This window comes from Mycobacterium sp. 852002-51152_SCH6134967 (genome assembly GCF_001667105.1).
GTDB lineage: Bacteria > Actinomycetota > Actinomycetes > Mycobacteriales > Mycobacteriaceae > Mycobacterium > Mycobacterium neumannii_A.
On the sequence record NZ_LZIK01000024.1, the window covers coordinates 1 to 56,419 of the forward strand.

Here is a 56,419-nt window from a genome sequence, read left to right on the forward strand (position 1 = left end):
ACCAAAAACTGGCATCAAAAAACACCACACCCACAAACGGGAAAACAGGGCATGGCAAAAAACAACAACAAACAAAACCACCAAACACACTATTGAGTTCTCAAACAACACACCCGCTTTTGGGGCAACCCTGCCAGTCTATACCGATCTGGACAGAGACGTCAAACCCCGTCCGCCAGTCCGATTGGCCTGGGGCCGTGGGCTTCTCACAAGAGGATACGCCAGTTCCGGACAAACCCCAAAGCGGGTTCCGGGGATAGGGGCAAAGTGCGCGCCAGCCCGGCGGCGCCGGTCAGGCTACGCGCTCGATTTCCGCGCCCAAGCTCTGCAGATTCTCGACAAACAGCGGATAACCGCGGTCGATGTGGAAGACGTCGTGGACCTCGGTATCGCCGTCGGCGACCAGCCCGGCCAGGACGAGCCCGGCACCGGCCCGGATATCGGACGACCAGACCGGCGCACTGGAAAGCTGCGGGATACCCCTGACCACCGCGTGATGGCCGTCGGTCCTGGCATCGGCTCCTAGGCGCACCATCTCCTCGACGAATCGGAAGCGGGCTTCGAAGACGTTCTCGGTGATCATCGACGTGCCGTCGGCGATCGACGCCAGGGCGATCGCCATCGGCTGCAGGTCCGTCGGGAAGCCGGGGAACGGAAGCGTCGCGACGTTCACCGCCTTCGGACGCTCGTACTGGACCACCCGGAACCCGTCGTCGGACTGCGTCACGGTGGCGCCGGCGTCGTGCAGCTTGTGCAGGACCAGCTGCAGGTGCTGCGGGTCCACGCCGGTCACGGAGATGTCGCCGTGCGTCATCGCGGCGGCGATCCCCCACGTCGCCGCCACGATCCGGTCGCCGATCACCCGGTGCTCGGTTGGATGCAGTCGGTCAACGCCGGTGATCGTCATGGTCGGGGTGCCCGCGCCGGAAATCTGGGCGCCCATCTGGTTGAGCATCGCGCAGAGATCGACGACGTCGGGTTCGCGGGCGGCGTTGTGGATGGTCGTGACACCCTCGGCGACGACGGCCGCCATCAAGATGTTCTCGGTGGCACCAACGGATGGAAACTCCAGCTGGATCTCGGCGCCGCGGAGGTGGTCGGCCTCGGCCACCACGCAACCGTGCTCGATGTTGCACCGCGCACCCAGCTGGCGCAGGCCTGCCTGGTGCATGTCCAACGGTCGTGAGCCGATCGCGTCGCCGCCCGGCAGCGCGACCTTGGCACGCTTGCACCGGCCGACGAGCGGTCCCAATACGCACACAGAAGCGCGGAATTGACGAACGGCGGCAAAGTCGGCGTCGTACTTGGGTTCGTCGGGCGAGGTGATCCGGACGACGTCGCCGTTCAGCTCGACGGTGGCCCCGAGACCCCGTAGCACCTCGGCCATCAGCGGTACGTCGAGGATGTCCGGACAATTCGTGATCGTGCTGGTGCCTTCAGCCAGCAGGGTCGCGGCCATCAGCTTCAAGACGCTGTTCTTTGCTCCCCCGACGGCAACTTCGCCAGATAACCGGTTTCCGCCGGTCACCACGAATCGCTCGCTCACGCGGGTAAGTCTAAACAGCGCCGCGGGCCATGTCAGTTTCCTCGGCTACGGGTTCCGGTACGGTTTGAGCATGGCGGTCCATCTCACCCGGATATACACGCGTACGGGCGATGACGGCACCACGGGCCTGAGCGATTTCAGCCGGGTGTCAAAGAATGACGCCCGCCTCGTGGCGTATGCCGACTGCGACGAAGTCAACGCCGCCATCGGCGTTGCCATCGCCCTGGGAAATCCCAGCGAGCAAACGTCGAAGGTACTCAAGCAAATTCAGAACGACCTCTTCGATGCGGGCGCCGACCTTTCGACTCCGGTGGTCGAGAACCCCGAACACCCGCCGCTGCGAATCACCCAAAGCTATATCGACCGACTGGAAGCCTGGTGCGACGAGTTCAACGAGCCGCTTCCCGCGCTGAATTCGTTTGTGCTGCCCGGCGGTACTCCCCTATCGGCGTTATTGCACGTGGCTCGCACGGTTGCCCGCCGCGCTGAGCGATCGGCCTGGGCAGCGGTCGAGCATCACGGCGATTCGATCACCGTGCTACCCGCGAAATACCTGAACAGGCTGTCGGACCTGCTCTTCATCCTGTCCCGCGCTGCCAACCCACAGGGCGACGTGCTGTGGCAACCGGGCGGTCCGGCAACGGATTAGAAGCTTCGGCGCCGCGCGCGAGGCGACGGCCGGGACTCCAGCCACGACAGAAACGCCGTCAGCGCACCACGATCCAGCGCGATCTCGTAGCCGCGACGACGTTCAGGGCTGGTATCGCGCAGCTCCAGCACCACGATTTCGTCGGTCATGATGTCGTACTCGTCGCCGCGCGGACCGCGGCGCGACACGATCTCCAGGCCGCGGCGGCTCAGCCGGCGGTCGGGCCACCAGCGCAGACTCGACAACCGATAGAAGCCGGCTTCGCCACCGCGATAACGCATTACACCGTGACGCCAGCCCTGGCCACCGACAGCCGGCACGTCCCGCAAAATCCCTGCGGTACCGCCTACCTGCCGTAGCTTCCACAGCCGGTAGAACAGCGCGATCACGACAAAAAGCAGCACGCAGATCAGCGCGACCATGACGAACATGAGCGCGCTCATCTGTCTATCCCATCGCTCCGCTCGCCCAGGTGCCGACCGCTAGTCGATCTGGCCCAGGGCGCGAAGCCTGGCTCGACCTTTTGCCGCGACTGCGGGATCGTCGGATTCGGAGTCCTGCCGCGCACGGTCGCTATCGATCTCGGACTCGAGTTCGGCGGACTCCGCAAGGATGATCACGCCTTCACCGGTGACCGACATGAATCCGCCGTCGACGGCGATGCGCAGATCCTCCTCGCCCTCTCGCTCGACGCGCACCATGGCGTCGTCGACGAGCTGAGCAACCAACGGGATATGGCGGGGCAAGATGCCGATCTCACCCGCAGTGGTGCGGGTGAACACGAACGTCGCCTTGCCCGACCAGATTTCCCGCTCGACGGCGACAATGTCGACGTCCAGATCTGCCATCGCTATTCGTCCTTGTCGGAATCGTCGCCCTTGTCGGCGTCGCCGTTCGAGTCCTTCTGAGCGGGGGCGCCATCACCGCCGCCGGAATCCATCTTGGCGCCGAGGCTTTCTGCCTTCTTCTCCAGATCCTCGAGACCACCGATCAGGAAGAACGCCTGCTCCGGCAGATGGTCGAAGTCGCCCTTGGTCAACTTGTCGAACGCTTCGATGGTTTCCTTCAGCGGAACCGTCGAGCCGGGCTGCCCGGTGAACTGCTCGGCCGCCATCATGTTCTGCGACAGGAAGCGCTCGATCCGGCGGGCGCGCTGCACCAGCTGCTTGTCCTCTTCGGCCAACTCGTCGATACCGAGGATCGCGATGATGTCCTGAAGGTCCTTGTAGCGCTGCAGGATTCGGATGACCTCTTGGGCGACGCGGTAGTGCTCGTCGCCGACCACGCTCGGATCGAGGATCGTCGAGCTGGAAGCCAGCGGGTCCACCGCCGGGAAGATGCCCTTGGAGAACACCGAACGGCTCAACTCGGTGGTCGCGTCGAGGTGGGCGAACGTCGTCGCCGGGGCCGGGTCGGTGTAGTCGTCGGCGGGCACGTACACGGCCTGCATCGAGGTGATCGAGTGGCCTCGGGTCGAGGTGATGCGCTCCTGCAGCTCACCCATCTCGTCGGCCAGCGTCGGCTGATAGCCCACCGCCGAGGGCATGCGACCCAGCAGCGTCGAAACCTCCGAACCCGCCTGGGTGAATCGGAAGATGTTGTCGATGAACAGCAGCACGTCCTGGCCCTGCTCGTCACGGAAGAACTCGGCCATCGTCAACGCGGACAACGCGACTCGCATACGAGTGCCCGGCGGCTCGTCCATCTGGCCGAACACCAGCGCGGTGTCCTTGAGCACGTCAGCGTCGGCGAGCTCGACCCACAGGTCGTTGCCCTCACGGGTGCGCTCACCCACGCCGGCGAACACCGACGTACCGCCGAAGTTGCGGGCGATGCGGTTGATCATCTCCTGGATCAGAACGGTCTTGCCGACGCCGGCACCACCGAACAGTGCGATCTTGCCGCCGCGGACGTAGGGGGTCAGCAGGTCGACGACCTTCAGACCCGTCTCCAGCATCTCGGTCTTGGGTTCGAGCTGATCGAACGCCGGCGGCTTGCGGTGGATCGACCAGCGGTCGAAATCCTTGCCGTAGCCGGGCTCGTCAAGGCAGTCGCCCAACGCATTGAACACGTGGCCCTTGACGCCGTCACCGACCGGCACCGAGATCGAACTGCCGGTGTCGGTCACCTCGACACCACGCACCAGACCGTCGGTCGGCTGCATCGAGATGCAGCGCACGAGGTTGTCGCCGAGGTGCTGGGCGACCTCGAGGGTCAGCGTCTTGGCCAGGTCCTTGTAACCGATCTCGGCGTGCAGCGCGTTGAACAGTTCCGGCACGGAACCGCGCGGGAACTCGACGTCGACGACGGGGCCGGTGACACGTACGACGCGACCCGCGGTGTCGGTGCTGGTCGCTTTTTCAGCAGTAGCAGTCATTGTCTTCTTCGCTTTCTGGGGCTACTTCTTGGCGGCGTCCGCAAGCGCGTTCGCGCCACCGACGATTTCGCTGATTTCCTGGGTGATCTGAGATTGCCGTTCGCGGTTGGCCATCAGGGTCAGGTCCTTGATGAGATCGTCGGCGTTGTCAGTCGCCGACTTCATGGCGCGCCGGCGAGAAGCCGACTCCGACGCCGCCGCCTCGAGCAGCGCGGCGAAGATGCGGGTCGAGATGTACCGGGGCAACAGGGCGCCGAAGAGGGTCTCGGCATCCGGTTCGAAGGAGAAGAGCGTCTGCAGCCCGGGTTCTTCTTCGCTGTACTCCACCACCATCGGTGCGATCCGGCGTGCGATCGCCGACTGCGACAGCATCGACCTGAATTCGGTGAAGACGATGTGCAGTTCGTCGACTCCGAGGACGTTGTCGGCGCCGGGGTCGTCGCCTTCGTCGTCCATGCCCGCCGTGAACGCGTCCACCAGCGTGCTCGCGATCTCCTGGGCGTTCTCGTAGTCGGGCCGCTCGGAGAACCCGGTCCAGGACTCCTGGATGTCCCAGTTGCGGAAGCTGTAGTACCCGAGAGCTTTACGGCCCACCACGTACAGGATCGGTTCCTTGCCCTCCGAACGAAGAAGGGCAAACAGCTCCTCGGACCGCCGGAAGATGTTCGCGTTGTACGCACCGGCCAGACCTCGGTCCGACGACACCACCAACACGGCGGCCCGCCGGGGATTCTCACGCGGGACCAGCAGTGGGTGATCCAGTGCGCTCGCGCTCGCGAGTTCGGTGAGCATGTTCGTGATCTCGCGGTCGTAGGGCCGAGCCGCCTCGACTCGGGCCTGCGCCTTGGCGATTCGCGACGTCGCGATCAGCTCCTGGGCTTTGGTGATCTTTTTGATCGAGCCCGCGGAGCGGATGCGGCCGCGCAATTCGCGCAGTGTGGCAGCCATCTGTGTTCAGGCCTTACTTCTTCTTCGGTGCGGGCTTGCGGACCTTCACCGATTCCTTTTCGACGTCTTCCTCGTCCATCGCCTCGACGTGCTCGTCGGGCACGACCGAGCTGCCGTCGGTGGTGGCGAAGCCCTTCTTGAAGTCGTTGACGACTTTTTCGAGCTTCTCCTCCAGCTCCTCGGAGAGCTTCTTGCTCTCCCGGATCTCCTTGAGGATGCCCTCCTGCGACCCCTTCACGTGGTCGAGGAATTCGCGCTCGAACTTCTGAACGTCTTCGACGGGAACCGAATCCAGGTGCCCCCTAGTGCCGAGGAAGATCGCGACGACCTGTTCCTCGACGGGCATCGGGCTGCTCTGCGGTTGCTTGAGCAACTCGACGAGCCGGGCGCCGCGGTCGAGCTGCGCCTTCGAGGTCTCGTCGAGATCGGAGGCGAACGCAGCGAACGACTCGAGTTCGCGGTACTGCGACAGGTCCAGACGCAGCGACCCGGCCACCTCCTTCATCGCCTTGATCTGCGCGGCGCCACCGACACGCGACACCGAGACACCGACGTTGATGGCCGGCCGCACACCCTGGTTGAACAGGTCGGTCTCCAGGAAGCACTGACCGTCGGTGATCGAGATGACGTTGGTCGGGATGTACGCCGAGATGTCGTTGGCCTTGGTCTCGATGATCGGCAGACCGGTCAACGAACCGCCGCCGAGCTCATCGGAAAGCTTCGCGCAGCGCTCTAGCAGCCGGGAGTGCAGGTAGAACACGTCGCCCGGGTACGCCTCGCGGCCCGGCGGGCGACGCAGCAGCAGCGAGATCGCGCGGTACGCCTCGGCCTGTTTGGTCAGGTCGTCGAAGACGATGAGCACGTGCTTGCCGTCGTACATCCAATGCTGAGCGATCGACGATCCCGTGTACGGCGCAAGCCATTTGAAGCCGGCCGAGTCCGACGCCGGCGCGGCGACGATCGTCGTGTACTCCATGGCGCCGCCCTCTTCGAGGGTCTGGCGCACGCTGGCGATCGTGGTGCCCTTCTGCCCGATCGCGACGTACACGCAGCGGACCTGCTGATCGGGATCGCCGGACTCCCAGTTCTGCCGCTGGTTGAGGATGGTGTCCACACACACCGCGGTCTTACCGGTCTTGCGGTCGCCGATGATCAGCTGACGCTGGCCGCGACCGATCGGGGTCTGCGAGTCGATGGCCTTGATGCCCGTCTGCAGCGGCTCGCTCACGCCCTGGCGCTGCACCACCGACGGCGCCTGGAGCTCGAGCGCGCGACGTTCGGTCGTCTCGATCTCGCCGCGGCCGTCGATCGGTTGGCCCAGCGGGTTGACCACGCGACCGAGGAAGGCGTCGCCCACCGGCACCGAGAGGACCTCGCCGGTGCGCTTCACCTGCTGGCCTTCTTCGATCTTCTCGAAGTCACCGAGGATGACGGCGCCGATGCTGTGCTCGTCGAGGTTCAGTGCCACGCCCAGCACGCCGCCGGGGAACTCGAGCAGCTCCTGGGTCATCACCGACGGGAGACCCTCGACGTGAGCGATACCGTCGCCGGCGTCGATGACGGTGCCGATCTCTTCGCGCTCGGTGTCCGCCTCGAAGCCGGAGACATACTCCTCGATCGCGCCCTGGATCTCATCCGCCGAGATCGTCAACTCTGCCATGGTCTTCTCCTCTTCGCGCGAGCGCTCATCGGCGGCTTTCTCGCTTTCCTACTTCGTGTGTGGGTCTTGGTGTGGTGGGTCAGTCGGGTAACCGGGTCTCGGCCGCCGCCAGCTTCGAGGCCAGCGACCCGTCGATCACCTCGTCGCCGACGGCGATCGTCAAGCCGCCGAGCAGTTCGGGGTTGACATCGAGCTGAATCGACACCGGACGGTCGTAGATACGGGTGAGCAGTTCGGTGAGCCGCTCACTCTGGGCGTCGCTGAGCTCAGCGGCCGCGCGAACCTGCGCGACGACCTCGCCGCGCCGCGAGACGGCCAGGTTCGCGAGTTCGCGGACGGCCTCGTCGGCGCGCTCCCCGTGCAGCAGATCGAGCGTCTGACGCAGCAGGTCGGCGGTGTTCTTGCTCGCCCGGCGCCCAAGCACGTTGTTCAGCAACCCGATTCGTCCCTCGAGCGGGGCGGTGTACTCGCCCAGCAGCGAGATCAGACGCGGCTCGGAATCGAGGATGCGACTGAACCGGAACAGCTGATCTTCGACGTCCTCGATCTGGCCCTCCCCCTCGGCCCGCACCAGAAGTGCCAGCCGGGCGAGGTGCTGGATGCTGTGAATCAGATCGGACGTGGCCGACCAGCGCTGCGACACAGCGGTTTTGATCAGGTCGAGCGCCGAGTCGGAGACCTGGCCCGAGAGCAGCCGCTCGACGAGCTGAACCTTGGGCTCATCAGCGCTGGAGGGATCGGCCAGATGTCGGGAGAGCACGGGCTCGCGGCGCAGCAGTTTCGACGTGGACGCCAGATCGTCGGCCAGCCGCGTCAGCGCGTCACCATCCAGACCGTCGGCCACCCCGTCGAACCGCTCGACCAGCTGAGCCAGGGAGTCGCGGCTGGCGGCACGAAGCTTCGCCGTGACGACGTCGGTGAACGTCGTCGTCGACGGCGCCATCTCGTCGAGCTCGGCGAGGAAGCGGTCGACAGTGGCGGATTGTTCGGAGCTATCGGAGACGAAGTCGCGCACCAGGTCGCCTGCCCGCTGCACCGATTCGGCACCGAGGCTCTGCCGGAGTTCGCGAACGAGCTGTTGGCGCAGAAGCTGAACCTGTTGCGCCCCTAGCGTCTTGATGCGCTCCAGCTCGACGTCGGCCTGCGCGCGCAGCTGCTCGGCGATGATCTCGGCGTCCCTGCGGGCCTCTTCGATCACCTGTGCAGCCTCGGCCTTGGCCTGTTCCAGAGCTCTTGCGTGCTCGGTATCGGCGTCGGCCACCTTCTTCTCGGCCTCGGCGTGTTCGGTGAGCTGATCGCGGATCGTCTCCTGCTGGGTCCTCATCATGTTGCGCACCGGCGGCACGACAAACTTCACGATCAGGAACACAATGAGGACGAAGCCGATGAGCTGGCCGATAAAGGTCGACATTCGTCAGCGCTCCCGTCCTGTCGCGACCGGCACCGTGCGCGTAGCCACGTCGACGCCGAGCACCCGACTTGCGAGGTTGGCGGCCAACGTCTCCACCGACGACTGGAGATCGGTCGTCAGGGCCCGCGACTGCTGCGTGAGCTGTTCGTTCGCCTGCTGCAGAAGTGTCGAGACTTCCGCGTTGGCGCGGGCCCGCGCGTCGTCGACGATCTTGCGACCCTCTGCACGGGCCTCTTCACGGACCGACGTCGCCTCGCGGCGGGCGTCCGCCATCACGTTGCGATAGTCGGCGTCCGCAGCTGCCCTCAGTTGGGCTGCCCGTCGATTGTCCTCGGCCGTCTTGAACACCATCGCCTCGCGCTCGTGCAGGACCCGAGAAATCGGGGGCACGACCCACTTGGCGATCACTCCGAGCACGATCAAAAAGATCAGCAGCACGAAGATGAAGGTGCCGTTGGGGATGAGGAAGTTGCTCTGACCGCCTCCCTCAGCCGCCAACAGAACGACGTTCGAGTCAGCCATGGCCGGCTTTAACCTCCGACCGGCGTGGCGAACACGAACAGCGCCATGAACGCCAGGTTGATGAAGTACATGGCCTCCACCAGACCCACCGTGATGAAGAACGGCACGAACAGACGACCCTGAGCTTCAGGCTGGCGGGCTACGCCGTTGACCAGAGCGCTACCGACGACACCGTCGCCGATCGCGGCACCGATGGCGCCGCCGCCCAGAAGAAGTCCACCGCCGATGAGCGCTCCGGCAGCGATAGTGGGATCCATTCCTTATCCTCCTTGATTTCTGGTAGCAGTCCTACCAGGTGGTTTTGTCGAGCATTTACGCGTGGTCAGTGATGTTCATCCTCAAGCTCCATCGACTGACCGAAGTACAAGATCGTCAGCAGCGCGAAGATGAACGCCTGGATGGCGCCGATGAACAATTCGAACGACTTCCATAGGGCATTTGGTGCCCACAGGATGTATGCCGGAAACAGGGCGATGATCGTGACCATGATGCCGCCGGCGAAGACGTTGCCGAAAAGTCGGAGTGACAACGAGACTGGCTTGGCGAGCTCTTCGACGAGGTTGATCGGGGCGAGGAACGACACGTGCCCCTTGAGCAGTCGCACGGGGTGGCCGAGCGGACCGCGGCGCCAGAACCCGGCGGCGTGGTAGCAGATGAATACGAACAGGCCGAGCGCCAAGACAAAGTTGATGTCGGCGGCCGCGGGTTTGAGCAGTTCGTGAATCCCGGTCTCGTCGCTGTACTGCCACGGAAAGACCGACAGCCAGTTCGCGATCAGGATGTAGACGAACAGCGTCACCGCGAGAGGCAGCACGAACGGCGCGATCTTCATACCGATCGCGGACTCGACCTGGTTGCGCACCTGGACCGTGATGGCTTCCCAGAAGAGCTGCACTCCGCTGGGCACACCGCTCGACGTCACCTTCGCGCGCAGGTAGAACGCCAGCGCCAGCACGATCACCGCGGCGATCGACGCGGAGAGCAACGTATCGGTGTTGACAGTCAGCCCAAACCAATTGGCCTCGGTATGCGTGCCGACGTGAATTCCGGAGTCGGCGGCGAGGATGGTTTCGGTCATTACTGGGTGGCCTCCCCTTGGGGTCCAACGGTGTCAGTCGGGCTACCTGCGCGCAGTTTCCGCGCGACGGGCACGGCGGTTGTGAACACGAGCAACATCTGGAACAACGCCATTCCGAAGACCACACCCAGTCCCTCGGGCCGGAACGCAAACGCGATCACCAGGCCGATCACCGTCAGGACCATCAAGCGGACGGCGGAGTTCACGGCCATTTTGCTCTTCAGCGGGTGAGCGTGGGCGGTGATCCGCAGGGCCGATCGTCGTACCAGAATTGCGTTGAACAAGCCGAGGCCCAAGCCGATGCCGAAGAAGATTCCGACCATCGGATGGCCGAGCAGGGCGGTTGCCACCGTGGCGAGCACGGTCAGCGCAAAGCAGATCACCGAGAGCCGTAACGGGCGGAACGCAACGGATGGCAACACCAATGGCGCATCTTGCGCTGGCGTCGTCACAACTTCACCTCAATCCGCGGTTCACGGTGGCTGCCCCGATGATTTGCGTGCGTGCGCCCTGAGCGTATCGGAGGGCGTTTGGCTCGCTGGAATCACCCACGGGGCAGCTCCCTTTGTCGGTCGTGGTTCCGTTCCGATCGGTGGTGTACCGATGGCCCGGGGGCCGGCAACCCGTGAGGTTTTTTCGGGTTCTGAATGCACCCTAACACATGGTGGGAGGCATAAAAGGGGGTCTACTACTTTTCGTCGTACATCGGCTGGAATTGGCCGTTTCGTCGACGGAGAAGAGGGATCAGGGTCACGACGACGGCGACGAGAATCGCGGCCAGCATGACGGCTCCGCTGTAGCGCGGATCAAAGAAGATCGTGCTGGCCGCACCGAAGCAGACGATGGCCACCCACAGATAGATCACCAGGACGACTCGCCGGTGCGAATGACCGATCTGGAGCAACCGGTGATGCAGGTGCATCTTGTCCGGTGTCGTGAAATGCACGCCCGCGCGGGTACGCCGGATGATCGCCAGCAGGGTGTCGAGCGCGGGCACGAACATCACCGCGACCACGAGCAGGAACGGCGACAGCAGCGCGAAGACGTCGCGCACCCCGTACGCCGTCTGCGAGATGGGGCCCGCGGCGGTGGTGGCCGCCGCCGCCAGCATCAGGCCGATCAGCATCGACCCGGAGTCGCCCATGAAGATCCGGGCGGGGTGGAAGTTGTGCGGCAGGAACCCGAGGCACACCCCGGCCAGCACCACCGAGATCACCGCGGGCGGATAGAACAGGACGTCGCCGCCGTGGTCGCGCAACAGCCCGACCGAGAAGATGCAGATCGCCGATGCGGTGATCAGCCCGAGGCCGGCCGCGAGCCCGTCGAGCCCGTCGATGAAGTTCATCGCGTTGACGATCGACACCGTCAGGGCCAGCGTCAGCAGGATCGACGACACCTGATCCAAGACGATGGTGCCGACGCCGCCGATGGGGATGTAGAGCACGCTCCACGCCACCCCCATGGTGACGAGCACACTCGCCGCGGTGATCTGACCGGCGAACTTCGTCAGCGAGTCCAGGCCCCAGCGGTCGTCGATCAGGCCGACGACCATGATCAGCCCGCCGGCGACGACTACCGCGGGCATGCCCGTCGAGTAGACGAATCCCCGCGTCAGCGCAGGCAGTTGGGAGGCCAGCAGGACGGCGAACGCGACGCCGATGTACATGGCGAGCCCGCCCATCCGCGGAATGGGTTGCGCGTGCACGTCTCGGTCGCGCGGGATCGCGACGGCACCGAAGCGACGCGCCATGACCCTGACCCACCCGGTCGCGAAGTAGGTGATGATCGCGGCCGTCAGACCGACCAGCGCGAGCTCCCGGATCGGTACGCCCGCACCGCGATCGTTGAGTGCCAGCAGCGTGTCGGTGGCGTAGACCACCGGTGAACCGTACTGCACGAAAGCCAATCTCAGTCCGTCAAAGTCGTCGGCTCGACACCGAGTACGGTCGCGATCGCATCAACACCGACCGGGCCTTCGCGTAACACGCGGGGGTGTGCGCCGGTGAGGTCGACGATCGTCGACGCGGTCCGCCGCTCGGATGGCCCTGCTTCGAGGTACACCTCGACTTGATCGCCGAGTTGCTCGCGCGCCGCTTCTGCGGTGACGGCCGGGGGTTGCCCGGAGACGTTGGCACTCGAGACCGCCATCGGCCCGACTGCGCGCAGCAGTTCGATGGCCACCGGATGCAACGGCATGCGCAGCATCACGGTTCCGTGTGCATCGCCGAGATCCCAATGCAGCGACGGCGCCTGGCGTACCACCAAGCTCAGCGCGCCCGGCCAGAAGGCGCGGATGAGTTCGCGTGCGCTGTTCGGCACGTTGTAGACCAGGCCCTCGATCGTGTGCCACGAACCGACCAGGACGGGCACCGGCATGTCGCGGCCACGCCCCTTGGCGGCGAGCAGGGCGGCGACGGCTTCACCGTCGAATGCGTCGGCGCCGACGCCGTAGACGGTGTCCGTCGGCAACACGACCAGACGGCCGCCCTTGAGCGCGCTGATCGCCGACGCGATACCGGACTCACGCTGGTCGGCGTCGGAGCAGTCGAACAACTGACTCATCCCGCGACATCTCCTTCGGGCGTCATCTGGTCCTCCGCGCGGTTACGAACCGTGTCCGCCCGCTGAGATCGTGCCGGGCGGTGATGTCGTCGAAGCGCGTTGCGTGGCTGAAACGCTCGACGGTGCGGTCCGACGTCGTGTCGTCGTGCTCGACGGCCACAAGCCCGCCGGTGCGCAGCCACCGGCCCGAGTGGCCGACGATCGCCTCGATCACTCGCATCCCGTCTGGTCCCCCGAACAATGCGTGGGCCGGATCATGTTCGGCCACTTCGGGTTCCAGCTGCGCACCGTCGGGAATGTAGGGCGGGTTCGCGACGACGAGGTCGACCGAGCCGTCGAGTTCGGGCAGCAGCGCGGGTTCGGTCACATCGGCGCAGACCACCTCGACGGCCGTTCCGGCGAGATTGCGTCGCGCGTATTGGAGCGCCGATTCCGAGTCGTCGACGGCGATGATGCGCGCGTCGGGCCGGTCATGCGCCAGCGCAAGCGCCAGCGCACCGCTGCCCGTGCACAGGTCGACGATCACCGGGGCATCGGGCAACCGTTGCGCCAGAGCCCATTCCAGCAAGGCTTCGGTCTCGGGGCGCGGGATGAACACACCAGGGCCGACGTGCACGTCGACCGGTCCGAACGCGGCGGTGCCGACCAGGTGCTGCAGCGGGACGCGCCGCGCACGCCGGGCGATGAGATCGTCGTATCGTTGCGCGAACTCAGGTCCGGCCTCGATGAACCGCAGACGGCCCCGGTCGGTGCCCAACACGTGCGCGGCCAGCAGTTCGGCGTCGACGCGCGGCGTGGCGACACCCGCTTCGGCCAGCACCGTCTCGGCGGCGTCGATGGTCTGGCTCAGCGTGGTGGATGCCGGCGCCGGGCTGGGCCGGGTCATGTGGCCTGCAGTCTCGCTTGCTTGTCGGCGGCGGCCAGCGCGTCGAACAGGTCGTCGAGGTCGCCGTCGAGCACCTGGTCAAGGTTGTGCGCTTTGAAGTTGATCCGGTGATCGGCGATCCGGTTCTCCGGGAAGTTGTAGGTCCGGATGCGCTCGCTGCGGTCCACGGTGCGGATCTGGCTGGCGCGGTCGGCCGAGGCGTCGGCCTGCGCCTGCTCCTCGGCCATCGCCTGCAGCCGCGCGGCGAGCACCTGCATCGCACGGGCCTTGTTCTGCAGCTGCGACCGCTCGTTCTGACAGGTGACGACGATGCCGGTGGGCAGGTGGGTGATGCGCACCGCGGAGTCGGTGGTGTTGACGCCCTGGCCGCCCTTGCCCGACGACCGGTAGACATCGACGCGCAGATCGGACTCGTCGATCTGCACCTCCTCGATCTCTTCGGGTTCGGGATAGACGAGCACTCCGGCCGCGGAGGTGTGCACGCGGCCCTGCGACTCGGTGACCGGGACGCGTTGCACCCGGTGCACGCCGCCTTCGAACTTCAGCCGCGACCACACGCCGTCGGCCGAGTCACCCCTGCTCCGGATGGACAGCGTGGCGTCCTTGTAGCCGCCGAGATCGGAGAAGGTTTCGTCGAGCACAGTGACGGTCCAGCCGTGGCGCTCGGCGTAACGGATGTACATCCGGGCCAGGTCGGCGGCGAACAGCGCGGACTCCTCGCCGCCCTCCCCCGACTTGACCTCGAGGACGATGTCGTCGGCGTCGTGCGGGTCGCGGGGTGCGAGCAGATCGGTCAGCTGGGTGTCGAGCTGCTCGACGGTGCCCACCAGCTCGTCAACCTCGGCCGCGAACGACGGGTCGTCGGCGACCAGCTCCCGTGCCGCCTCTAGGTCGCCGCGGGCTACCTCGAGCTTGCGGTACGTCGCGACAATCGGCGACACCTGCGCGAAGCGCTTACTTACTTTGCGGGCGCGGGCGGCGTCGGCGTGCAGGTCCGGATCGCTGAGTTGGCGTTCGAGGTCGGCATGCTCGGCCAGCAGCGTGTCGATCGCTCCTCCCGACTGAGTCGGGGACTGCGCGCGAGCCATGTCGACCTCCTCTCCGTGGCCCCTCGCGAACGCAAACCGGCGCCCGGCCTGGCCGCTGATGCGGCAGAACGGGCGCCGGAAAGGACGCTACTTGTCCGCTGAGCCTTTGTCGGCGTTGTCGGCCGCGGCTTCGGTTTTTCCCGTCGCTGCGCTCGCCCCGGTGCGCTTGCCGTAGCGCTTCTCGAAGCGCGCCACCCGGCCGCCGCTGTCGAGGATCTTCTGCTTGCCGGTGTAGAAGGGATGGCACTGCGAGCAGACCTCGACGTGAATCTGTCCGCTCTGCTTGGTGCTGCGCGTGGTGAACGTGTGGCCACAGCCGCAGTGCACCGTGGTCTCTACGTAATCAGGGTGAATACCCGTTTTCATGGTTTCCTCTTCGATCGTGGGCCCCGGGTCGCCCCTCCGTGCTGGAGGTGACGGGCGTGAACCGGAACCGAGGGTCGGCGGTCAATTATGCCAGCTAGGGCCGCCAAGTGCCTAAACGCGTGCGCACCGGGCCGTATTCCGCTTCCACGTTCGGCCGAACGTGGGTTACCGGCACGCGGCGGGGCCGGTTTGGCGTGCATATCCCCACATTCGCGCCTAGACAGGCTGGTACCTGCTGCCGTCGCGCCGCCACAGCGTCCTGCCGTCGGGTGTGACTCCTCGCGCCACGAGCTCACGCTTGAGAATCTTGTTGGTCGCGGTGCTGGGCAGGTCGTCGGCCACCCACACGTAGCGCGGCCAGGCCTTCGGCGACAGGTCCCGCTGGGCCGCCAGGAACTGCTCGAACGTCTCCGGATCGAGGTCGGCGTCGTCCTGCAGCACCAGGGCGGCCATCACCTGGTCACCGACGAGTTCGTCGGGCACCGGATAGACCGCGACGCGGTTGATCGCCGGCAACCGCAGCAGGATCCGCTCGATCGGCGCGGTCGCGAGGTTCTCGCCGTCGACCCGCATCCAGTCGGCCGTGCGCCCGGCCAGGTAGATGTAGCCGTCGGCGTCGCGGTAGGCCAGATCACCCGACCAGTACATGCCGTGGCGCATCCGCTCGTCGGTGGCTTCCCGGTCGTTGTAGTAGCCGCGGAACAGGCCGCTGCCGTCGGTGTTGACGAGTTCGCCGATCGCCAGATCGGCGTTGGTCAAAGCGCCGTTCTCGTCGAACTCCGCCACCGGGCACTCGGTGACCGTGTCGCTGTTGTAGATCGCCACGCCTGGAAAGCCTTGTCCGATCGACCCTTTCGGGGTGTCGGGGGTGCGGGTGATGATCACGGCGTTCTCGGTGGAGCCGAAGCCGTCGTCGACGGTGACGTCGAAGCGTCGGCTGAACTGCTCGATGTCGCGGTCGGTGGCCTCGTTGCCGAATGCGACGCGCAGCGGGTTGTCGCGATCGTCGGGCTGCTCGGGTGTGGCCAGCACGTAGGCCAACGGTTTGCCCACGTAGTTCATGTAGGTCACGCTGTGGCGTCGGATATCGGCCAGGAACCGGGACGCGGAGAACTTGGCGGGCACCATCGCGGCCCCGGCGACGAGTGCGGGTGCCCATCCGCCCACCACGGCGTTCGAATGGAACATCGGCATCGACAGGTAGCAGACGTCGCGCTCGGTGAGTTCGAACTTCTCGGCCAAGGCGTTGCCCGCGAACAGCACCATCAGGTTGGCGACCTGGACCGCTTTGGGCTCGCCGCTGGTCCCGGACGTGAAGATCATCATGAATGTGTCCTCGACCGCGGCTTCCCGGTGCGCAACGAATGTCGTCGCGGTGGCCAGGAAATCGGACCAGGCGGTGGTGGAGGTGTCGAGCACCGTGACCCCCGGCAGGTCCAGACCGTCGAGCAGCGGACGGTGCTCGGCGTCGGTGATCAGGAACTGGCAGTGCACCTTGGCGACGTCGCGCGCCAGGGCCTCACCGCGGCGCGTGGTGTTGATACCGCACACCACATAGCCCCCGAGGCCGGCCGCAGCCAGCGCGATCAGCATGTCGGGGGTGTTGCCGAGCAGGACCCCGACGTGCAGGGGACGGTCCTGGTCGGCGGCCCCGATGAGCGCGGCGGCCTGCGTCTTGGCGTCGGCGACGTACTGGCGGTAGGTCCAGGTGCGGTCGCCGTACCGGATGGCGACGGTGTCGCGGTCGGCACGCTCGTTGAGCAGCTGCTGGAGCGTGTCCGCCATGGCTCACCTTCCGAGAGTGAACAGATTCGCGATTGTGTCTACCATGACACAATGCTCCGATCGGCCCACTTGAGGGCGAGGTTAACGGAGGAGCCCACCTGGTGACGAGCGATGCCGCCACCAAGAGCGTCCACGATCGACTGATCGACGCGGCCGAGGTCTGCCTGCGCGCCAAGGGAATCCGCTCGACCACTGTGTCCGAGGTAGCCGAGGTGGCGGGCGTCTCCCGCGGTTGGCTGTATCGCCACTTTCCCGACAAGGTCTCGCTGCTGGGGGCGGCGATCGTGCGGCTCAACGAGGCCTATTGGTCCGAGGCGCACGAGATGCTCGAACGCGTCGACGGCCTCGACCGGCAGCTCGCCGCCGGCGTCCTGCACGGGCGCACGGCCTATGACGACCCTGGCACGTTGTTGATGAAGCTGCGCATCGACGAGCCCGAGGAGTTCGCCGCGTGCGCGGGCGCCGGCGTCCAGGGCTTGGTGCCCGACCTGGCCGACTTCTGGTCTCGCTACCTGGTTAACGCGCGGGAGTCGGGCGAGATCCACCCCGACACGGATATCGCCGAGGCATCGGAATGGCTTGCCCGCGTGCTGATTTCGCTGGCAACGGTACCCGGTAAGACACTCGATCCCAGCGACGGCGACGCAGTGTTGCGGCACCTGCGCCGCTATGTCATGCCGGGACTGCGAGCCGACCCCGCCGTGTGATCTCTAGGCGACATCGATGGCGACGGCGGGCCGGCCGACGAGCGTCATGAGGATGTCACGGATCGGCGCCTCGACGCGTCGGCCCTCGCCGGCCTGGAAGTCGGCGTCCGTCGCGGCGAGTTGCACGCCTCGAAAGCGTCGCTGCGCCTGGAAGGGAAAGCCCATCGTCCACACCCTTTCGGCCGCAGCGACCGCCGCGTCCACGGGCACGGGACGGTCGATCCCCAGAGGTACCGCGATGTCCTGGGTGTGCACCAACACATCCATCAACGGGTCGAGTTCGGCGGTGCCCGGCGGGCGTTTACGCGATCCCCGCATAGCGCGCAGCGCCGCGGTGAGCTCTGCAGGAGATCGGTTGTCTTGCACCGCTACTCGATAGATCATCGCGTTGATCCGAAAGCCGGAGCGCAGCAGTTCGAACAGCAATCTCGGTTTACCCGACGCGGAGTGTGTGATGTGCGCGGCCACATGACGAACGGTCCATCCCTCGCACAGGGTCGGTGTCGACCATTGTTCGGGTTCGAGGCCGTCGAGCATGTCGGCAAGGCCCGCGCGCTGTTCGTCGATATGCCGCCAGACGGTGTCGGATTCCACGCACGCCTCCTCCAGTTAGTCAGGTATCCTGACGAATATAGTCAGGTTCCCGTACTAAGGTCAATGGGGTGAGCGACTGGGTCAGCACCGCGACGTTGATGTTCATCGGCCATCGCGCTGCCGAGGCACGCGTCATGGAGGCATTGGTCGCGGCAGGTGCCGACGACATCACGCTCGCGCAGTCCAGGCTCATGCAACGCCTCGACCTGCGACAGGTGAATTCGAGCGGAATGCGGCTCACCGTTCTCGCCGAGCAGGCACGCGTGACCAAGCAGACCGCAGGCGCACTGATCGATCAACTGGAGCGGTCCGGCTATGTGGTGCGCACGACGGACCCCACGGATGCGCGCGCTCGGCTCGTCACATTGAGCGACAAGGGCATGGCGGTGTGCCGGGCCGCGGGAGAGGAGATCGCCAAAGTCGAGGACGAGTGGCGACGCTACCTCGGTGCGCGCCGGTTTCAGCAACTTCGCCACGCACTGACGGCGCTGCGCGAGATCACCGACCCCTACCGATGAGCGGTTTCGGTGCCGCGCGTCGCGCTCAGCGCGACCGGCGGCACCGAAATCAGCACGCGGTCAGTCGCCGTCCATCGAGCCCGGAGCGGTCTTGGAGACCTGCACCAGGAACTCGTAGTTGTTCTTGGTCTTGCGCAGCTGGCTCATCAACAGGTCGATGGCCTGGTGCGGATCCAGCCCCGACAACACGCGACGCAGCTTGTGCACGATCCCGAACTCGTCCGGCGAAAGCAGCAGCTCGTCCTTGCGGGTGCCGGACGGGTTGACGTCGACAGCCGGGAAGACGCGCCGCTCGGCGATCTTGCGGTCAAGCTTGAGCTCGGCGTTGCCGGTGCCCTTGAACTCCTCGAAGATCACCGTGTCACCGGTCGAGCCGGTCTCCACCATCGCGGTGGCGACGATGGTCAGCGAGCCGCCCTCTTCGATGTTTCGGGCCGCGCCGAGGAACCGCTTGGGCGGATATAGCGCAGTGGAGTCGACACCACCGGACAGGATGCGACCCGAGGCCGGTGACGCGTTGTTGTACGCGCGGCCGAGGCGGGTGATCGAGTCGAGCAGCACGACGACGTCCTTACCCTGCTCGACCAGCCGCTTGGCCCGCTCGATCGCCAATTCGGCGGCCTGGGTGTGATCGGACGGCGGCCGGTCGAACGTCGAGGCGATGACCTCGCCCTTGACCGAGCGCTGCATGTCGGTCACCTCTTCCGGACGCTCGTCGACGAGCACCACCATCAGGTGGCATTCCGGATTGTTGGTGGTGATCGCGTTGGCGATGTCCTGAAGGATCGTCGTCTTACCGGCCTTCGGCGGCGACACGATCAGCGCGCGCTGCCCCTTGCCGATCGGCATGATCAGGTCGATGACGCGGGTGGTCAGCTTCTCGGTGTTGGTCTCCAGGCGCAGCCGCTCGTTCGGGTAAAGCGGCGTGAGCTTGTTGAACTCCGGCCGCTTCTTGGCCTCCTCGACCGGCTTGCCGTTGACGGTGTCCAGGCGCACCAGCGGATTGAACTTCTGCCGCGGATTCTTGTCGCCGCCTTCTCCGTCTCGGGGCACGCGCACGGCGCCGGTCACGGCGTCACCGCGGCGCAGGCCGTTCTTGCGCACCATGTTCATCGAGACGTACACGTCGTTCGGGCCGGCCAGATAACCGGAGGTGCGCACGAACGCGTAGTTGTCGAGAACGTCGAGGATGCCGGCGACGGGTTGAACGACGTCGTCCTCGCGCAGTTCGGTGTCGCGGTCACCGCCGCCGTCACCGCCACCGCGCTCACGGCGCCTGCGGTCCCGGAACCGGCGACCGCGACGACCGCCACGGCCTTCGCCGTCGTCGTCGTTGTTGTTGTTGCCGCCTCCGCCACCGCCGCGGTTCTGGCCACCCTGCTGGTCGCCCTGCTGCTGGTCGCCGTCGGACTTGCTATCAGACCTGCTGGACTGGTCGCTCTTGTTGGACTGGTCGTTCTGGCGGTCACCGGTCTTGGCGTCCGCAGCGGCGTTGTCCGGCTGATTACCCGAGGCGTCGGGTGTGCCGGCTCCGCGCGACGCGCCACGACGCTCACGGCGCCGGGGCTGCTGCTCGGCGTCGGCATTCGAACCACGGTCGTCGCCGCTCTCGGTGCCCTGCTCGGCGTTCGAAGCGTCTTTGGCCGGTTCGGCGGTCTTGGCCTCGCTGGTCGCAGGAGCCTCGCCACCGGCGGAAGCCTTTCCGCGGCCGTTCGAATCGCCGCGCCGCTCACGGATGGCGGCGACCAGTTCGCTCTTGCGCATACCGGACGCGCCCTCGACGCCGATTTCCTTGGCCAAGGCGCGCAGTTCGGGCAGCACCATGGTCGACAAGGCGCCGCCGCGGTTGCCGGAAGCGACCTCGGCGGTCGGTGCGGATTCCGCGGTCGGCGCGTCCGCCGCAGAAGTTGAAGAGTCTGAACTCACGGCGTTTGGCAGCTCACCGTTTTCGCTGCTGCCCCCAGCCGTGATCAGGTCCGTTTCAGTCACGGATGTCCTTTCTTTCCCTCGCAGAACGAGTCGTGCGGGGATTCGGTGCGATCAGTCGATCCACTGAACGCATGGGCCCCACCATTGCCCCTGCAACGGTGATGGCCGGGCCTCGCCGGTATACGGCGAACCGTCAATCCACGAGTAGACCACGGGGAAAATGGGTGGTGTCCTATTGTCGGCGCAGGTAGAGACGCTGCGATTGCCTGACGACAGCGAGAATATCCCGCATCGGGACGGGAAGCAAGAAAGACATGGGTGTCGTGTTGCTCCTGTGATTCCTGCTCCGACCGCTTTCAGCGTCGTGCTGCTGCGCCTGACATCCACTTCGCGCCGTCACCAATGGTCATGGGTTTGACGGTGAACCCGTTCACGGTGCCGCACTCGAGAGCTTCTGCGGGCAACTCCGGCGACCTGCACAGTGCAAGTACCGAAGGACCCGCTCCTGACAGCACCGCTGCCACACCGCAACGTCGCAGGACCCCCAGGTATTCCGCGGAAGCCGGCATGGCCGACGCCCGTTGCGGCTGATGCAGGACGTCTTCGGTCGCGGGCATCAGCAAGTCGGGCCGCGTTGTCAACGCGACCATCAGCAGGGCGGCCCTGCTCACGTTGAAGCGCGCGTCGGCATGGCTCACCTTCTCCGGTAGGAGCACGCGTGTCTCGGCGGTCGACGAGCGCTCGTCGGGTATCGCGACGAACAGGCGGATGTCGGGGTGCACCCGGATCGGCGCGGCGTCGAATCGGGGCGCCGACTCCGGTCCTTCGGTCCAGGACACCACGCCGCCGCCCAGCACCGCCGCCGAGGCGTTGTCGGGATGCCCTTCGAACTCCGAGGACAGCTGGACGAGGTCGTGTTCGGAAAGGATCTCCGAAGAAGTCTGCGCGGCAAGGCCGTTGACGACCGCGAGTCCGCTGACCACCGCTGCTGCCGAGGACCCGAGGCCTCTCGAGTGTGGGATGTCGTTGCGGCACCGCACCGTCATGCCGGGAGCGCTGATGTCCAACGCCTCGAGCCCTCGCTGGATGGCCCGCACCACGAGATGGCTCTCATCCAGCGGCACTTGTCCCCGGCCCTCACCTTCGACCTCGACCGTCAGACCGGAATCCGTTGTCTCGACCACGATCTCGTCGTAAAGGCCTAACGCGATCCCCAGGCTGTCGAAACCTGGGCCGAGGTTCGCGCTGGATGCCGCCACCACGGAGGTGGCCCTCAGGCCCGGCGGCAAAAGGTGAGTCACCGGCTATCCCAGCCCCAACTGCTCGACGACGGCCACCGGATCGACAGGCACCGCGACCACCAACGGCATGCCCTTCAACGCGGTGTCCGGATCCTTGAGCCCGTTGCCCGTCACCGTGCACACGACCGTCGAACCCTTGGCCACCCAACCGTCTTCGACCGATTTGAGCAGACCGGCGATGCTGGCCGCCGATGCGGGCTCAACGAACACACCCTCGCTGCTGGCCACCAGGTGGTAGGCCTCCAGGATCTCCTCATCGGTGGCGGCCAGGAATCGACCGTCGGACTGCTGCGCTGCGGCCACGGCGGTGGTCCACGATGCGGGCGAGCCGATTCGGATGGCCGTTGCGATGGTCTCCGGATTCTTGACCGGTTGCCCGTGCACGAGCGGCGCCGCGCCGGCCGCCTGCGTGCCGAGCATGCGGGGAAGACGATCCGAGACCCCGTCGCGGTGGTATTCGGTGTAACCCTTCCAGTAGGCGGTGATGTTGCCGGCGTTGCCCACCGGCAGCGAGTGCACATCGGGCGCGACTCCCAACGCGTCGACGATTTCGAAGGCCGCCGTCTTTTGTCCTTCGATCCGGTACGGGTTGACGGAGTTGACCAGCGAAATGGTCGGGAAGTCGGCGGTCAGCTTGCGCGCGAGTTCCAGGCAATCGTCGAAGTTGCCGTCGACCTGGATGATCTTCGCGCCGTGCATGACGGCCTGGGCCAGCTTGCCCATCGCGATCTTGCCCTGCGGCACCAACACTGCGCAGGTGATCCCCGCCCTGGCCGCATAGGCCGCCGCCGATGCCGATGTGTTGCCCGTCGACGCGCACAGCACCGCCTGCTGGCCGCGCGCCACTGCCTCGGTCACCGCCATGGTCATGCCGCGGTCCTTGAACGAACCGGTCGGGTTGAGCCCCTCGACCTTGAGATGCACTGTGCACCCGGTGAGTTCGGACAACCGCTGCGCAGGCAGCAGCGGAGTCCCACCCTCACGCAGGGTGATCGGCGTCCAGCTGTCCTCGACCGGCAGCCGGTCGCGGTACGCGGCGATCAGGCCGGGCCAGGGTTGGTGAACGGTCTGCGCGGAGGCGCTCATTCGGTGGTTCCTTCCATGCGCAGCACGCTGTTGATGCTCTGCACAACATCGAGGTCGGCCAGTGCCGCCACGGTCTCCGACAGTGCCGCGTCCGTGGCCTCATGGGTCACCACCACGATGCGCGCACCGCAGCGCTGGCCGTCCTCGTCGAGCATGCCCTCCTGGCGAACCTCGGCGATGCTGACGTCACGTTCACCGAATTCGGCTGCCACAGCGGACAACACGCCGGCTCGATCAGCGACGTTCATGTTCACGTAGTAACGAGTGGGGATGAAGCCGATGGGCGCGATCGGCAACTTGGCGTATTTCGATTCGCGCGGCCCGCGACCACCCTGTACACGGTTGCGAGCCGCCATCACGAGGTCACCCATCACTGCAGAGGCCGTGGGCGTACCGCCGGCCCCCTGCCCGTAGAACATCAGGCGGCCTGCGGCTTCGGCTTCGACAACCACCGCGTTGAACGCCCCGTTTACGGCGGCCAGTGGATGGTCTAACGGCACTAGCGCGGGGTACACCCGCGCCGAAACCCGCTGCTGACCCTCATCGCCGGTGAGCCGCTCGCAGATGGCCAGAAGTTTGATGGTGCAGCCGAGCGCCTTGGCAGACTCGAAGTCGGCGCTGCTGACCTTGGTGATGCCCTCGCGGTACACGTCGTTGGAGCTGACGCGGGTGTGAAAGGCGATCGAGGCCAGAATCGCCACCTTCGCCGCGGCGTCGTATCCCTCGACATCGGCCGTCGGGTCTGCCTCCGCGTATCCGAGGGCGCTCGCGTCGGCCAGCGCGCTCGTGTAGTCGGCGCCCGTACTGTCCATCTCCGAGAGGATGTAGTTGGTGGTGCCGTTGACGATGCCCGCCACCCGGACGACCGAGTCCCCCGCCAACGACTGGGTCAGGGGACGGATGACAGGGATCGCACCGGCGACCGAGGCCTCGAAATACAGGTCAACACGCGCGTTTTCGGCCGCCTGCGCCAACTCCCCGGTCGAGACCGCCATCAGCGCCTTGTTTGCGGTGACCACGGACTTGCCCTGCTCTAGCGCGGTCAGGATCGCTTTGCGCGCGGGTTCTACGGGCCCCATCAACTCGACGACGATGTCGACGTCGTCGCGGGAGACGAGTTCCTCGATGTTGTCGGTGAGCTTGTCGATCGAGATTCCGCGGTCGTCGGCCACCCGACGGACGCCGACGCCGCGCAGCACCAACGGCGCGCCGATGCGTGCGGCCAGGTCGTCGGCGCTCTGCTCGATGATGCGCACAACCTGGCTACCGACGTTCCCAAAGCCGAGAACCGCCACGCCGATGGGCTTTTCGGAATCAGTCATCGTTACCTCACTTCCAGACTCAGCAGATCGTCGGCCGTCTCCCGGCGCAGGATCAGGCGGGCTTGTCCGTCGCGCGCGGCGACCACGGCGGGACGGCCGATCAGGTTGTAACGGCTCGACATGGAATAGCAGTAGGCGCCGGTCGCCGCGACTCCCAGCAGGTCGCCGGGCCGGATATCGTCGGGAACCCAGGTGTCGCGGACGACAATATCGCCGCTCTCACAGTGCTTTCCGACGATACGACCGATTGTGGGCGCGGCATCGGTGGTGCGTGATATCAGCCGTGCGTCGTATTCCGCGCCGTAGAGCGACGTGCGGATGTTGTCGCTCATACCGCCGTCCACGCTGACGTAGCGGCGATGCGCAGTCGGACTCACGGCGACATCCTTGACGGTGCCGACCTCGTAGAGCGTGATGGTCCCGGGACCCGCGATGGCCCGACCCGGCTCGACAACCAACCGTGGAGTGGGTAGCCCGACGGCAGCCGACTCGTCGCGCACGATCGCGGTCAGCTTGGCCGCCAGGTCAGCGATCGGCGGTGGATCGTCCTGGGGCAGATACGAGATGCCGAGGCCGCCGCCCAGGTCGACGATCGACATCTGCGAGGTCTTGTCGACGCCGAACTCGGCGACCACGTCGCGAAGGAACCCGATCACCCGATGGGCGGCGATCTCGAACCCGGCGACGTCGAAGATCTGAGATCCGATATGGCTGTGCAAACCCTTGAGGCGCAGGTGATCGGCCTCGAACACCCGCCGGACGGCATCCATGGCGGCACCCGAAGCCAGTGAGAGGCCGAATTTCTGGTCCTCGTGCGCGGTCGAGATGAACTCGTGCGTGTGCGCCTCGACGCCGACCGTGACGCGGACCAGCACGTCCTGGACCACTCCTGCGGCGGCGGCGATCTGGTCGAGTCGGCCGATCTCGATCATCGAGTCGACCACCACATGCTCGATACCGGCCTTGACGGCCGCGGTCAGCTCGGCAACCGATTTGTTGTTGCCGTGCAACGCGATCCGTTCGGCGGGGAAGCCACCGGCCAGCGCGACGGCCATCTCACCTCCGCTGGCCACGTCGAGCGAGAGGCCTTCTTCGGCGATCCAGCGGGCGACCTCGGTGCACATGAATGCCTTGGCGGCGTAGCGGACGTTTTCGCCCCCACCGAACGCCGCGGCGATCTCACGGCAGCGCGACCGGAAGTCGTCCTCGTCCACCACGAATGTCGGCGTGCCGAACTCTGCGGCGATGTCGGTGACCGGTACGCCGCCGATCGACACCAGACCGTCGTCATCACGAACGGTGCTGCGGGGCCACACATTCGGCGCCAACAGCAGAAGCTCGGACGGCGACTGCGGGCGCGGCGGTGCACCTCCGTGGTGGATTTCTTCGGCGTGCCGGGGGCCGGCGGGATGGGCGATCACATGCGCTCCGGAGCTGAGACGCCTAGGATGCCAAGGCCGTTCGCGATCACCTGACGGGTGGCTGCGCAGAGCGCCAGGCGCGCACTGTGCAGCTCGTTGGATGCCTCGTCGCCCTGCGGCAGCACACGGCAGGAGTCGTAGAACCGGTGGTAGTCGCCGGCCAGATCCTCGAGGTATCGCGAGACGCGGTGCGGTTCTCGCAGTGTCGCAGCCGTTTTGAGCACGCGCGGGAATTCGCCGATGTTGCGAATCAGCGTGCCTTCCTTGTCGTGGTTGAGCTGTTGCAGGTTCTCGGTGCTGGGAACGATACCCAGTTCGGCGGCGTTGCGGGCCAGCGCCGACAGCCGCGCGTGCGCGTATTGCACGTAGTAGACCGGGTTTTCGTTGGACGCCGACGACCACAGCTCGAGGTCGATGTCGATCGGGCTGTCGACCGAGGACCGGATCAGCGAATAGCGGGCGGCGTCGACGCCGATCGCCTCGACCAGGTCGTCGAGGGTGATCACCGTGCCGGCCCGCTTACTCATCCGGACCGGCTGGCCCTCGCGCACCAGGTTGACCATCTGACCGATGAGCACCTCGACCGTGGCCGGGTCCTCGCCCAGTGCGGCCGCCACCGCCTTGAGCCGGGCGATGTAACCGTGGTGATCGGCGCCGAGCATGTAGATGCACAGGTCGAATCCGCGCTCGCGCTTGTCCAGGTAGTAGGCGATGTCGGCGGCGATATAGGCAGGCGCACCGTCGCTCTTGATGACGACGCGGTCCTTATCGTCGCCGTGGTCGGTGGTCCGCAACCAGGTCGCGCCGTCCTTCTCGTAGATGCTGCCCGCCTCGCGCAGGCGGGCGATGGCCTGCTCGACCCGTCCGGACGTGTGCATCGAATCTTCGTGGGTGTAGACGTCGAAGTCGGTGCCGAAGTCGTGCAACGACTGCTTGATGTGGGCGAACATCAAATCCACGCCGATAGCGCGGAAGGTCTCGCGCATCTCGTCTTCGGGCAGGCCCAGCGCGTCGGGCTCCTTAGCGAGCACCTGCGCGGCGATGTCTTTGATGTAGGCGCCCGCATAGCCGTCCTCGGGTGTCGGTTCGCCCTTCGCCGCGGCGATCAGGGAGCTGGTGAACCGGTCGATCTGGGCACCGTGGTCATTGAAGTAGTACTCGCGCGTGACCGCGGCGCCCTGGGTCGACAGCAGCCGGCCGAGAGCGTCGCCGACGGCCGCCCAGCGGGTGCCGCCGATGTGGATCGGCCCGGTGGGGTTGGCGGAGACGAACTCGAGGTTGATGTTGCGTCCTGCGAGTGTCTCGGAGTGACCGTAGGCGGCGCCGGCCGTCAGGACGTCGGTGACGATGACGTTCTGTGCCGACGCCTCCAGGCGCATGTTCAAGAAGCCGGGGCCGGCGATGTCCGCAGCGGCAATCCCGGCATTGTCGGCCAGGGCCTCGGCCAGCCAGCCGGCCAGTTCCCGCGGGTTGGCGCCGACTTTTTTGCCCAGTTGAAGGGCGAGGTTGGTGGCATAGTCGCCGTGCTCGGGATTGCGCGGGCGTTCGACGGTGACGGTCTCCGGCAGCGCTGACGCGTCGAGCCCATGCTCGGCCAACACCGCGGCAGCGGTGGACTTGAGCAGGTCGGCCAGGTCGGCGGGGGTCACGGGGGTCCATCCTATGGTCTCGGGTGGTCAGGCCCCGAATCCGCTTCCGATGAACTGAATGCGTTAGGCTGTGCAGGCCCATCGGCGCTGTTTCTCACGCGCCCCCGTAGCTCAGGGGATAGAGCGTCTGCCTCCGGAGCAGAAGGCCGCAGGTTCGAATCCTGCCGGGGGCACCACTCCCCGAACAACGTCGGGTTGCGATTGGTCCGCCAGCCTTACTCGCAGGCCAATTCCAGTCGTTCGAGGCGGCGCACGAGGAGGCTTGGCAGCCACCGCCCAATCTCAGCTACTTCGATCTTCGACGTCCGTTCAAGGAGTTGACCAAGCACGATCCGGGCCTCCAATCGAGCGAGCGCCGCCCCGACGCAGAAGTGCGCACCCTTGCCGAATGTGATGTGGTTCTTGCCGGCTGGCCGGTCGAGTCGGAATTCGTCGGGATCATCGAAGTGCGAAGGATCGCGGTTGGCCGCTCCCCATAACAGTAGGAGGCGCGAATGCGCAGGAAGTTCGACACCACACAGTGTGGTGTCGGTGACGACGTGACGATAGTGGCCCCGAAACGGCGGCTCGTATCTCAATACCTCTTCCAGGAACGCGCCCAGGAACTCCGGGTGAGCACGCACTTGCTCTTGGATATCAGGACGGGTCGCCAAAACCCAAGCCGCGGAGCCGATTAACGATGCCGTGGATTCACCTCCCGCGCTGAACAAGATGATCATCATCGCCTGCGCGGTCAGCTCTTCCAGCTCACCCGATGCACACGCGATGGCCAGGTCGCCGAGCAAGTTGTCCTGCGGGTCGGCGGCAGCATGCCGAAACTGATCGGTGATGTAGGCCGCGAGTTCCATCACGGCGATGCCAGCGGCGGCGAGTTGATCTTGGCTGACAAGCCCTTCCACCACCTGCGTCGCTGAATAGCCCCATCGCACGAGGTTGTCGACGTCGGCGTCCGGGACACCGATGATGCGACCCACAACCATCATGGGCAGGCGATTCGCCATGGCGCTCATCCATTCGATGCGCCCATTTCGCACATTGGCATTCCAGAGCTGCTCGGCTGTTTCAGCGATGAACGGCTCGAAGGCAGCGATACGTTTGGCCGCCAACTGCGGCAGCAACGCTTTCCTGTGCACCGCATGCGCGGGCTCGTCGGCGGTGGCCAACACATGGCTCTTTCCGCCCAATCCCTCCATCTCGAAGATCCCGACCTCGCCACCAGGCTGATACGTCATCGTCGCGGTCAAATTCGACGAGAAGTCTTCGGGTCGAGCGATCGCGTCGTTGACCGCATCCCAGCTGCACACCGCGTAGAACCCAGAATCGCCGATCTGATGCACCGGCGCCGTGGACAACATCCGCCGGTAGAGAGCGGAAGGGTCCTGTACGCAATCATCGTCGAACAACTCGATGCCAAGCCGCGTCATGTTTCCACGTTGATCGCAGTCGTCTGCCCACGTCAATCGTCTGCGCACAAGATGAGACCCGTGCTCGGCCCCCCGCGCGGCATCCGTCGCAAGCTGCACTCGCTACCTGCAACGACGTGAGAATCAGCGGCGATTTTGTCTCAGCCTTGAGACGATTAGCATTCTCGATTCGAGGAGGTCAGTGTGGTCCGAGACGATTGGCTCCTTGGAGGCGAGCGCCGTACGGCAGCAGCAGACCGTATCTATGCCGCGGCGACCGACCTCGTCTTGCGGGACGGCCTAGACGGCTTCGACATTGATGCCTTGGCCGCCCGAGTGCACTGTTCGCGGGCGACCATCTACCGCTACGCCGGAGGCAAAGCCCAGATCCGCGACGCCGTGCTACTCCGCCTAGCGGCCCACATCGTCGACTCGGTGCGACGCGCCGTGAACAACTTGAGTGGCGCGGAACGAGTGGTGACGGCGATAACGGTCGCACTCGACCACCTGCGATCAGACCCGATGCGCCAGATGATGATTGGGTTGAGCGCCGGTCGCGATCTGACAGGACTCCCTTCTTCGCCGGTGCTGGGCCGTCTCGCCGCAGATCTCGCCGGCATCACGGACGACGACCCCCAGGCGGCCCAATGGATCGTCCGCGTTGTCATGTCGCTGGCGGTCTGGCCAATCGGGGACACCGAGGTGGAGCACCAGATGGTGGAGCGCTTCGTCGCACCAGCATTCGACTGACGAGTCTAATCGGCACGGTCAACGACGGGCACCCACCACCGACCCAACCGCGACGCCTTGATGGATCTGTGCCGCGTGCTCGATCCGAGCTGCTGCACGAAGCAATCGAGACCGCTGTCACGCAACGCTTTTACACTGCTCAGCCGTCGTCCGTCGTGTTCTGCACCGTCGAGCGCAGATCACCCCGTGCGTTCGCGCCACCCGGGCCACCGGAAGTGCGGCCGTTTCTGATCGTCCCGCGATCTCGGCCGAACCTTCAGATGGGCAGGCTCGTGCCGGTTTCCTTCTCGGCGAACTCCCAGAGCCTTCTGGCGTCGTCGTAATCGCACGCGACCGCGCCGCGACCGCTCAGCGTCGGCCCACCCTTCAGCCCGTACCGGCTGTCGATGCCGACATAGCTGCCGGGCGGGATCGGCTCGGTGATGCAGTACAACGTCGGAGCGGCGCCCGCGTCGAGATCGTTGGCGAGCACCCGCGCCACCGTCTTGACCACCCCGTGAAACGCGGCCATGACTGGCTTCTCCGAGACGTTCGACAGGTTGGACGCCACCCAGCCGGGATGCGTGAGGAAGCTGCTGATCGGCGAATCGGCCTCACGCAGCCGGCGGTCGAGCTGCAGCCCCCACAACATCACGGCCAGCTTCGAGCGGGCGTAGGCCGGGAACGCCGACCATTTGCTGGAGCGCAGATGCGGGTCGGCGAGGTTCATGCTGGCCGACTTGTGGGCATCGGAGCCCACGTTGATGATCTTCGACCGCACGCGCCCGAAGAGCAGGTTGGTCAACGCGAACGGTCCCAGCAAGTTGGTGGCGAGTGTGGTTTCGAACCCGTCCACGGTTTCGCCTCGGTTCTGCGCGACGAGGCCCGCGTTGTTGATGAGGATGTCGACGTCGCCGTCGAGCAGGTCGGGGAAGGCGCGCACCGACGACTGGTCGGCCAGGTCGAGTTTGACCACCGTCGTGTCGCCGCCCATCTCGGCGGCCCGCTGCGCACCCAACTCGAGGTTGCGCACCGCGAGGATTACATGTGCGCCCGCGCCGACCAGCGCCCGCGCGGTCGCCAGGCCGACGCCGTTGGTGGCCCCCGTGACGATGATCCGGTTTCCGCTCAGATTGCCGAGCCGGCTCGGCGACCAATTCGTAGCCACCGCATGAGGTTAGCGACGGCCCCTGCGCGCGTGAACGTTGACACGACACATCGGTGCTGGTTGTCTTCTCGCCGATGAGCGACTCCGCCCGCGAGATCGAGAATCTCGTCTACACCTACGCCGAGCGGATCGACGCCGGCGATTTCGACGGTGTCGGCGCACTGTTCACGCACGGCCGGATCCACGGCGTCGAGAACGGGCCGCCGGAAACGGTTTTCGAGGGCGCAACCCGGGTGCGGCAGATGTTCGAGATGGCCGTGCGCCTCTACGACGACGGCACTCCCAAGACCAAGCACCTCACTACCAACGTGGCGGTGCACGTTGACGAAGACGCCGGGACGGGCCACGGCAGCGCCTACTACTGCGTCACGCAGTCCACACCCGAACTACCCCTGCAGGTCATCGTGACCGGCCGTTACCGCGACACCTTTCACCGCGTCGACGGCACCTGGTGGTTCGACAGTCGCACCATGTTCATCGACCAGGTCGGCGACACCAGCCACCACCTGAAGTTCTAGGCGGGGACGCCCCGGGCTACCTCCACCACTTCCAGGGCTTGTCCCAGTGTCCTGGCGGCGGCACGCCGGGGATGTGGGCGATATGCCCCGGTGGCACCTTCGGGACATGGACATGCACTACCGGCGGTCCCGGAATGTGGACATGGCCGGGTCCTGGCGGATCCCAGCGCCAGTCGTCGGCGGCGGCCTGGCTCGCACCGAGGCCGGCAGAGGCGACTCCCAGCGCACCGGCCAACACGGCTCCGGCCGCAAACCTCTTGAATCCTGTCATCGTCATCGTGATTTCCTTTCGGCGATCTGCCCCCGCCGCTGCTATGGACGCTCGGTATTGCTGTCCAACGCGACGCGACCCTCACGACTTCCCCGACGGCTCCATCCTGCCACTGCGGTGGGTACGACCGCCAACCGCCCTACGGCGCGAATTCGTTGACGACCTCGGCAATTTTGCGCACCTGGTCGACGTCCGAACTCGTTGGGATCAGATGAATTTCGTCGGTGCCGATGTCCTCGAACCGGCGCAAGACGTCGAGCAGTTCCCGTTCGGTGCCCGCCCAACCGGTCATGGGCGCCATCGCATCGACCACGTCGGCGGGAATCCAGTTCATGTAGCGCCGCAGATGCCGATGCACCTGCTCGCGCGGTTGGTCGCCCTCACCGATCGCGAACCAGAACGACGTCGCCAGGTGCGGTGCAGGCTTGCCGGCCTCGGCCCAGGCGCCGCGCGCGACGTCGAACAGTTCGTTCTGCCGGTCGACGTCCAGATCGAGCGTCGTGCCAGCCAGCCCGTCGGCCCACTGCGCGGCGCTGCGCACGGTCTTCGGCCCGATCGTGCCGACCAACAGTCTCGGACCGCCGGACTGCACCGGCGCCGGGCCGACCGGCAGGACGGATTCGGTGACCTTCTCCCCCGCCCAGACCCTGCGCATCACCGCGACGCGATCGGCCATGCCCCGCATGGTCTGGCCGGCCGGGTCCGCGCCGACCGCACGGTAATCCTCTTCCCTACCGCCGACGCCGAGACCGACCGTCAACCGCCCGCCGCACAGCAGGTCGCCGGTAGCCAGCGCCTTGGCCAGCATCACGGGGTCGTGCAGTTGAGGGACCACCACGGTGGTCACCAGGCGGACCCGATCGGTCCACGCGGCGACCGCGCCGAGCAGCGTCAGCGAGTGCGGGTTGTCGAACGCGATGCGCTCGCCCCAGCACAGCGACGAGAAGGGTCCGCCGTCGATTACCCGAGCCCACGTCCGGAGCGTCTCGGCATCAAGGTCTGCTTCCATGACAGGCAGCGTCATCCCGATTTGCACGACGGCGATTCTGGCACGGCTGGCAGCATGGGGGCATGGCGATCACCACCGCGTCCGTCGCGCACATCCGGCTGACCGTGACCGACATCGAGCGGTCGCGCCAGTTCTACGAGGCCGTGTTCGGCTGGAGCGTGTACATGGAGCTTCCAGAGGGCGCCGACGTGGCAACCCGCCAGGCGCTCAGCTTCCTGTACGGCGGCGTCATCTACGACCTCGGTGGTGTGCTGGTGGGCCTGCGACCGGCGGCGGCGGGCACCGACACGTTCGACGAGAACCGCCCGGGCCTCGACCATGTCGCGTTCCGGTTGACCAACAAGAGCGAGCTCGACTCCGCGGAAGGCCATCTCGACGCTCTCGGCGTCGCGCACGAACCGATCAAGGACATCGGCCCGATGTACATCCTGGAGTTCCGCGACCCGGACAACATCGCGCTGGAGTTGACCGCCCCGAAGTGACCGGTCAGGCGAGTCCGCGCATGATGTCGGCCACCGAACCCGGCCTTGCCTCGCCGAAACCGGTGCCCGCCCACACGTTCACCCCGTGCGGATCGCCCGCCCGCACGGCCGCGGCCCGCAGCGGGCTGGTCAGGTAGTGCACCTCGGGGTATCCCAACGGCGCCTCGTCTTCGTGGTCGTCGACGAAGCGGTTGCGCAGGCCGCGTGCGTAACGACCCGAGAACGCCTTTGTCACAACGGTTTCAGTGAAGGCGCGGTCCTGCAACGTCGCACGGTGTACGGGGCTGCTGCCAGCTTCGTCGGCGAGCAGAAACGCGGTGCCGAGTTGTGCGGCCACCGCGCCTGCGCGCCGCACCCCCGCGACGTCCTGGGCGGTCATCAGACCGCCCGCCGCGACGACGGGCACCTCGACGTTGGCGATCACCGAAGCCAGCAGTTCGTCCAGCGGGACCTCTGACGGCCGCGCGGTCGGGTCGAACGTGCCGCGATGGCCACCCGCCCCGGGGCCCTGCACGGCGACCGCATCCACGCCGCGGGCCACCGCCTGCTGCGCTTCGGCGAGCGTGGTCACGGTGCCGACCGTGGTGATGCCGGCCGCGCGCAACCGCTGTATCTCCTCGGCGCTGGGCAGGCCGAACGTAAAAGACGCCACCGCGGGCTTGAGGTCGAGCAAGACGTCGATCTTGGCCGCCCAGGCGTCGTCGTCGAACCGTGGCTCACCGAGCGTGGCGCCATAGCGTTCGGCGTCGCGGGTGAGCGCCTGCGCATAACGCGCGATCGTCTCGAGATCGGCGGCGCTGGGCTGCGATGCGAACAGGTTCGCGCCGACCGGGCCGGTTGTCAGCCGCTGTGTGGCACTGAGGCGTTCGCCGAACACCTCGGCGGTCAGGTAACCGGCGGCGACGAAACCCAAGCCGCCCGCATTGGTTCCCGCGGCGGCGAGTTGCGGCGTGGAGGGGCCGCCCGCCATCGGGGCCACGATGACGGGATGTTCAAGGTCCCTGAAGTCGAACGTCACGGGTCCATCGTGCATCGTTGTCGGCGCGCCACCGCGGTGGTTGACTGAATCGGTATGGCCATCACGTTCAACCACACCATCGTGGCCTCGAAAGACCGCGAGGAATCGGCCCGGTTCTTCACCGAGTTGTTCGGGTTGCCCCCTGCCAGGGAGTTCGGTCACTTTCTGGTCGTGGACCTGGCGCACGACGCCAGCCTCGATTACGCCCAGGTCGGCCCGGACGAGGACATCCGTCCGCAGCACTACGCATTCCTGGTGTCCGAGGACGAGTTCTCCGACATCTACGACCGCGTCCTGGCGCGGGACCTGCAGCACTGGGCAGATCCGCGGGGCATGCGCCCGGGCGAGATCAACCACAACGACGGCGGTCGCGGTGTCTACTTCCAGGACCCGGCTGGCCACTATCTCGAGATCATCACCCGGCCCTACGGTTCCGGCGCGACCTGATGCGCCAACGACGCTAGTTCAGCGAGTGTCCCCGCTTGGTCTCCTGATCACGGTAGTCGTCGGCGAGCTTGCGGACGTGCTTGGGCAGCGCATCGGCGGCCACGTCGGCGATGCTCGTCTGCTCGAGCACCGATCGCATGCTTGCGCGCAGTGCACGCCAGACATCGGTCAGCGGCGTCGTCGGGCCCGTATAGGGCAGATCTCCCAGTCCGATGTCACGAACGCTGGCCAGCGGACCGTCGATGCAGCGCAGCACGTCGGCGATGCTGATGTCTCTCGCCGGGCGGGCCAACTCGTAGCCGCCTTCGCGGCCGCGGTGGCTGCGCACGAGTCGATCGGTGCGCAGGGCGGACAGGATGTCGACGAGGAACTGCGGAGGAATGCCCTGCGCCTTGGCCAGGTCGTCGGTGGTGACGAGGACACCGTCGTCGGCGGTGGCCAGTTGCACCATCGCGCGGACGGCGTACTCCGCTTTGGCCGACATACGCATTTGAAGGATTCTGCCACTGACCGCGTGCACGACCCGGTTGGTACGTTCGGCAGCTATGGCGGGTGAGGGTTGGCGGACACTGGTCGACGGGATGCGCACGGGCGGGGAGACGCTGGCTGAGTTCACCGAAGGGCTCGACCCGAGCGAACAGGCCGACGGCCAGCGGGCACTCTCGCGGGCCCTCAACAATCTGCTGGGCCGCCTCGAAGTCGACCGCGATCGTCCGGAACTGGTGCCCTTCAACGGGTGGCGGGAGAAGTTCTTCATGGACAATCCCGACTTCCGGTATTGGATCACCGACATTCGCGACGACCGGACCTACCGAATCTCGGGCAACGTCGGAGACTCGGTGTACCAGTCGATCACGGTGTACAGCGGGACCGGTGTCGCCGACGCGGCAGCGGTAGCACGCCTTCAGACCGGCGACCTGGAGATCGATTCCGACGGGAAGTTCACCGCCACGCTGGCGGACCTGCCGCCGGGGTCGTCGTCGGTGTGGGTGCGCTATGCGCACAACAGCTCGGATCCGGCAAGCCCCGGCTGGTGCCACATCGAGGTGCTCGACGCCGACGACACACCCCCTTCCCCCACTGATCTGGACCGCGCGCTCTCGCGGCTGGGCACCGTGATCGCCAACGTGCCCAAGGTTTTCGAACTGTCGACAGCCGCCGACTTGAAAGCACCGAACGCCGTGCGACACTGGTCGGCGATGGCCGGGGGCGCGGCGTTCACCGAGCCGGGCATCCACTACGTTCGCGGCGCGTGGCAGTTGGCCGGCGGTGAGGCGTTGGTGCTCGAAGGCTCGGTACCGGCGTGCCGGCACTGGAACATCGTGCTGTACAACCGCTTCCTCAACTCCCTGGACCACCGTCACCGCACCGTCACCCGTACCGCGGCCTCGACCACCCTGACCGACCGCAGGTTTCGGTTCGTGCTCGCGGCGGAGAACCCGGGTGCCGACGGCTACGACTGGCTCGACACCGAGGGCCGGCCCTTCGGGCTGTTCGTCCTGCGGTTCCTCCACCCCGTCGGAGAACCGGAACTACCCGCCGCGCGCCGGATCCGGCTGGAGGAGTTGCGATGACGTGGCGGCCGCCGCGGCGCACCGAAGTGGCCGAGCAGATCTACACCGAGGCCGCCAAGGACCGGGCCGAGAATCCGCACCGCTACCGGTTCGACGCACAACGTGTGGTCGAACGGGCATGCCGCCGTGGCGAATACACCCCTGAGCAATTCGCGCCCGGATGGGCCGACGGGTTGGACGCCTTCCTGGGCTCGGCCGAGCAGGACGGCAGGCTCAACGCGGTCGGCATCCGGATGGCGCTGCAGTCGGCGACCGGAAGGCTGCTCGCGGGTGCGCGGATTGCGCAGTGCCGTGCTGCGCGGCGCGATCTGTGCGACGTCGCGTTGCCCCCGCCGATCGTGATCATCGGCGGGTGGCGCACCGGCACGACGTTTCTGTTCCGCCTGCTGGGCACCGACCCTCGTCTGCACGCACCGCTGCCTGCCGAATTGGTATCGCCCTGGCTGTTCATCGACCCCGACCGTCCCGACCCCGCCGAGGTGAGCGCGACGGCCAGCCAACTGCTGCATACGCTCAACCCGGACATGGCGATCGTGCATCCGTCCGGCCCGTCGCTGCCCGAGGATTGCGTGCTTGCGATGGGCACCGACCTGCGCAACTGGGGCTTCACGTCGATGATGCGGCTGCCAGGCTACGCCGAATGGCTTGCCGCGCAGGACTTCACCGAGCCCTACGCGCGCTACCGCGAAGCACTGCAACTGCTGGCCCGCCACGACGACCGTCGATTCGTGCTCAAGGCTCCCGCGCACACCGCCGAGTTGGACCACCTGATCGAGACGTTTCCGGGGTTGGTGGTTGTGCAGATCCACCGCGACATCGTGGCGACGCTGACCTCGGGCGCAAGCCTGTTCGCGGTGTACCGCAGCACCTACAGCGACGATGTCGACGCGTTCGAGGTGGGCCGCCAGCAGGTCACGCAGAGCGAGCTGTGGTTCCGGCGTGCCCTCCAGGTGCGCGACCGGACGCCGACGCATGCGGCGACCTTCGTCGACATCGACTATCGCGACCTGGTGTCATCACCGAAAACGGCGCTGCAGCATGTCTATTCAGCCGCCGGAATGGCTCCGCCCGAGGATCTCGACGCATTGGTCGATGAGTACAACCGCGCCAATCCCCGCGACGCGAAGGGCCAACACAGGTACACCCCGGAGGAGTTCGGTCTGGTTCCCGAGCAGATCCGGGAACGATTCACGTTCCTGGACTAGGGCCTCGGGCTGGGTTTTCGGGCTAGTCGGCCGCGGTGACCCGCAGCACCGCGTCGGCCAGTTCGGGCCGGCACACCACCAAGTCGGGCAGTAGCGGATCGCGGCGGTTGTAGGACAGCGGCGAGCCGTCGATTCGTGAGGTGTGCAGCCCGGCGGCGCGGGCGACGGCGACCGGGGCTGCCGAGTCCCACTCGTACTGGCCTCCCGCATGAACATAGACATCCGAGCGTCCCTGCACGACGGAGGCGACCTTCGCTCCGGCCGAACCCATTTCGACCAGCGTGCCACCCAGCGCGTCGCGCACCGCGAGCGCGATGGCCGGAGGCCGCGTGCGCGACACAACGATTCGCGGCGTCTCGGGTTGCGGAGGGGGCGGCGTGACCGTCGGGGTGGCCAGCGTCATGCCCTGCGCCGGGAGCGCGACGGCCCCGGCCACCAGCTCTCCTGCCTGCCAAAGGGCAACGTGCACCGCCCAGTCGTCGCGTCCGAGTTCGGAGAACTCCCGGGTACCGTCGAGGGGGTCGACGATCCAGACACGTTCGGCGGTCAGGCGCACCGGGTCGTCGGCGCCCTCCTCCGACAGCACCGCGTCGTCTGGCCGCTCCGTCGCCAGCGCTTCGGTCAGGAAATCGTGGGAGCGTTTGTCTCCGGCGGCCTTTCGCTCAGCGGCGGTCGCGTCGGCGAGCTCGTCCCGGACGTCGAGCAGAAGCTTTCCGGCCGCTGTGGCCAGCCGGGCGGCGAGATCGTGATCGCTCACTGCCGACTTTCCAGTAGCTCGATCACCATCTGAGCCAGGTCCTCGGGATCGCGTTCGGGTGTCAGGCGCAGGTCAGGATTTTTCGGCCGCTGGTAAGGGCTGTCGATGCCGGTGAAGTGAGTGATCTCACCAGCACGGGCCTTGGCGTACAAGCCCTTTGGATCGCGTCGCTCACAGTCCTCCAGCGGGGTGTCGCAGAACACCTCGAAGAAGTCGAGCCCGGCCTCGGTGGTCACCTTTCGGGCAAGGGCCCGGTGCTCCTCGAGTGGGCTGATCGCGGGCACCAGCACCACCTGTCCGGAGTCGGCGAGGATGGCCGCGACGTGGGCCAGCCTGCGTTGATTCTCGGCGCGGTCGGCCATCGAGAAACCGAGGTCGGCGTTGAGGCCGTGACGCAGGTTGTCGCCGTCGAGAACATAGGCGGGAACGCCCTTTCCGATCAGCTTCTGCTCGACGAGCATCGCCACCGACGACTTGCCGGAGCCCGACAGGCCGGTGAACCACACGGTCCTGCCCTTGCTCAGCCGGTCCTCGGCCTTGCACAGCGACTCGTGCCGGACGGTGTTGGGGCTCGAGGTGCGGGCGGTCACCTGTGGAAGGATCATGCCGGCGGCGACCGTGCCGTTGGTGTTCGGGTCGATCAGGATAAACGAGCCGGTGGTCGCGTTGCGGCTGTACTCGTCGAGCAGCAGCGGCTGTTGTGTGCGCAGCGAGATGCGGCCCAGCTCATTGAGTTTGAGCGCGGTGACGTCCTTGTCCCGGTGCAGCGTGTTGACGTCGAGGCGGTAGTCCAGCGCCGTGACCCGCGTCCGCGTGGTGCGGGTGGTGTGCTTGATGACGTAGTCGCGGCCGGGTTCCAGCGCGGAGCCATCGGCCATCCAGCAGACGGTGGCATCGAACTCCTGCGCCACCCGCGGCTGGTTGTTCGGACGTGCGATGAGATCGCCGCGCGAGATGTCGATGTCGTCGGTGAGGCTGATCGCCACAGCCATCGGAGGAAACGCCTCATCGATCGGGCCGCTGGGCCCCTCGATCGCCGCGATTCGTGACGTCAGGCCCGCGGGAAGCACGACGACCTCGTCGCCGACCTTCATCACGCCGCCGGCGACGGTGCCCGCATAGCTGCGGTGGTCGTGATGTTCCAGGGATTGCGGGCGGATCACGTACTGAACCGGGAATCGCACGTCGACGAGGTTGCGGTCGCCGGCGATGTAGACCTCTTCGAGGTGGTTCAGCAGCGGCGGACCCTCGTACCACGGGGTGTTGTCGGATTTGGTGACGACGTTGTCGCCGTTGAGTGCCGACAGTGGGATCGTCGTCACGTCGTGGATGTCCAAGCGGGCGGCGAAGTCATGAAAGTCGTCGCGGATCTTCTCGAAACGTTCTCTGTCCCAATCGATCAGGTCCATCTTGTTCACCGCGAGCACGATGTGCCGAATGCCGAGCAGCGATGCGAGGAACGCGTGGCGCCGCGACTGCTCGAGCAGGCCGTGGCGCGCGTCGACCAGGACGATCGCCAATTGCGCGGTGGACGTACCGGTCACCATGTTGCGGGTGTACTGGATGTGGCCCGGGGTGTCGGCGATGATGAATTTGCGCTTGGGCGTTGCGAAGTAACGGTAGGCGACGTCGATCGTGATGCCCTGCTCACGCTCGGCCCGCAGGCCGTCGGTCACCAGCGCCAGGTCGGTGTAGTCGTGACCGCGTTCCTTGGAAGTCCGCTCGACAGAGGCCAGTTGGTCTTCCATGACGGCCTTGGAGTCGAACAGCAGCCGTCCGATGAGGGTCGACTTGCCGTCGTCGACGGAACCCGCGGTGGCGATCCGCAGCAGCGTCGCGGCGAGCCGGGCGGTGGGCCGCTCGGTGGTGCGAGTCATCAGAAGTAGCCCTCTCGCTTACGGTCTTCCATACCGGCCTCGGAGATGCGGTCGTCGGCTCGGGTGGCGCCGCGTTCGGTGAGCCGCGACACCGCCGTCTCGGCGATGACCTCGGAAACCGTTGCGGCGTGCGACTCCACGCAGCCGGTGCAGGTGACGTCGCCGACGGTGCGGAACCGGACGGTCTTCTCGACGATCTCCTCGCCCTTGCGGGGCTGCAGGTACTTGTGCACGGCCAGCAGCATGCCGTCGCGCTCGAACACCTTGCGGCGGTGGGCGTAGTAGATCGACGGCAGCTTGATCTTCTCGGCGCCGATGTAGGACCAGATGTCGAATTCGGTCCAGTTCGACAGCGGGAACACGCGGATGTGCTCGCCCTTGTGGTGGCGGCCGTTGTAGAGGTTCCACAGCTCGGGCCGCTGGGCCTTCGGATCCCATTGGCCGAACTCGTCGCGGAAGGAGAACACCCGCTCCTTGGCGCGTGCCTTCTCCTCGTCGCGTCGGGCGCCGCCGAACGCAGCGTCGAACTTGTTCTCGCGGATCGCGCGCAACAGGGTCACCGTCTGCAGCGGGTTGCGCGACGGGATCGTCTCGACCACGCGGCCGGCGTCGATGTCGTCTTGCACCTTGGCTACGACCAGCCGAACACCGAACTCCTCGACGAGCTCATCGCGGGTCTGCAGCACCTCGTCGAAGTTGTGTCCGGTGTCGACGTGCATGACCGGGAACGGCAGCCGGCCCGGGCGGAACGCCTTGAGCGCCAGATGCAGCATCACGATGGAGTCTTTGCCGCCGGAGAACAGCAGCACCGGCCGCTCGAACTCGGCGGCGACCTCACGGATGATGTGGATGGCTTCGGCTTCCAGGGACCGCAGATGGCTGAGCTCGTAGCGCCCCGCGTTGAGCTGTTCGCTCGTGGTCGTCATCATTTCCTCGTAAAGTTGGTAGGAATGACCATATTTACGATCATTACCCGATATTAGACACCGCTGCCGCCCGGAGTGTCAACGCGACCGGTCGGTGCCCCGCTTCCCTTTCGTGCCTCCCCCCGCACCTCCCCTTCGTGGCGCGAGCGTGCGTGTTTGCCCAGGACACGCCGCTAAAATTCGACAGTTTGGCCGCGCTCAAGGGGCCGCGAGCGTGCGCTCAACGCTTACCCGCGAGGTAATTGCTTCGACACGCCCAGTGCCGATACTCGACCCATGACCACCACTTCCCCGCGGACGGGTGCCGATGTCATGGCGCAGTTCATCCCGCAGTCCCCGTTCGTCGCGAAACTCGGCATCGTCGCCGAGCGACTCGACGGCGACGCGATCCGGTTGCGACTGCCGTGGGATGAGTCGAACGTGACCGTCGGCGACATGGTGCACGGCGGCGCGATTGCGGCGTTGGCGGACGTCGCGGTGATGGCCGCGGCGTGGTCGCAAGCCGAGGTGCCGGAGTCACTGCGCGGGGTCACCACGTCGATGTCGATGCAGTTCCTGGCGCCCGCTCGCGCCTGTGACCTGGTCGCCATCGGGCGGGTGCTGCGACGAGGCAAGACGTTGGTGAACTGCGAGGTCGACGTCGTGACCGTCGACGGCGATGCCGTGGCGAAGGCGATCGCGACCTACAAGGTCGGTTAGCGGTCACTCGCGAGCGGTGAGCGACCGCAAAATGCCGGAATTTGGCGGCGTGTTGGCGTACAGACACGGTCGCTCGCGGCAGTGAAAAAAGGGGCTACGGGGTGACTTCGGTGAGTCGGCCGGTCGCTACGTCGAAGATGAACCCGCGCAGCGACTCATGCTTGGTGACGAACGGGCTCGCCTCGATCCGTCGCAGTGACTGCCGCACGTCCACTTCGAGGTCGATGAACGACTCGGCCGCCCACTCGGGCTTGATGCCGATCTCGTCCTGGATCTGCTGTTTGAAACCGTCGTCGGTGAAGGTCAGCATGCCGCAGTCGGTGTGGTGGATCAGGATGATCTCTTTAGTGCCGAGCAGCCGCTGGCTGATGGCCAGCGAGCGGATCTCGTCGTCGGTGATGACGCCGCCGGCGTTGCGGATGACGTGGGCCTCACCGTCGCCCAGACCGAGAATCCGGTAGACGTCGAGACGGGCATCCATGCACGCCACCACCGCGACGTGCTTGCTCGGCGGCAGCGGCAGCGGACCGGAGAACGTCTTCGCGTACTCCTCGTTGTTCTTCAGATATTCGTCGGTCACAGACATCCGTCGACCATATAACCGCGCCCCCGAGAAGAGGCCCAAGAAAATCAGGCCGATCGAATGAAGTAGCAGATCACCGGCTGGGCAAGGTCACCACGAAGCGGGTGTCGCCGGGGGCGCTGACCACCTCGATGGTGCCGCGGTGGGCCTTGACGACGGCGGCCACGATCGCCAACCCGAGGCCGGTCCCCCCGTCGCGACGAGACCGTGACGAGTCGCCGCGAGCGAACCTCTCGAAGATCTCGGGCTGCAGCCACCCGGGGATTCCAGGGCCGTCGTCGGCGACGGTCAACACCGCCGACCCGTCGCCGGCCACGCGCAAAGAGGTCGTCACCGACGTGCCGGGCGGAGTGTGCGTACGCGCGTTGGCAAGCAGGTTCGCCAGCACCTGATGCAGGCGCGCCTGATCGCCGACCACGACTACGGGCTCCTCGGGCAGATCGAGCTGCCACCGATGGTCCGGCCCGGCGACGTGGGCGTCGCTGACCGCGTCGAGGATCAACCGGGAAAGATCCACCGACTCGCTCTGTAGCGGGCGCCCTGTGTCGAGTCTCGTCAGTAGCAGCATGTCTTCGACCAGTTCGGTCATGCGCCGCGTCTCGGACTCCACTCGGTTCATCGCGTGGGCGACGTCATCGGGGACGTCATCGCGTTTGCGTTGCGCCAGTTCGGTATAGCCGCGGATGGCGGCCAGCGGCGTGCGGAGCTCGTGGCTGGCGTCCGCGACGAACTGGCGCACGCGTGTCTCGCTGGCGTGCCGCGCCGACAACGCCGACGCGATCCGGTCCAGCATCCGGTTCAGCGCGGAGCCCAACTGTCCGACCTCGGTATGTTCGCCGGCCGGGTCGACTTTCACGATCGGCGTCGGTAGTCGTACTTCGCCGCGGTCGAGCTCGAGATCGGCGACCTGGCGTGCCGCATCGGAAACCCTTGCCAACGGCGCGAGTTGGCGGCGGATGATCACGACGCCTGCCGTCGTCCCGCCGATCAACGCGGTCGCCCCGACCACGCAGAAGATGATCGCGACGGTGAACAACGTGTCGTCGACGTCGGAGGTGGGCAGCCCGATCACGATCGTGTCGCCGCGTCGGGGCGAATGCATTGCGACCACCCGGTAGCGGCCGAGCCCGTCGAGGTCGATGGTGGTCGGCGAGTCGGGCACCACGCGCGCGAGTTGTTGTGCTGCGGCCGTGCTGATCTGGCTGCGGGTGCCGTCTGCTTTGATCACGCCGGCGTCGACCGGCGTGTCGCCCGACACGACCGCGCCGACGGTGCGGGCTGCCTGCCCCGGCGCGTTGAGAAACGCGGGCCCCGGCCCGAGATCGTCTCGGATCATCATGCGATGACGAAAACCCGGTCGTGGCAATCCCGGCGGCCCCGGAGGCGGGCCGAACTCGAACAGGCCGGCCGAACGTCGAGTCGTCTCGGCCAAACGCCCATCGAGTTGGTTGACCAGAAAGTGTTGCAGCGCAAGGACGGTCCCCATCCCGACCGACGCGCACACCAGTGCAAGCAACACGATTTGCGAAGCGAGCAGCCGAGCGCGCAACGACCACGTCCGCGGCCAGCGGATCCGCGTCGACGGCCCGTCAGCGCGCGGGCTTGAGGACATACCCGGCACCGCGCAGGGTGTGGATCATCGGCGCTCGCCCGTTGTCGATCTTCTTCCTCAGGTACGAGACGTACAACTCGACGACGTTCGAGCGGCCGCCGAAGTCGTAACTCCATACGCGATCGAGGATCTGCGCCTTGCTCAGCACGCGTTTGGGATTGCGCATCATGAACCGCAGCAACTCGAATTCGGTCGCGGTCAAGGTGATCAGCTCACCGCCGCGCGTCACCTCGTGGCTGTCCTCGTCGAGCACCAGGTCACCGACGACGATCTTCGCGCCGTCCGGTTCTGTGGCCACACCGGTGCGCCTCAGCAGCCCGCGTAGGCGCAGGACCACTTCCTCGATGCTGAACGGTTTGGTGACGTAATCATCGCCGCCTGCGGTCAACCCGGCGATGCGATCCTCCACCGAATCCTTGGCGGTCAACAGCAGCAGCGGTAACCCGGGAATCTGCTCGCGCAGTCTGCGCAGCACGTCGAGGCCGCTCATATCCGGCAGCATCACGTCGAGCACCACGACGTCGGGCGCGGTCTGGCGCGCCGAGGCGATGGCCGAAGCCCCGTCGGCGGCGGTCGTGATGGTCCAGCCCTCGTAGCGCAGGGCCATCGACATCAGCTCGGCGAGTACCGGTTCGTCGTCGACAACCAGTACGTGGATCGGTGTGCCGTCGGCGCGACGCATGACGACTCGGCCTGAGTCCTGCTCGCTCACGCCGGGGGTCGCCACCGCTCCATTATCGCGGCCCCCATGAGTGGCGGCTGTGCGCTTCCTTTGTGCCGGCTGTGAAACCGCCCGGTTCGGTTAGCCGGTCGGCGCCGGTTCGGCGGTCACCGGCGGCGTGGCCACCGACGTCGTGGGGGTCTCGGGAGCCTTGCTATCGGTAACCGTCTCACCGGTCGTGATCTCCGACGTCGTCACCGGTCCCGGGGTCACGGGTGGTTCGTCGTCCTGGGCGGCCGTGGTGGACGCGACCGAGAAGGCCGCCATCGCGAGCAGGGCACTGGTCCCGACCGCTGCCGAGAACAACTTGACCTGTTTCGTGTTCACTTCGATCTCCGTTTGGTCCGGTGGGGCGCGATCGCTGTCGCGGCCCTTCTAACAGCGCAAACAGGGTTTCGTCGTCGAACCCTTAGGTGGTGGATAACCGAACGGAAGCCCGACGAAACGGGCCGGTCACACCGCCCCACGTGTTGGGCGGCCGCTCACCTCTTCACGGCAAACGGCGCAGGGCCCTTGATGGTCGGCTCCGCCCTGCCCACGCCGGGCGCCTCGGACGGTGTGGTCTGAGTGTCCGTTGCGCCGACGGTCATCCTCGGAATCGCGATCGAAGTCGGGTCGGACGTTTGGTCGACCGCCGTGCCGAGCGCCGTCAACGCGACGATCGCGCCGCCGCCGAGAACCGCAGAAATAGTTTTGACGTGAATTGTTCGTCGCTTCCCGTCACGACCCACTTGAGTCACTCCATTCGTGGTTACCCAGTCGCCCCGTCGGCGCGGCCACCGGTGAAACTCAGTTGCGCATTCACTGAACAGGGCGTTCCTGCGAGCGTGCTGGACCCTGGGTGCGTATTCGCCAAATCGCGCAGCTTGCCGCGCTCCACGGCCCGCATACCGGCCATCGCGGCAGTCATCTCCTAACCTGAGCGCATGCAGCCGACCGACGGACGCTCCGCATGACGCGGTTCTTGGCGCGCCGACTGCTCAATTACGTCGTGCTGCTGGCACTGGCCTCGTTCCTCGTCTTCCTGCTCGCGTCGTGGCAGTTCGATCCCCTCGACAGCCTGGAGAGCCGCAACCCGCGCCCGCCACAGAGCGTCATCGACGCCAAACGCGTCGAACTCAATCTCGACAAGCCGGTGCTCGAGCAGTACGCCCACTGGGTATCGGGCGCCATCCGCGGCGACTTCGGTGTGACCATCGGCGGGCAGCCGGTCACCGACGAGCTGTGGCGACGGGTGGGTGTCAGCCTCCGCCTGTTGGTGATCGGCTCGGTCGTCGGGACGGTGATCGGCGTGGCCGCCGGGGCGTGGGGCGCCATCAGGCAGTACCGGCTCAGCGACCGCGTCGTGACGGTGCTGTCCCTTCTGGTGATCAGCACGCCGACCTTCGTTCTGGCCAACCTCTTCATCCTGGCCGCGCTGGGCGTGAACAACGTGCTCGGCGTCCGGATCTTCGAATACACCGGCGAGACTTCGCCCTTCCCCATCGAGGGGGCGTGGAACCAGTTCGTCGACCGATTGCAGCACCTGGTGCTGCCCAGCATGACGCTCGCCATCTCCTCGATCGCGATCTACAGCCGCTACCAACGCAACGCGATGCTCGATGTCCTCGGTCAGGACTTCATCCGCACCGCGCGGGCCAAGGGCCTGACGCGGCGGCGCGCGCTCGTCAGGCACGGCCTGCGCACCGCGCTGATCCCGATGGCGACGTTGTTCGCCTACAGCGTCGCGGGTTTGGTGACCGGTGCGGTGTTCATCGAGAAGATCTTCGGCTGGTACGGAATCGGGGAATGGATCGTCACCGGCATCGGCAACCAGGACATCAACATCGTCGCGGCGATCACCGTGCTGTCCGGCGCGATGATCCTGTTGGCCGGCTTGCTCTCCGACGTGGTCTACGCCGCGCTCGATCCGAGGGTGCGGGCGTCATGACCGAACCCGCCACCACACAGAAGTCGACTACCGCGCAATCCGGCGTCTCGGAGGGCTTCGCGTCGCGACGAACGCTGGTGTTCCGCCGGTTCCTGCGCAACAAGCCGGCCGTCATCTCCCTGGTGCTGTTGGTGGTCATGTTCATCGGGTGCTACGCATTGCCGCCCCTGTTGCCCTACAGCTACAACGACCTCGACTACTTCGCGCTGCAGCAGCCGCCCAGCCCCGAGCACTGGTTCGGCACCAACGCGCTGGGACAGGACCTCTTCGCCCAGACGCTGCGCGGGATGCAGAAGTCGATGCTGATCGGTGTCTGTGTCGCGTTCATCTCGACGATCATCGCGGCGACTGTCGGCACGATCTCGGGGTACTTCGCCGACTGGCGAGACCCCGCCCTGATGTGGCTGGTCGACTTGATGCTGGTGGTGCCGAGCTTCCTGCTGATCTCAATCGTGGTGCAGCGCACCAAAGGTGACATCATCTGGATGATCGTGCTGCTGTCGTTGTTCAGCTGGATGATCAGTTCCCGGATCGTCCGTGGCATGACGATGAGCCTTCGCGACCGCGAATTCGTCGCGGCCGCACGCTATATGGGTGTCAGCAACTGGCGGATCATCATCCGCCACATCTTGCCCAACGTCGCGTCGATCATCATCATCGACACGGCGCTCAACGTCGGTGTGGCAGTGCTGGCCGAAACAGGACTGAGCTTCCTGGGTTTCGGCATCCAGCCGCCCGATGTGTCGCTCGGCACGCTGATCGCCGACGGGACGAAGTCGGCGACGACGTTCCCCTGGCTGTTTCTGTTCCCCGGCGGTGTACTGGTCCTGATCATCCTGTGCGCCAACCTCGTCGGCGATGGCCTGCGGGACGCGCTCGATCCGGGTGCGCGTCAGCTGCGGAGGCGCAAGCGATGAGCCTGCTCGAGGTCCGCGACCTCACCGTCGAGTTCCCCACGGACTCGGTACCGGTGGAAGCGGTGCGCGGCATGAACTTCGACGTCGGCAAGGGCGAGGTCGTGGCGCTGGTCGGCGAATCCGGGGCGGGCAAGTCGGCCAGCGCGATGGCCGTCGTCGGGCTGCTGCCCGAGTACGCCGAGGTGTCGGGTTCCATCCGCCTGCACGGCGACGAGTTGATCGGCCTTTCCGACCAGCGGATGTCGGCGATCCGCGGCAAGGCCATCGGCACGGTGTTCCAGGACCCGATGTCGGCGCTCACCCCCGTCTACACCGTCGGCGACCAGATCGCCGAGGCGATCGGGATCCACCAGCGCGGCATCGGTCGGCAGGACGCCAGGAAGCGCGCGGTCGAACTGCTCGAGCTGGTCGGCATCGCTCAGCCCGACCGACGGGCCAAGTCGTTCCCGCATGAGTTGTCCGGCGGTGAACGCCAGCGGGTCGTGATCGCCATCGCCATCGCCAACGATCCCGACCTGATCATCTGCGACGAGCCGACGACCGCTCTGGACGTCACGGTGCAGGCGCAGATCCTCGAAGTGCTGAAGACCGCCCGCGATGTGACCGGCGCCGGCGTCCTGATCATCACCCATGACCTGGGGGTGGTCGCCGAATTCGCCGACCGCGCGCTGGTGATGTACGCGGGGCGTGCGGTCGAGGTGGCCGGCGTCGATCAGCTCTACCGCGACCGCCGCATGCCCTACACCGTCGGGCTGCTGGGCTCCGTGCCGCGCCTCGACGCAGCACAAGGCGCGCGCCTGATCCCCATCCCGGGGGCACCGCCGTCGATGGCCGCGCTGCCGCCCGGGTGCCCGTTCGCCCCGCGTTGTCCGCTTGCGATCGACGACTGCCGCGCGGCCGAGCCCGAGCTGCTGCCGATGGACTCCGGGTCGGGCCATTTCGCCGCGTGCATCCGCACCGAACACGTCGTCGGCCGCAGCGCCGCCGAGATCTACGGCGTGTCCACGGCCCCGCCCGACACACCGTCTTCGGCCGAGCCGCCGGTGGTGCTGCGCGTCGATGATCTGGTCAAGACCTACAAGCTGACCAAGGGCGTGGTGTTTCGCCGCCAGGTCGGTGAGGTGCGCGCCGTCGACGGCATCAGCTTCGCACTGCACCAGGGTCGCACGCTGGGCATCGTCGGAGAGTCCGGATCGGGCAAGTCGACAACCTTGCACCAGATCCTGGCGCTGACCGCCCCGGAAGGCGGCTCTATCGAGGTGCTCGGCAAGGATGTGGCCTCACTCGACCGGCGGGCCCGCCGGGAGCTGCGAGGGGACCTGCAGGTGGTGTTCCAGGACCCGGTGGCCTCGTTGGACCCGCGGCTGCCGGTGTTCGAAGTGCTCGCCGAACCGTTGCAGGCCAACGGTTTCGACAAGCGCCGGCGCGACGAACGGATCGGCGAGCTGCTCGGCATCGTCGGGTTGCAACGTGAAGACGCCACCCGGTATCCGGCCGAGTTCTCCGGCGGGCAGAAGCAGCGCATCGGCATTGCGCGGGCGCTCGCGCTACAGCCGAAGATCCTCGCGCTCGACGAGCCGGTGTCGGCCCTGGACGTCTCGATCCAGGCCGGCATCATCAACCTGCTGTTGGATCTGCAGCAGCGGTTCGCGCTGTCCTATCTGTTCGTCTCCCACGACCTCTCGGTGGTGCGGCACCTGGCCCACCGGGTGGCGGTGATGTACAAGGGCACCGTGGTCGAGCAGGGCGACGGTGACCAGGTGTTCACCGACCCACAGCACGACTACACCCGGCGGTTGCTGGCCGCGGTGCCGCGACCGCAGGTGAATCGCCGCTAAAGTCGGACCGCATGAGGATGCGACGCTTTGCTGCGGCTTCCATGATCGCCGCGCTGACCCTGACCGCGTGCTCGGGAGGTTCCGAGGAAGCCCCCTCCGCCGGCGGCGAGGCGGCGGTGGGAAACACCAACGACATCAACCCGCAGGACGTCGCCAACCTGCAGCAGGGCGGCAACCTCCGGCTGTCGATCAACGAGTTCCCGCCGAACTTCAACCCGCTGCACATCGACGGCAACACCGGTGACAACAACTCGCTGATGAAACCGGCGATGCCGCGCGCGTTCCGGATCGGCCCCGACGGCTCGGCCACCGTCAACACCGACTACTTCACCGATGTGGAGCTGACGAGCACCGACCCGCAGGTCGTCACCTACACGATCAACCCGGAAGCGGTGTGGAGCGACGGCGCGCCGATCACCTGGGAGGACATCCAGTCCCAGATCAACGCCACGAGCGGCAAGGACGACCGGTTCGCGATCGCCGCGACCAACGGCAGCGACCGGGTCGAGAAGGTCGAGCGGGGCGTCGACGACCGCCAGGCCGTCATCACGTTCGCCGAGCCGTGGTCCGATTGGCGCGGGATGTTCGCGGGCACCAGCATGCTGGTGCCCAAGAGCTCGACGGAGAACCCGGAGGTCTTCAACAAGGGTCAGCTTAACGGCCCCGGCCCGTCGGCGGGGCCGTTCATCGTCTCCAACCTCGACCGTGGTGCCAAACGAATCACGTTGACCCGCAACCCCAAATGGTGGGGTGAGCAGCCGCTGCTGGACAGCATCACGTTCCTGGTCCTCGACGACGCCGCACGCATTCCCGCGCTGCAGAACAACACGATCGACGCCACCGGTCTGGCGACGCTCGACGAGATGGAGATCGCTCGACGCACGCAGGGCGTGACCATCCGGCGCGCGCCCGGTCTGGCCTGGTATCACTTCACGTTCAACGGCTCTCCGGGTTCGATTTTGGCCGACCCCGCGCTGCGACGCGCGATCGCCAAGGGCATCGACCGCAAGACCATCGCCCAAGTCACCCAGCGCGGGCTCGCCGACAACCCCGCACCACTGAACAACCACATCTTCGTCGCGGGCCAGGAGGGTTACCAGGACAACAGCGGCGTTATAGCCTTCGACCCGGAGAAGGCCAAGCAGGAACTCGACGCGCTCGGTTGGCGACTCAATGGCCAGTTCCGGGAGAAGGACGGCCGCCAACTCGTGATCCGCGACGTGCTGTTCGACTCGCTCAGCACCCGGCAGTACGGACAGATCGCGCAGAACAACCTCGCCCAGATCGGCGTGAAACTGGAGTTGGATGTCCGGCCTGCGGCCGGTTTCTTCACCGACTACGTCACCGTCGGCAACTTCGACATCGCTCAATTCTCCTGGAGCGGTGACGCTTTCCCGCTCGCAAGCCTGACGCAGATCTACCGGACCGGAGCCGAGAGCAATTTCGGACAGATCGGCAGCCCGCAGATCGACGCGAAGATCGAGCAGACCGTCGGCGAACTGGATCCCGCGAAAGCCCGGGTGCTGGCCAACGAGCTGGACAAGATGCTGTTCGAAGAGGTGTTCAGCCTGCCGTTGACCCAGTCGCCGGGAAACATCGCGACGCGAAGCAATCTGGCGAACTTCGGTGCGTTCGGCCTGGCCGACGCCGACTACACGAAGATCGGCTTCATGAAGCCCTAGTGCAGGCGCGGCCGCAATCGCTGCGGGTCGATCGCCGCTCCCGCTTCGAGGTCGTCGATGAGCGTCTGGGCATAGTCGACGAGTCCCGGGACGTCGACGTCGTGGGCGACCGAGGCGTCGGCCAGACCAGCGCGTGCGCGGTCCAACACCGCCAGCGCTCCCTGGGTGTTTCCGCGTTGGATGTGCGTGATGCCGACGGCGAGTTGGGCCAGGCTCTGCCAGAGCGTGCGTTCGGCGTCCGGGCCGTTCTTCCACGCCGCCTCCAACACCTCGTGCGCGTGAAACGCCATGCCGTCGTCGAGGAGCTCCTGGGCGTAGGCGAGGGTCTCGGTCGGCGGCAGGTCGAGGTCGTCGGGGATGCGCTCGACACCCTCGCTGCCGTGGGGCAGCGGCCGCCCTAGAGCATCGCGGGGTCGGGTGTTGCGGGGACGCCCGGCGTCGTCGCGGTCGCGCTCGGCCATGGAACCATCTTGACACTCGCGGCTATCAGGCACGCAGTAGCTCGGCGGCCTTCTCCCCGATGAGCACGCTGGGCGCGTGGGTGTGCCCGCGGATGATCGCCGGCATCACCGACGCGTCGGCGACTCGCAGCCCTTCGACGCCGCGGACGCGCAGATTCGGGTCGACCACGCTCGCGTCGTCGCGGCCCATGCGGCACGTGCCGACCGGGTGGTACAGCGTGTGCGAGAACGTGGCGAGCGCGCGTTCGAGCGTCGCTTCATCGAGCGCCGCTGAGTCGAGGGGCCGCGCGATCTTGCCGATGACGCCCTCGAGCGCGGGCGCCTGGGAGATGGTGGCACAGATACGCAGGCCGGCCATCACCGCCGCACGGTCGGCGCCGTCGGGATCGGTGAGATAGCGCGGGTCGATGATCGGCTTGTCCGCCGGGTCGGCCGAACGCAGTTCGATGGTGCCGCTGCTGGCCGGCTTGAGCAGGACTGTCCCCAGGACGACGGCGTGCGTGTCGTAGGGGTCGCCGATGCCCTCCTCGAAGAATGGGGCCGGGGCGAAGATCAGCTCCAAATCGGGCAGCGCGAGGTCGGGTCGGCTCCGGACGAAACCGTAGGCCTCCCCCACGTTCGAGGTGAGCATCCCGCGGCGTCGCAGCAGGTAGTTGAGCAGCTGAAGCGGCTTCTCGGCGGCGAACAGACTGTCGTTGGGAACGTCGAAGCCGAGTGCCGCGATGAAGTGGTCGAGGAGGTTGGCTCCGACGTCCGGGGCATGGACCAGCGTCTGGATGCCGTGCTCGGCCAACCGTTCGCCGTCGCCGATGCCCGACAGCATCAACAGCTGCGGGCTGTTGATGGCGCCGCCGCACAACACCACCTCGCGCCGGGCCTTGATGACGCGACGGGCACCGTTCTGGTCGATCTCGACGCCGACGGCGCGCCGGCCCTCGAACACCACCCTGGTCGCCAGCGCCTCCGTTTCGAGCGTGAGGTTCTTGCGCTTGAGGGCGGGCTTGAGGTAGGCGTCGGCGGCGCTCCACCGGGCACCGCGGCGCTGGGTGACCAGCGTCTCGCAGAAGCCTTCTGGCGCCGCCTGGTTCGGCTTCTCGATGCGGTAGCCGCACTCCTCGGCAGCGGTGAGCCATTTGGCGGTGGCGCTGCGCGGGCTGCGCTGCTTGCTGATGGAGAGCGGACCCGCTTCGATACGGCGCAGGTACGGCTCGAGGTGCGCGTAGTCCCACTGCTCGCCGGCGACCTGGCCCCATTCGTCGTAGTCGGCGGCGAATCCACGGACCCACATCATCGCGTTCATCGACGATGACCCGCCGACCATCTTGCCTCGCGGCCAATAGATTTGGCGGCCGTCGAGCTCTTTCTGCGGTTCGGTCAGGTAGTCCCAGTCCATCGGGCCGCGGAACAACTTGACGAAGCCCGCGGGGATGCGGATGAACTTGTCCTTGTCATGCGGACCCGCTTCCAGTGCGACGACCCGGACGGACGGATCGTCGCTGAGCCGGGCGGCCACCACCGACCCTGCCGAGCCGGTTCCCACGACGATGTAGTCGGCTTCCATCCGCCGGAGTCTAGGTTTTCCGGGACGGAGAAGCGCGCAAGTGGAGGAAACCCGACCGGAGATCGGCGCCACCGACCGCCGGTCCGTACACGGATGCGGCTATGCCGTGAGCGCGATGTGCTGGGCTCCGTCGACGGCCGCGTACCGCTGCGGGCTGCAGGTCAGCACGATGACCTGCCCGTCGCCGCCCACCGCGTTGAACACCGCACCCATCTTGACCAGGCGGTCGGGATCGGTGAATCCGAGCGCGTCGTCGATGACCACCGGCACGCTGTCCTCCTTGGCCACCAGCGCCGCGCTCGCCAGCCGCGCCACGATGCCGAGTTGTTCCTTGGCCCCACCGGACAGCGAGTCGTATGGCACGGTGCGGCCCGACAGCGTACGGGTGCAGATCCGTAGCGCACTGTCGACTTCCACCTCGAAGCTGTCCCCGAACACCATGCGGCCCAACCGCTCCACTTCGCCGCGGAACGGCTCGACGTAACGCAGCCGGGTGGAGTCGCGGTGCCTAGCGATCACCGACCGCAACAGCTCCGCGGCCCGCGCGCGGTGCTGCACTCTTTCGTATTCGGCGAGGGCGTGCTCCCGCTCCGTCTCCGCCTCGTCGAGCTTGCCCTTGCGGCCCTCGGTGCCGTACACCGTCAACCGCGTGCTGACTTCCCGCAACTCCTCAGCCATCTGGTCGTGCCCGGCCGACAGGGTGTCGGCCCGGCGCGTCGCCTCCTGAAGAGCCGCGGCCACGGCGTCGGGCTCGGCGCGGGCCAGCTCCTGGCTCAATTCCTCGACCAGCGCCGTGGCCCGCAGCGCTTCGTCGGCATGCGCCTGAGCCCGCACCACCAGCTCGTCGTCACCGACAGTGGCGCGCTGCCCCTCCAACCGCTCCCGGGCAAGCGCAAGCTCGGACTGCGCACCGGCCAACTTCTCGTGCTGCACGGTCGATCGGGTGTCGCACTCCCCCAACCGCTTAGCGGCCTCCTCGGCGACCTTGCGCTGCTTTTCACAATCGGCTATCGCCTGCTTCTGCGCGGCGCTCGCCGCGTCGAGCTCGGCGCGGGCTGCGTCGGCGTCGATATCGAACAGTTCGGCCACCTCCGGCTGACGCGCCTTGAGGTCAGCAAGCCGCGCCCTGAGCCGGTCGGCCGATTCGTCGCCCGTCAGTGCCTCGACCCTCGCGCCCAGCCGGTCCCGGGTGGTGATCAACTGCTGCCGCCGCTGATCGAGGGCGCGTGCCTCGGCGACGTCGTTCACGCCGCACGCCGTCAGCGCCGACGCCAGCACATCTTGTGCCGCATTGAGTTTGGCTTGCGTCTGCGAGGCGGGCGTGCCGGGCACCAGCCGAGCGATCAGCAGGTCCGGCACCTCGATGGCGGTCTCGGCGCTGATGCTGGCCCTCCACGCCTCGCCGGCGCCGAGGGTGATCGCCTGGCCCCCGACGCGTACCTCGACGTCGGCCGTCGCGATCAGCTCGATGTGGGCCGACGCCAGCTCGACCTGTGCCGCCACGGCGTCGACCGTCGCTTTGGCGGATTCGATGGCCCGCATTCTCTCACCGGTCACCCGAACCTCGGCGAGTTCGTCCAGCACGCCGTCGAGTTCACGCTGAGCGGTCTCGATCTTCGACAGTTGCGCGGTGATGCGATCGGCCTCGTCGCGGTCGGCAAGGCGTTGAACGGCGCTGCGCGCCGCTTCGACGCGGGACTGAGTGTCCGCCAACGCTTTCCGTGCCTGCTCGGCGGCAGCCTCGGCGAGCTCGGCCACCTCGGCGGCCGTCGACTGGTTCTCGCCGGCCTGGGCCGCCGCAGTCTCTAGGTCGGCCATCGCGGCGGTCCGCTGCTCGATGTCGGCACGCAGGCGGCGCCGCTCCTCGACCGCGGTACGCGACGTGTCGTGGTTGGCCTGCGCCGCCGCGAGAACCAACTCGGCTTCCTTGAGCTGTCCCCTCAGCGCGGCCACCTCGTCGGTGGCGTTCTGCGCAATGGCGACCTGCTTCGCCGCGTCGGTGCGCTGTGCGGTCAACCGGGCCAGTTCGTCGGTGAGCGCGGCGTGCCTGCGAACAGCGTCGTCAACCTGCGCGACGGCGGCCGCCGCCTCGGCCAACACCTCCTCGGCCGTTCGCAATCGATTGACGGCAGCGGCCCATTCACCCGTGGGCCTGCCGGTGCGGGTGAAGTAACGCAGGTATTCGTCTTCGACGCGGTCGACCAGCAGCGGTTCGGCACCCGAAAGTTGCACGGCCTCACCGGCAGCCACGTCGAGCGCACGGGACAGCGCGTCACATCCGGACAGGTCCACCGCCGCCGTCGACCCGGACTGCAGCACCCGCTGGGCCTGCCACAGGCACGTGTCGACGGTCTCGTCGAGCATGGCCCGAACGCGGTCGTGCGCCTCGTCGCCGGTGAGCTGTTCGCGGCGCGGCTCCACAATCGTCAGCTCGGTCTCAAAGCGTTTGTGGAAACGCTTGCGGTACACGAAACGATATGGGCCGGTCGAGATCTCGGCCTCGACCTCGGCACCGACGTCGGCATGCGTCGGCTTGACCTCTTTCACCTCTTTTTTCGCCGACCGGTCCTTGGCTTCGATCAGCAGGTCCAGCGCCTCGATCATCGACGACTTGCCGATCTCGTTCGCCCCGCTGACGATCACCACGCCGTGGTCGGGAAATTCGATCTCCCGGCGGGTGATACCTCGGTAATTGGTGAGGACCAGACGGTGCAGTTTCACGCCACACCCCGATCCGATAGCCGCAGCAGCAACGCCAGGGCCGCTCGGGCGTCATCGGCCGCCTCGCCGTCCGAGCGTGCGGTCGCGACCAGTTCGTCGACGGCCGATGCGGCGAAGCCGCCGATACCGAGGTCGTCGAACTCGCCGTCGGCGGGAACGACCGCGATGTCGCTCTGCTTGTCGTCCACCCTCAACGCGGCGAAGAGTCGGGCGTACTTGTCCAGGCAGGTGTCGAGGGCGGCCTTGTCGGTGACCGTCAACGATCCGGTCAACGCGAGCCGGACCACGGTGCGTTCCTTGTCCGGCAACAGATCCAGGTTGATGTCCAGGTCCGCGACGTCGCGGTCGCTGTCCACTCCGCGGCGCAGCGTGACGAACCGCCAGCGGCCCACCTTCCGCGGTTCGACGGTCACCGGACGGGCCGGGTCGTCCTCGTCGATGTCGACGATCAGCACATGGCCCGGGTCCGTTTCGATGTCGTCGTAGTTGGTGACCTCCGGCGACCCGGAATACCAGATCCGCCCGGTGGACCCGACCTGCATCCGAGAGTGCTTGTCCCCCAGAGCCACATAGTGCGCGGCGCCCCGATCGACGGCCGCCTCCAGCGCCGCCAGCCGAATCAGCGACGGCCGCTCCTTGTCCGGCACGAAGATGTCCACACCGCCGTGGCCGACGACGACCCGCGTCACCCCGTCGGCGGAAAGACCCTCGAGCACGCCCGCAACGGGGTCCGACGACGGCGCCTTCGAGGTCCACGGCGCCGCGACCAGTTCGAGGCCGGGCCGCGCCTCGTGCACACCGGCGCGGTCGAGGACCGACACGTTGTCGGGGCACTCGGCGACGAACAGCGGGCTGGTGTAGACCGACGAGGCGTCGAGCGGGTCGTGGTTGCCCGGCAGCAGATA

Annotated in this window: 54 protein-coding genes, 1 tRNA gene and 1 pseudogene (1 of these 56 cut by a window edge); 15 read left to right on the top strand and 41 right to left on the bottom strand. The window is 66.6% G+C overall.

Annotated features, from left to right (window positions below; translation table 11 throughout):
• Positions 1-292 precede the first annotated feature (292 nt).
• Positions 293-1,546 (bottom strand): UDP-N-acetylglucosamine 1-carboxyvinyltransferase, encoded by a 1,254-nt coding sequence (murA, locus tag A5790_RS07700; protein WP_064397820.1) that lies wholly within the window; start codon positions 1,544-1,546, stop codon positions 293-295.
• Positions 1,547-1,616: 70 nt separating this feature from the next.
• Here murA and A5790_RS07705 point away from each other — a divergent pair, with 70 nt between their 5' ends.
• Complete coding sequence (locus A5790_RS07705) at positions 1,617-2,195, top strand: cob(I)yrinic acid a,c-diamide adenosyltransferase (RefSeq protein ID WP_066842439.1); 579 nt, start codon at positions 1,617-1,619, stop codon at positions 2,193-2,195.
• Here A5790_RS07705 and A5790_RS07710 read toward each other — a convergent pair.
• The 16 genes from A5790_RS07710 to fadD1 form a co-directional block, all read right to left on the bottom strand.
• Positions 2,192-2,638 carry a DUF2550 domain-containing protein gene (locus A5790_RS07710; RefSeq protein WP_066842442.1) on the bottom strand — a complete coding sequence of 149 codons (447 nt, stop codon included), beginning with the start codon at positions 2,636-2,638 and terminating at the stop codon, positions 2,192-2,194. The two genes, A5790_RS07705 and A5790_RS07710, sit on opposite strands and share 4 nt — an antisense overlap.
• A gap of 39 nt (positions 2,639-2,677) precedes the next feature.
• Entirely contained in the window at positions 2,678-3,043 is a 366-nt protein-coding gene (locus A5790_RS07715; protein ID WP_064397815.1) for a F0F1 ATP synthase subunit epsilon, read from the bottom strand.
• A gap of 2 nt (positions 3,044-3,045) precedes the next feature.
• Positions 3,046-4,572: a F0F1 ATP synthase subunit beta gene (gene atpD, locus A5790_RS07720; protein WP_066842443.1), complete on the bottom strand. Its 1,527-nt coding sequence runs from the start codon at positions 4,570-4,572 to the stop codon at positions 3,046-3,048.
• 21 nt (positions 4,573-4,593) lie between these two features.
• The gene (locus A5790_RS07725; RefSeq protein ID WP_066842444.1) at positions 4,594-5,520 is read right to left on the bottom strand and encodes a F0F1 ATP synthase subunit gamma; all 927 of its coding nucleotides are present in this window, start codon (positions 5,518-5,520) and stop codon (positions 4,594-4,596) included.
• 13 nt (positions 5,521-5,533) lie between these two features.
• A complete protein-coding gene (atpA, locus tag A5790_RS07730; protein WP_064397810.1) occupies positions 5,534-7,180 on the bottom strand; it encodes a F0F1 ATP synthase subunit alpha in 1,647 nt (548 codons plus the stop codon).
• Between the two features lie 79 nt (positions 7,181-7,259).
• On the bottom strand, positions 7,260-8,591 hold the full coding sequence (locus tag A5790_RS07735) for a F0F1 ATP synthase subunit B/delta (protein WP_066842445.1): 1,332 nt from the start codon (positions 8,589-8,591) through the stop codon (positions 7,260-7,262).
• A 3-nt stretch (positions 8,592-8,594) separates the two neighbouring features.
• Positions 8,595-9,113 (bottom strand): F0F1 ATP synthase subunit B, encoded by a 519-nt coding sequence (locus A5790_RS07740; RefSeq protein WP_064397807.1) that lies wholly within the window; start codon positions 9,111-9,113, stop codon positions 8,595-8,597.
• Positions 9,114-9,121: 8 nt separating this feature from the next.
• Positions 9,122-9,370 carry a F0F1 ATP synthase subunit C gene (locus A5790_RS07745; protein WP_064347125.1) on the bottom strand — a complete coding sequence of 83 codons (249 nt, stop codon included), beginning with the start codon at positions 9,368-9,370 and terminating at the stop codon, positions 9,122-9,124.
• A 65-nt stretch (positions 9,371-9,435) separates the two neighbouring features.
• A complete protein-coding gene (gene atpB / locus A5790_RS07750) occupies positions 9,436-10,191 on the bottom strand; it encodes a F0F1 ATP synthase subunit A (RefSeq protein WP_064397804.1) in 756 nt (251 codons plus the stop codon).
• Positions 10,191-10,643, bottom strand: a complete 453-nt coding sequence (locus A5790_RS07755; RefSeq protein ID WP_066842446.1) for an ATP synthase subunit I — start codon at positions 10,641-10,643, stop codon at positions 10,191-10,193. Before A5790_RS07755 ends, atpB begins: the two co-directional genes overlap by 1 nt.
• Positions 10,644-10,879: 236 nt before the next feature.
• Entirely contained in the window at positions 10,880-12,097 is a 1,218-nt protein-coding gene (locus A5790_RS07760; RefSeq protein WP_197696735.1) for a glycosyltransferase family 4 protein, read from the bottom strand.
• 2 nt (positions 12,098-12,099) lie between these two features.
• Positions 12,100-12,753, bottom strand: coding sequence for an L-threonylcarbamoyladenylate synthase (locus A5790_RS07765; protein WP_066842447.1), 654 nt, complete (start codon positions 12,751-12,753; stop codon positions 12,100-12,102).
• A 22-nt stretch (positions 12,754-12,775) separates the two neighbouring features.
• Positions 12,776-13,639: a peptide chain release factor N(5)-glutamine methyltransferase gene (prmC, locus tag A5790_RS07770; RefSeq protein WP_066842449.1), complete on the bottom strand. Its 864-nt coding sequence runs from the start codon at positions 13,637-13,639 to the stop codon at positions 12,776-12,778.
• The gene (gene prfA / locus A5790_RS07775) at positions 13,636-14,727 is read right to left on the bottom strand and encodes a peptide chain release factor 1 (RefSeq protein ID WP_066842451.1); all 1,092 of its coding nucleotides are present in this window, start codon (positions 14,725-14,727) and stop codon (positions 13,636-13,638) included. The genes prmC and prfA overlap by 4 nt, the downstream gene beginning before the upstream one ends.
• Before the next feature lie 87 nt (positions 14,728-14,814).
• Positions 14,815-15,093, bottom strand: coding sequence for a 50S ribosomal protein L31 (gene rpmE / locus A5790_RS07780; protein ID WP_066842455.1), 279 nt, complete (start codon positions 15,091-15,093; stop codon positions 14,815-14,817).
• Positions 15,094-15,309: 216 nt separating this feature from the next.
• The gene (gene fadD1 / locus A5790_RS07785; protein ID WP_066842457.1) at positions 15,310-16,878 is read right to left on the bottom strand and encodes a fatty-acid--CoA ligase FadD1; all 1,569 of its coding nucleotides are present in this window, start codon (positions 16,876-16,878) and stop codon (positions 15,310-15,312) included.
• Between the two features lie 101 nt (positions 16,879-16,979).
• Here fadD1 and A5790_RS07790 point away from each other — a divergent pair, with 101 nt between their 5' ends.
• Positions 16,980-17,585: a TetR/AcrR family transcriptional regulator gene (locus A5790_RS07790; RefSeq protein WP_066842459.1), complete on the top strand. Its 606-nt coding sequence runs from the start codon at positions 16,980-16,982 to the stop codon at positions 17,583-17,585.
• A gap of 3 nt (positions 17,586-17,588) precedes the next feature.
• On the opposite strand, the gene A5790_RS07795 is transcribed toward A5790_RS07790, so the two are convergent.
• Positions 17,589-18,179, bottom strand: coding sequence for a maleylpyruvate isomerase family mycothiol-dependent enzyme (locus A5790_RS07795; RefSeq protein ID WP_066842461.1), 591 nt, complete (start codon positions 18,177-18,179; stop codon positions 17,589-17,591).
• Between the two features lie 98 nt (positions 18,180-18,277).
• On the opposite strand from A5790_RS07795, the gene A5790_RS07800 reads away from it, so the two are divergent.
• Positions 18,278-18,697 (top strand): MarR family winged helix-turn-helix transcriptional regulator, encoded by a 420-nt coding sequence (locus A5790_RS07800; protein WP_369829776.1) that lies wholly within the window; start codon positions 18,278-18,280, stop codon positions 18,695-18,697.
• Positions 18,698-18,757: 60 nt separating this feature from the next.
• Here the strand turns inward: A5790_RS07800 and rho are convergent, their stop codons facing one another.
• From rho to argS, 6 genes are all read right to left on the bottom strand, one after another.
• Positions 18,758-20,686 carry a transcription termination factor Rho gene (gene rho / locus A5790_RS07805; RefSeq protein WP_066842465.1) on the bottom strand — a complete coding sequence of 643 codons (1,929 nt, stop codon included), beginning with the start codon at positions 20,684-20,686 and terminating at the stop codon, positions 18,758-18,760.
• 296 nt (positions 20,687-20,982) lie between these two features.
• Entirely contained in the window at positions 20,983-21,927 is a 945-nt protein-coding gene (gene thrB, locus A5790_RS07810; protein ID WP_066842467.1) for a homoserine kinase, read from the bottom strand.
• 3 nt (positions 21,928-21,930) lie between these two features.
• Positions 21,931-23,013, bottom strand: coding sequence for a threonine synthase (gene thrC / locus A5790_RS07815; RefSeq protein WP_066842469.1), 1,083 nt, complete (start codon positions 23,011-23,013; stop codon positions 21,931-21,933).
• On the bottom strand, positions 23,010-24,335 hold the full coding sequence (locus tag A5790_RS07820; RefSeq protein ID WP_066842471.1) for a homoserine dehydrogenase: 1,326 nt from the start codon (positions 24,333-24,335) through the stop codon (positions 23,010-23,012). Before A5790_RS07820 ends, thrC begins: the two co-directional genes overlap by 4 nt.
• A gap of 2 nt (positions 24,336-24,337) precedes the next feature.
• Positions 24,338-25,717 (bottom strand): diaminopimelate decarboxylase, encoded by a 1,380-nt coding sequence (lysA, locus tag A5790_RS07825; protein ID WP_197696737.1) that lies wholly within the window; start codon positions 25,715-25,717, stop codon positions 24,338-24,340.
• 35 nt (positions 25,718-25,752) lie between these two features.
• On the bottom strand, positions 25,753-27,405 hold the full coding sequence (gene argS, locus A5790_RS07830; RefSeq protein ID WP_066842475.1) for an arginine--tRNA ligase: 1,653 nt from the start codon (positions 27,403-27,405) through the stop codon (positions 25,753-25,755).
• A 100-nt stretch (positions 27,406-27,505) separates the two neighbouring features.
• Here argS and A5790_RS07835 point away from each other — a divergent pair.
• Positions 27,506-27,581: transfer RNA gene (locus tag A5790_RS07835), tRNA-Arg, on the top strand.
• Between the two features lie 39 nt (positions 27,582-27,620).
• Here the strand turns inward: A5790_RS07835 and A5790_RS07840 are convergent.
• Entirely contained in the window at positions 27,621-28,829 is a 1,209-nt protein-coding gene (locus A5790_RS07840) for a cytochrome P450 (protein ID WP_066842477.1), read from the bottom strand.
• Positions 28,830-29,012: 183 nt separating this feature from the next.
• Here A5790_RS07840 and A5790_RS07845 point away from each other — a divergent pair, with 183 nt between their 5' ends.
• Positions 29,013-29,558, top strand: a complete 546-nt coding sequence (locus A5790_RS07845; protein WP_066842479.1) for a TetR/AcrR family transcriptional regulator — start codon at positions 29,013-29,015, stop codon at positions 29,556-29,558.
• Between the two features lie 256 nt (positions 29,559-29,814).
• On the opposite strand, the gene A5790_RS07850 is transcribed toward A5790_RS07845, so the two are convergent.
• The gene (locus A5790_RS07850) at positions 29,815-30,705 is read right to left on the bottom strand and encodes an SDR family NAD(P)-dependent oxidoreductase (protein WP_066842481.1); all 891 of its coding nucleotides are present in this window, start codon (positions 30,703-30,705) and stop codon (positions 29,815-29,817) included.
• 74 nt (positions 30,706-30,779) lie between these two features.
• Here A5790_RS07850 and A5790_RS07855 point away from each other — a divergent pair, with 74 nt between their 5' ends.
• Entirely contained in the window at positions 30,780-31,223 is a 444-nt protein-coding gene (locus A5790_RS07855) for a nuclear transport factor 2 family protein (protein WP_066842569.1), read from the top strand.
• Positions 31,224-31,239: 16 nt separating this feature from the next.
• On the opposite strand, the gene A5790_RS25380 is transcribed toward A5790_RS07855, so the two are convergent.
• Both A5790_RS25380 and A5790_RS07860 read right to left on the bottom strand, forming a co-directional pair.
• On the bottom strand, positions 31,240-31,500 hold the full coding sequence (locus tag A5790_RS25380; protein ID WP_231987641.1) for a hypothetical protein: 261 nt from the start codon (positions 31,498-31,500) through the stop codon (positions 31,240-31,242).
• A gap of 133 nt (positions 31,501-31,633) precedes the next feature.
• Complete coding sequence (locus A5790_RS07860) at positions 31,634-32,518, bottom strand: LLM class flavin-dependent oxidoreductase (protein ID WP_066842483.1); 885 nt, start codon at positions 32,516-32,518, stop codon at positions 31,634-31,636.
• A gap of 47 nt (positions 32,519-32,565) precedes the next feature.
• Between A5790_RS07860 and A5790_RS07865 the strand changes: the two genes are divergently transcribed.
• A complete protein-coding gene (locus A5790_RS07865) occupies positions 32,566-32,985 on the top strand; it encodes a VOC family protein (protein WP_066842485.1) in 420 nt (139 codons plus the stop codon).
• Positions 32,986-32,989: 4 nt separating this feature from the next.
• Here the strand turns inward: A5790_RS07865 and A5790_RS07870 are convergent, their stop codons facing one another.
• On the bottom strand, positions 32,990-34,003 hold the full coding sequence (locus A5790_RS07870) for a nitronate monooxygenase (protein ID WP_197696736.1): 1,014 nt from the start codon (positions 34,001-34,003) through the stop codon (positions 32,990-32,992).
• 54 nt (positions 34,004-34,057) lie between these two features.
• On the opposite strand from A5790_RS07870, the gene A5790_RS07875 reads away from it, so the two are divergent.
• Entirely contained in the window at positions 34,058-34,450 is a 393-nt protein-coding gene (locus tag A5790_RS07875) for a VOC family protein (RefSeq protein ID WP_066842489.1), read from the top strand.
• Between the two features lie 13 nt (positions 34,451-34,463).
• Here A5790_RS07875 and A5790_RS07880 read toward each other — a convergent pair whose 3' ends face one another.
• Positions 34,464-34,940, bottom strand: coding sequence for an RrF2 family transcriptional regulator (locus A5790_RS07880; protein ID WP_066842491.1), 477 nt, complete (start codon positions 34,938-34,940; stop codon positions 34,464-34,466).
• Positions 34,941-34,995: 55 nt separating this feature from the next.
• On the opposite strand from A5790_RS07880, the gene A5790_RS07885 reads away from it, so the two are divergent.
• Positions 34,996-36,024: a DUF1214 domain-containing protein gene (locus A5790_RS07885; protein ID WP_066842494.1), complete on the top strand. Its 1,029-nt coding sequence runs from the start codon at positions 34,996-34,998 to the stop codon at positions 36,022-36,024.
• Positions 36,021-37,229: a sulfotransferase gene (locus A5790_RS07890; RefSeq protein WP_066842496.1), complete on the top strand. Its 1,209-nt coding sequence runs from the start codon at positions 36,021-36,023 to the stop codon at positions 37,227-37,229. Before A5790_RS07885 ends, A5790_RS07890 begins: the two co-directional genes overlap by 4 nt.
• Positions 37,230-37,251: 22 nt before the next feature.
• On the opposite strand, the gene A5790_RS07895 is transcribed toward A5790_RS07890, so the two are convergent.
• From A5790_RS07895 to cysD, 3 genes and pseudogenes are all read right to left on the bottom strand, one after another.
• A complete protein-coding gene (locus A5790_RS07895; RefSeq protein ID WP_066842498.1) occupies positions 37,252-37,986 on the bottom strand; it encodes a 3'(2'),5'-bisphosphate nucleotidase CysQ in 735 nt (244 codons plus the stop codon).
• Positions 37,983-39,863 (bottom strand): sulfate adenylyltransferase subunit CysN, encoded by a 1,881-nt coding sequence (cysN, locus tag A5790_RS07900; protein ID WP_066842500.1) that lies wholly within the window; start codon positions 39,861-39,863, stop codon positions 37,983-37,985. The genes A5790_RS07895 and cysN overlap by 4 nt, the downstream gene beginning before the upstream one ends.
• Positions 39,863-40,833 (bottom strand): annotated as a pseudogene (gene cysD / locus A5790_RS07905) (sulfate adenylyltransferase subunit CysD). The gene cysN and the pseudogene cysD overlap by 1 nt, the downstream one beginning before the upstream one ends.
• 232 nt (positions 40,834-41,065) lie before the next feature.
• On the opposite strand from cysD, the gene A5790_RS07910 reads away from it, so the two are divergent.
• Entirely contained in the window at positions 41,066-41,488 is a 423-nt protein-coding gene (locus tag A5790_RS07910) for a PaaI family thioesterase (RefSeq protein ID WP_066842502.1), read from the top strand.
• Positions 41,489-41,582: 94 nt separating this feature from the next.
• Here the strand turns inward: A5790_RS07910 and A5790_RS07915 are convergent, their stop codons facing one another.
• From A5790_RS07915 to A5790_RS07930, 4 genes are all read right to left on the bottom strand, one after another.
• On the bottom strand, positions 41,583-42,074 hold the full coding sequence (locus tag A5790_RS07915; protein ID WP_064347063.1) for a carbonic anhydrase: 492 nt from the start codon (positions 42,072-42,074) through the stop codon (positions 41,583-41,585).
• 70 nt (positions 42,075-42,144) lie between these two features.
• Entirely contained in the window at positions 42,145-43,683 is a 1,539-nt protein-coding gene (locus tag A5790_RS07920) for a HAMP domain-containing sensor histidine kinase (protein WP_066842574.1), read from the bottom strand.
• Complete coding sequence (locus tag A5790_RS07925; protein WP_066842504.1) at positions 43,661-44,365, bottom strand: response regulator transcription factor; 705 nt, start codon at positions 44,363-44,365, stop codon at positions 43,661-43,663. The genes A5790_RS07920 and A5790_RS07925 overlap by 23 nt, the downstream gene beginning before the upstream one ends.
• Positions 44,366-44,485: 120 nt before the next feature.
• Entirely contained in the window at positions 44,486-44,731 is a 246-nt protein-coding gene (locus A5790_RS07930; protein ID WP_066842506.1) for a hypothetical protein, read from the bottom strand.
• A 625-nt stretch (positions 44,732-45,356) separates the two neighbouring features.
• Between A5790_RS07930 and A5790_RS07940 the strand changes: the two genes are divergently transcribed.
• The 4 genes from A5790_RS07940 to A5790_RS07955 are packed head-to-tail and all read left to right on the top strand — an operon-like array spanning position 45,357 to position 50,771.
• Complete coding sequence (locus A5790_RS07940; RefSeq protein ID WP_066842508.1) at positions 45,357-46,334, top strand: ABC transporter permease; 978 nt, start codon at positions 45,357-45,359, stop codon at positions 46,332-46,334.
• A complete protein-coding gene (locus A5790_RS07945) occupies positions 46,331-47,251 on the top strand; it encodes an ABC transporter permease (protein ID WP_066842510.1) in 921 nt (306 codons plus the stop codon). Before A5790_RS07940 ends, A5790_RS07945 begins: the two co-directional genes overlap by 4 nt.
• On the top strand, positions 47,248-49,089 hold the full coding sequence (locus A5790_RS07950; protein WP_066842512.1) for an ABC transporter ATP-binding protein: 1,842 nt from the start codon (positions 47,248-47,250) through the stop codon (positions 49,087-49,089). Before A5790_RS07945 ends, A5790_RS07950 begins: the two co-directional genes overlap by 4 nt.
• Positions 49,090-49,100: 11 nt before the next feature.
• A complete protein-coding gene (locus tag A5790_RS07955) occupies positions 49,101-50,771 on the top strand; it encodes an ABC transporter family substrate-binding protein (protein ID WP_066842515.1) in 1,671 nt (556 codons plus the stop codon).
• Here A5790_RS07955 and A5790_RS07960 read toward each other — a convergent pair.
• The 4 genes from A5790_RS07960 to A5790_RS07975 form a co-directional block, all read right to left on the bottom strand.
• Complete coding sequence (locus A5790_RS07960; RefSeq protein WP_066842517.1) at positions 50,768-51,232, bottom strand: DUF309 domain-containing protein; 465 nt, start codon at positions 51,230-51,232, stop codon at positions 50,768-50,770. The two genes, A5790_RS07955 and A5790_RS07960, sit on opposite strands and share 4 nt — an antisense overlap.
• Before the next feature lie 25 nt (positions 51,233-51,257).
• Positions 51,258-52,793 (bottom strand): GMC family oxidoreductase, encoded by a 1,536-nt coding sequence (locus A5790_RS07965; protein ID WP_066842518.1) that lies wholly within the window; start codon positions 52,791-52,793, stop codon positions 51,258-51,260.
• A gap of 99 nt (positions 52,794-52,892) precedes the next feature.
• Positions 52,893-55,514 (bottom strand): AAA family ATPase, encoded by a 2,622-nt coding sequence (locus A5790_RS07970; RefSeq protein WP_066842520.1) that lies wholly within the window; start codon positions 55,512-55,514, stop codon positions 52,893-52,895.
• Positions 55,511-56,419, bottom strand: the 3' portion of a protein-coding gene (locus A5790_RS07975) for an exonuclease SbcCD subunit D (protein ID WP_066842522.1). It continues 240 nt past the right edge of the window; the window shows 909 of its 1,149 coding nt (coding positions 241-1,149); the start codon falls outside the window, past its right edge; the stop codon is at positions 55,511-55,513. The genes A5790_RS07970 and A5790_RS07975 overlap by 4 nt, the downstream gene beginning before the upstream one ends.

Excerpts from the sequence above, each read along its gene's own strand:
- A5790_RS07705 (WP_066842439.1), top strand. The coding sequence starts at position 1,617 with ATGGCGGTCCATCTCACCCGGATATACACGCGTACGGGCGATGACGGC.
- A5790_RS07710 (WP_066842442.1), bottom strand. The coding sequence starts at position 2,638 with ATGAGCGCGCTCATGTTCGTCATGGTCGCGCTGATCTGCGTGCTGCTT.
- A5790_RS07715 (WP_064397815.1), bottom strand. The coding sequence starts at position 3,043 with ATGGCAGATCTGGACGTCGACATTGTCGCCGTCGAGCGGGAAATCTGG.
- atpD (WP_066842443.1), bottom strand. The coding sequence starts at position 4,572 with ATGACTGCTACTGCTGAAAAAGCGACCAGCACCGACACCGCGGGTCGC.
- A5790_RS07725 (WP_066842444.1), bottom strand. The coding sequence starts at position 5,520 with ATGGCTGCCACACTGCGCGAATTGCGCGGCCGCATCCGCTCCGCGGGC.
- atpA (WP_064397810.1), bottom strand. The coding sequence starts at position 7,180 with ATGGCAGAGTTGACGATCTCGGCGGATGAGATCCAGGGCGCGATCGAG.
- A5790_RS07735 (WP_066842445.1), bottom strand. The coding sequence starts at position 8,591 with ATGTCGACCTTTATCGGCCAGCTCATCGGCTTCGTCCTCATTGTGTTC.
- A5790_RS07740 (WP_064397807.1), bottom strand. The coding sequence starts at position 9,113 with ATGGCTGACTCGAACGTCGTTCTGTTGGCGGCTGAGGGAGGCGGTCAG.
- A5790_RS07745 (WP_064347125.1), bottom strand. The coding sequence starts at position 9,370 with ATGGATCCCACTATCGCTGCCGGAGCGCTCATCGGCGGTGGACTTCTT.
- atpB (WP_064397804.1), bottom strand. The coding sequence starts at position 10,191 with ATGACCGAAACCATCCTCGCCGCCGACTCCGGAATTCACGTCGGCACG.
- A5790_RS07765 (WP_066842447.1), bottom strand. The coding sequence starts at position 12,753 with ATGAGTCAGTTGTTCGACTGCTCCGACGCCGACCAGCGTGAGTCCGGT.
- prmC (WP_066842449.1), bottom strand. The coding sequence starts at position 13,639 with ATGACCCGGCCCAGCCCGGCGCCGGCATCCACCACGCTGAGCCAGACC.
- prfA (WP_066842451.1), bottom strand. The coding sequence starts at position 14,727 with ATGGCTCGCGCGCAGTCCCCGACTCAGTCGGGAGGAGCGATCGACACG.
- rpmE (WP_066842455.1), bottom strand. The coding sequence starts at position 15,093 with ATGAAAACGGGTATTCACCCTGATTACGTAGAGACCACGGTGCACTGC.
- fadD1 (WP_066842457.1), bottom strand. The coding sequence starts at position 16,878 with ATGGCGGACACGCTCCAGCAGCTGCTCAACGAGCGTGCCGACCGCGAC.
- A5790_RS07800 (WP_369829776.1), top strand. The coding sequence starts at position 18,278 with ATGTTCATCGGCCATCGCGCTGCCGAGGCACGCGTCATGGAGGCATTG.
- thrC (WP_066842469.1), bottom strand. The coding sequence starts at position 23,013 with ATGAGCGCCTCCGCGCAGACCGTTCACCAACCCTGGCCCGGCCTGATC.
- A5790_RS07820 (WP_066842471.1), bottom strand. The coding sequence starts at position 24,335 with ATGACTGATTCCGAAAAGCCCATCGGCGTGGCGGTTCTCGGCTTTGGG.
- A5790_RS07840 (WP_066842477.1), bottom strand. The coding sequence starts at position 28,829 with ATGACGCGGCTTGGCATCGAGTTGTTCGACGATGATTGCGTACAGGAC.
- A5790_RS07855 (WP_066842569.1), top strand. The coding sequence starts at position 30,780 with ATGAGCGACTCCGCCCGCGAGATCGAGAATCTCGTCTACACCTACGCC.
- A5790_RS25380 (WP_231987641.1), bottom strand. The coding sequence starts at position 31,500 with ATGACGATGACAGGATTCAAGAGGTTTGCGGCCGGAGCCGTGTTGGCC.
- A5790_RS07860 (WP_066842483.1), bottom strand. The coding sequence starts at position 32,518 with ATGACGCTGCCTGTCATGGAAGCAGACCTTGATGCCGAGACGCTCCGG.
- A5790_RS07865 (WP_066842485.1), top strand. The coding sequence starts at position 32,566 with ATGGCGATCACCACCGCGTCCGTCGCGCACATCCGGCTGACCGTGACC.
- A5790_RS07875 (WP_066842489.1), top strand. The coding sequence starts at position 34,058 with ATGGCCATCACGTTCAACCACACCATCGTGGCCTCGAAAGACCGCGAG.
- A5790_RS07880 (WP_066842491.1), bottom strand. The coding sequence starts at position 34,940 with ATGCGTATGTCGGCCAAAGCGGAGTACGCCGTCCGCGCGATGGTGCAA.
- A5790_RS07885 (WP_066842494.1), top strand. The coding sequence starts at position 34,996 with ATGGCGGGTGAGGGTTGGCGGACACTGGTCGACGGGATGCGCACGGGC.
- A5790_RS07890 (WP_066842496.1), top strand. The coding sequence starts at position 36,021 with ATGACGTGGCGGCCGCCGCGGCGCACCGAAGTGGCCGAGCAGATCTAC.
- cysN (WP_066842500.1), bottom strand. The coding sequence starts at position 39,863 with ATGACTCGCACCACCGAGCGGCCCACCGCCCGGCTCGCCGCGACGCTG.
- A5790_RS07910 (WP_066842502.1), top strand. The coding sequence starts at position 41,066 with ATGACCACCACTTCCCCGCGGACGGGTGCCGATGTCATGGCGCAGTTC.
- A5790_RS07915 (WP_064347063.1), bottom strand. The coding sequence starts at position 42,074 with ATGTCTGTGACCGACGAATATCTGAAGAACAACGAGGAGTACGCGAAG.
- A5790_RS07920 (WP_066842574.1), bottom strand. The coding sequence starts at position 43,683 with ATGTCCTCAAGCCCGCGCGCTGACGGGCCGTCGACGCGGATCCGCTGG.
- A5790_RS07925 (WP_066842504.1), bottom strand. The coding sequence starts at position 44,365 with ATGCGTCGCGCCGACGGCACACCGATCCACGTACTGGTTGTCGACGAC.
- A5790_RS07940 (WP_066842508.1), top strand. The coding sequence starts at position 45,357 with ATGACGCGGTTCTTGGCGCGCCGACTGCTCAATTACGTCGTGCTGCTG.
- A5790_RS07945 (WP_066842510.1), top strand. The coding sequence starts at position 46,331 with ATGACCGAACCCGCCACCACACAGAAGTCGACTACCGCGCAATCCGGC.
- A5790_RS07950 (WP_066842512.1), top strand. The coding sequence starts at position 47,248 with ATGAGCCTGCTCGAGGTCCGCGACCTCACCGTCGAGTTCCCCACGGAC.
- A5790_RS07955 (WP_066842515.1), top strand. The coding sequence starts at position 49,101 with ATGAGGATGCGACGCTTTGCTGCGGCTTCCATGATCGCCGCGCTGACC.
- A5790_RS07960 (WP_066842517.1), bottom strand. The coding sequence starts at position 51,232 with ATGGCCGAGCGCGACCGCGACGACGCCGGGCGTCCCCGCAACACCCGA.
- A5790_RS07965 (WP_066842518.1), bottom strand. The coding sequence starts at position 52,793 with ATGGAAGCCGACTACATCGTCGTGGGAACCGGCTCGGCAGGGTCGGTG.